We start from the raw sequence: 57487 nt of genomic DNA, 5'->3' as shown, positions 1-57487 counted from the left end.
GTCTACGGCATCGGTCTCGAGCCGGCGTACTGGCTCGGCACCTCGGCGTTCATCTACCTCGTGACCCTCGCGTTCCTCGCCCTGCAGCAGATGTTCATCATCGTGCTCGGCACCGCGGCGGGTCGGGTGGTGAGCCTCGTGCTGCTCATGCTGCAGCTCAGCTCCTCGGGCGGCACCTACCCCGTCGAGACGACGCCCGAGTTCTTCCAGGTGCTGCACCCGTTCATGCCCGCCTCCTACGTGGTGAGCGGCCTGCGCGAGCTCATCACCGGCGGCGTGGACTCTAGACTGTGGCTCTCGGTGCTCGTGATGGCCGGCATCCTCGTCGGCTCGCTCGCGATCAGCGCGTGGAGCGCCGGCAAGCAGCGGATGTGGAGCGTCAGCCGCCTGCACCCCGAGCTCGCGATCTGACCGGAGGAGCGACCATGGCCCGCGCGAACACCACCAAGCGCGCCATCCTCGACGCCGCGCTCGAGCTGGCGGCGACGAAGGGCATCACCGGCACGACCATGGACGAGGTCGCAGAGCTCGCCGGGGTCGCGAAGGGCAGTCTGTACTACAACTTCAGCTCGAAGGACCAGCTGTTCGAGGCCATGCTGCAGGAGGGGGTCGGCGCGCTCGCCGACTCCCTCCGCACGGCCAAGGGCGAGCTGCGCGGCTGGCCGGCGATCGAGGCGCTCGTGCGTCAGCTGCTCGACCGGATCGCCGCGAACGCCCCGCTCGCGAAGCTCATGGCGTCCGAGATCTTCCGCACCGACCGGGCCTGGCAGGAGACGCTGTTCGCGCTGCGTCACGAGGCGCTCGCCGTGTTCGAGGAAGCGATCGACGAGACGGATGTCCCGGCGGGCCGTGCGGGCATCATGGCGTCGAGTGTCTTCGGGGCGGTGCTCCTGGCCGGGCTCGAATGGCTCGTGTTCGAACCCGAGCGTTCGCGCGACGAGGTCGCCGCCGGCATCCTCGCGACGCTGAACACCACGGCGCCCGCGGCGCGCGGCTGAGCCGGCGCCGCGCCGCGTCGTCGCACCGATGGGTCTACGGGACGACTTCGACGACCTTCGGCGTGGAGGTGCTCGTCGCGGTGACGGTCGGGTAGCCCACCAGGCTTCCGGTCACGCGGACCGACAGTTGCTGGCCGAGCTGATCTGCGGTCGGGACGAAGCTCGCGGACGTCGCCCCTGAGATTGCGGTGCCGTCGGCGTACCACTGGTAGGTGAACGTGGTCCCGGTGGTCCAGGTGCCGGGCTTCGCGGTGAGCGTCGCTCCCGTGGCGGCCGCACCCGAGATCGTCGGTGACCCGACGGTCGCGACCTTGAGGGTCGCCGCTGAGGTCCGCGAGGTCGTCGGGTAGGCGGTCAGCGATCCGGTGACGCGCACGGTGACCTGCTTGCCGGCTTGGGCGCTCGTCAGCTTGAACGTCTTCGCCGTGGCGCCGGTGATCGCGGTTCCGGATGCGTACCACTGGTATTTGAGGGTGGTGCCGGTCGTCCAGGTGCCGGGCGCTGCGGTGAGCGTGGCTCCGACCACGGTGGTTCCGGTGATGGTCGGCGTCGGGGCGAGGAACACCTTGCCGGTGGCAGGCGAGGTCTTGGCGATCGTCGCGTAGCCGGCCAGTGACCCGGTGACTCTTACGGTGAGCTGCCTGCCCGCCTGCGCCGATGCGGGTGTGAACGTCGATGCGGTCGCGCCAGAGATCGCGGTGCCGTTGGAGTACCACTGGTAGGTGAACGTCGTTCCGGTGGTCCAGGTGCCGGGCTTCGCGGTGAGCGTCGCCCCTGTCGCGGCCGCACCGGAGATCGTCGGTGACCCGACGGTCGCGACCTTGAGGGTCGCTGCTGAGGTGCGTGAGCTCGTCGGGTAGGCGGTCAGTGATCCGGTGACGCGCACGGTGATCTGCTTGCCGGCTTGGGTGGTCGTCAGCTTGAACGTCTTCGCGGTGGCGCCGGTGATCGCGGTGCCGTTGGCGTACCACTGGTACTTGAGCGTCGATCCGGTCGTCCAGGTTCCCGCGGATGCGGTGAGGGTCGATCCGACGGCGGTGGTTCCGGTGAGGGTCGGCGTCGGTGAGAGGTAGACCTTGCCGGTCGCAGGCGAGAGCTTGGCGATCGTCGCGTAGCCGGCCAGTGATCCGGTGACTCTTACGGTGAGCTGCCTGCCCGCCTGCGCCGGTGCGGGTGTGAACGTCGATGCGGTCGCCCCAGAGATCGCGGTGCCGTCGGCGTACCACTGGTAGGTGAACGTGGTCCCGGTGGTCCAGGTGCCGGGCTTCGCGGTGAGCGTCGCTCCCGTGGCGGCCGCACCCGAGATCGTCGGCGACCCGACGGTCGCGACCTTGAGGGTCGCCGCTGAGGTCCGCGAGGTCATCGGGTAGGCGGTCAGCGATCCGGTGACGCGCACGGTGACCTGCTTGCCGGCTTGGGCGCTCGTCAGCTTGAACGTCTTCGCCGTGGCGCCGGTGATCGCGGTTCCGGATGCGTACCACTGGTACTTGAGGGTGGTGCCGGTCGTCCAGGTGCCGGGCGCTGCGGTGAGCGTGGCTCCGACCACGGTGGTTCCGGTGATGGTCGGCGTCGGGGCGAGGAACACCTTGCCGGTGGCAGGCGAGGTCTTGGCGATCGTCGCGTAGCCGGCCAGTGACCCGGTGACCTGGACGGTGATCTGTTTGCCGGCATGGTCACTCGTGAGCGCGAGCGTCGGCTGCGTCGCATCGCGGATCGCCGATCCGTCGGCGAACCATTGGTGGTCGAACGATGTTCCGGCGCTCCAAGTCCCCGGCGTCACCGTCAGCGTGGAGCCTGTGGCAGCGGTGCCGCTGATGGTGGGCGTCGATGTCGTCAATGTGCCCGGGCCGACCGGTTCCGTCGGCCGCGACGTCTTCGCTGCCGTACCGTATCCGAGCGCGGTCGCCGTGATGCTCACCGAGATGGTCATGCCGAGCAGGTCCGGATCGACGATGAGGGTTTTCTCTGTGGCGCCGGAGATGACTGTTCCGTCTGCGAGCCATTGGTACGACACGACCGCGGTGGCGGGGTCGACTGAAGCAGATGCGGTGAGCGTCGAACCGACCGTTGTCGTGCCGGAAACGCTCGGAAAGCCGAGCTTGACCACTGGCGCGAGTTTCGCGTCGATACCGACGACGGCTTGGTCGGCCGCGAGCGTGATCCGACCGGCGTGCTCGGAATCGGGGCTGTCGTCCCACCACTCGCCGACGAACGCCGCGCCGGCAGGTACGCGGAATTCGATGGCGTACACACCTTCCCGAAGCCCTCGGAGACTGAAGTTGCCGTTCTTGTCCGGATACGCTGTCGCGATTGTCTGCTGTCCGGATTCGTCGTGGACGACGACCGCGGGGACCACCGAGCTGAACGGGATCCCGTCCGACAGGGCGACGTTTCCCGAGATCGATGCTCCGGAGGCGAGTTGCACGTCCATGCCGGTCGAGATCTGACCGGTTGCGATTTCGAATGTCACGGCCGAACTCGCGTCGAGACCGTCTTCCCACCATTCCGTCAGGTGGTCGGGCGCGCTGGTCTTCAGGGTGTAGGTCCCTGCCCGCAACTCGTCGAAGTAGTAGCGCCCGTCGCTCAGGACATACCCACGCGAGACGTATTCGAGGCCACCATCCCGAAGCGCGTACAACCGGATGTCGGCACTCATGCCGACCCCGTCAGCCCCGGTGATCGTTCCCGAGATCGACGACTCCGGAGTCAGCTGTGCGTCCAGGGCCCCGATGTGCCGGCCTGCGGCGATGTCGAGTGTCGTGCGCTCCGCCACGGTCGGCGCATCCACCCACCACTCCATGAAGTGATCCGACGTGTCCCACATGTAACCGGAGCGTCTCGGGGTGAACGACAGCGTGTAGCTGCCGCCGCGCAGTCGCTCGATCCGGTAGTCGCCATTGTCGTCAGTTTTGACGGTTTCGGTCTGTCCTGCACTCCTCAACTCGACCGAGGTTCCCATGAGCGGCTTGTTATCGCGCCCGGTGATCGTGCCCGAGATCGAGCCGCCGACGGCGAGATCGGCGTCCAGGTCCGTGAGAATCGACCCAGGGTCGAGCGAGAATGCTCGGGCCGAAGAATACCCGCTGGAGCCTCCCCACCATTCCGACAGGAAGTTCGTCCCATTCGCAGGAGTGAACTCCACCCGGTACGTGCTCGCCTTGAGGTGATCGAAGACGTACTCGCCATTGGCCTCGGTGCGTGCGTACGCGGTGATTTCCTCATATCGACCATCGCCATCGCCGACGAGGTGAACGCTCACCCCGCCCAAGGGCGCGCCGAGTTCGTCGGTCACGGTGCCGTGGATCTGCCCTCCTTTCGGCAGTTGCGTGTCGACCCCGACGATGACCTCGTCACGGGCGACGTCGAAACGCGTGGCGAAGTACTCGTACGGTGTGTCGTCCCACCACTCTTCGACGAGGTCGGAGTCCGGCGGCGGCAACACGTGTACGGCATAGTTCTGTCCCGGCGCGACTGCAGTGAATCGATACGCACCGTTCTCATCGGTCGAGACCGTCTTCAGTACCATCCAGCCTCCGCCGAACATCCCCATGCCGTAGAGCTGAACGGTCGCGCTCGCGACGGGCACGTCGTCCGGATCGGTCACGATTCCCGAGATCGAAGCGCCGGTGGAGAGGACGGCATCCATTCCGTCGACGCTGGATGCAGCCGCGACCTCGAACGTGTTCGCGGTCGTGCTGTTCACCTGGTCGTTCCACCACTCCCCGACATATCCGGCGGGTGCGACGAACCGGATGGTGTAGATCCCGGGCTCGACCTCCTCGAAGCGGTACTCCCCGCCTGATGTCGTCTGGGTGTCGTAGGTGTACCCGAATGAGCCGCCACCAGAGCTCCTCATCAACCAGACGGTCATTCCGCCGAGCGGCCGCCCGTCGATGCCGCGAACCACGCCAGCAACCGACGACTGCGGCGCGACGGTCGTGGTGAGCGCGGACGCACCAGATGCAGGGTCGGAATCCCCGTTCGCCATCGCGGATGCTTCCACCGACTGAAGCCCGGTGAAACTCAGTACGAGGGCGAGCACTATGCCGATCAGTGCGTTGAACCTGTGCTCATGCGTTGTGGAACGGCGGTCGGGCATCGGTCTCCACGGTCTCGGGGGGTCGAGGTGATCCCGCGGTCGCGGCGTTGCGGCACTGAACGAGGGTGCACTGATTTCACCACATCGATGCGTCGGCAAGGAAGGCTTTTCGTCGCCCGGTGAGCGTAGGGTACGCAGATGGCAGCCGATGTGTTCGATGTCGCGGTGGTGGGCGGCGGTCCGGCCGGATTGAGCGCGGCGCTCTCACTCGCCCGGGCCCGCCGCCGCGTGATCGTGTTCGACGCCGGCGATCCGAGGAACGGGGTCGCGGAGCACATGCACGGGGTGCTCGGCCATGACGGCCTGCCCCCGTCGAGCCTGCTCGAGCGGGGCCGCCGGGAGATCGAGCAGTACGGGGGAGTCGTCGCCGGCGGACGGGTCGAGACGGTTCACGTCGGCTCGGGCGGCATCGAGGTCGATGGCCCGTCCGGCCCCGTGCGAGCACGACGGCTGATCGTGGCCACCGGCCTCCGCGACGGGCTCCCCGAGATCGCCGGCCTGCGTGGGCTGTGGGGTCGCGGCGTCGTCGTGTGCCCCTACTGCGACGGATGGGAGCGCCGCAACGACACGATCGGCGTCATCGCCATGGGACCCCGGGGGATCGACCAGGCGCATCAGCTGCGCCAGTGGTCGGACAGGATCGTCTACTTCCCGAACGACCTCGGAGAGCCCGGATCCGATGAGCTGCGAACGCTCGAGGGACGCGACATCCGGATCGAGCGCGGTCGGGTGCGAGCGATCCGTTCGAGCGAGGGGCGGGTCGAGGCCGTCGAACTGCTCGACCGGTCGGTGGCGGTGGAGACGATCTTCACCGCGACGACGCTGCACCCGAGAGACCAGCTGCTGCGAGACCTCGGCGCGAGAACCCTCGACGACGCGGACGGCTCCTGGGTGGTGGTCGACCCCGATGGCCGCACCAGCGTCGAGCACGTCTGGGCTGTGGGGAACGTGGTCGATCGACGCTCGAACGTCTCCGTGTCGCTCGGGGCGGGGTCGCTCATCGCCGGAGCCGTCAACGCCGATCTCACCGCCGAGGACATCGCCCGGTCGATGCGGGCGCAGTCCGGCGACGAACGCTGAGCCCAGACCCGGACCCGGCCTCAGGCGCTCTCCATGCCCTTCAGCTCGACGCTGATCTGCTCGGCGTCGAGGTCCTCGAGCGCTGCGCTGAGTGCGGCGGCGCTGAACATGCCGTCGTCGCGCGCGTCGAGCAGGGCGTTGCGCTCGGCCTCGATCATGCGGAGCCGCAGCAGGCGCACCTGCTCGGGGTCGATCCGGCGGTCGGATGCCTCGGATGGGGTCACGGTGCCCTTCGTGTCGCCCGAGCCGCCCGAGCCGCCCGAGCCATCCGTGTCCTCCGCGGCATCCGCTGCGCCCTCGCCGTCGCTCGCGCCCTCGGCGTTCGAGAGCTGCCAGGCCGCGCGCATCCGCTCGGCCATCGCGCGCACGGCGGGATCGTCGTCGGCCGCCATCTCGGTCATCGCGGCGGTGCGCAGCATCCGCTCGAGTTCGCGTCGTTCTGCGGCGCTCTCGCCCGGGTCGCGCGCGGGAATGAGCCATCTCACGAGCCACGGCAGGGTGCCGCCCTGCACGAGCAGGGAGCCGACGGCGACGACGAACGCGATCAGGACGAGCAGCGAGCGACTCGGGGTCTCCGACGGCAGCGTCTGCGCGGCGGCGAGCGTCACGACGCCGCGCATACCCGCCCACACGACGATCGTGCCCTCCCGCCAGCCGAGCGGCTGCGCGAGCAGGTAGTCGATGTCGGCGACCCGCCGCCGCCACATCGTGCGGAACCGCTCGACCGTCGCCGGCGAGGGCGGCTGCGAGCCGCGGCGCCCGTCTCCGAGCGAGGCCCGGTGCTCGAGGTGCTGCGTCTCGATGGCGGCGCGCCCGCGTTCACGACCACGACCGGGCCCGCGCTCGAACGTCGCCGTGCCGCCGGCTGCACGGTCGGCGATGACGCCCTTGATGGTCGCGGCGCGACTTGCCCGGCGCGAGAGGGCGGCGAGCAGCGGGGCGACGAAGGCGGCGCGGATCAGCACCGTCGCAGTCAACGCGATCGCCGCGAGTCCGACCGCGAACCAGGCGCCTTCGTGGGCCGCCTCCACATCGGCGACGATCGCGGTGAGCTCGAGCCCCATCACGAGGAACACCGCACCCTCGAGCACGAGCTCGACCGTGCGCCAGTTCTGGGCGTCCGACAGTCGATGCTGCGGGCTGAGGAAGCGCGCCGCCCCGCGTCCGGTCACGAGCCCCGCGACCACGGCGGCGACGAGGCCCGAGGCGCCGAGGTGCTCGGCCGGGATCGCGGCCAGGAACGGCATCGTGAACGAGATCACTGTATTGACCGTCGGGTTGGCGATGCGAGCGCGCACCCGCAGGTTGACCCAGCCCACGGCGACGCCGATGACGGCGGCGATGACGATCGAGTACACGAACGAGCCGGCGACGCCCCAGATCGAGACGGATGCCGCGGCGCCCGCGATCGCCGCCCGCAACAGCACGAGCGCGCTGGCGTCGTTGAGCAGGCTCTCGCCCTCGAGCATCGCCACCACCCGTGGCGAGACCCCGAGGCGCTTCACGATCGAGGTCGCGACCGCGTCGGTCGGGCTGACGATCGCGCCGAGGGCGATGCCCCACGCGATGCCGAGGCCGGGGATCAGCCACGCGAACAGCAGCCCGAGCAGCACTGCGGTGATGACCACGAGCACGATCGAGAGCCCGCTGATAGCCCCGAAGTCTCGGCGGAACTCCATCGCCGGCATCGAGACCGCGGCCGAGTAGAGGAGCGGCGGCAGCACTCCGGCGAGGATCCACTCGGGGTCGATCTCGAACGACGGCACCGCCGGCAGGAGCCCGACGCCGAGGCCGACGAGCACGAGCAGCAACGGCGCGGCCACGCCGAGCTTCGGTGCGACGGCCGTCGCAGCGGCGATGGCGAGCAGTGCGAGCACGCCAGCGAGGAGCAGGTCCATGTGAGCATTCTGCCGCGACAGCGGTCGCCGCCGCTCGGGCGGAACGGAGCGGCGGCGACCCTGAGGCCCGGTGGTGGCCTAGTGCTGCCTGCGCATCTCGCGTACCCCGAGGACCACGAAGACGACGGCGACCACGAGGGCGATGCCGGCGACGCCGAACGGCCCGATCGATCCGAGCAGGGCCGAGAAGCCGGCGCGGCGGCCCGAAGATCCGTCGGCGACCTCATCCCAGAGTGGGGTGAAGCACGCCACGGCGATCGCGAGGGCGATCGCGCCGCCGCCGAACCATCCCCACGGTGTCTCGCGCTCCTCGTCGTGCGCGGTCGACGGATCGGCGGCCGACGCCGCGGGCGGTGTCTGCGGCTCGTTCGGGGTCACGGACGCCACAGCGCACCGCCTTCGTCGAGGTTCGAGGAACCGACGTACACCCCGATGACGCCGTTGTCGCCGTCGGACGAGAGCGGGAAGCATCCGGAGACCGTCTCGCCGGCCGCGAGCGCCTCGACGATCTCGGTGGGGCTTCCGCCCTGCGCCCCGTTGCACTCCTCCATGCCGGTGAAGGTGGCGTCGAGGTAGTCGCCGTTCTCGAGTTCGGAGTAGATGCCCGAGAAGAGGAGGTTGAGGGTAGCGGGGTCGTCGACCGCCTCGCCCGTGTAGCGGAAGTCGATGTCGGCGAACCAGATCTCGTCGCCGTCGGCGTAGGCCGCTGCGACCGTTTCGGGCGCCTGCTCGAGCGAGGTCACCGAGACCTCGACTGGCAGCTGCGCCTCGCCGGCGGTCAGGTCGAAGCTCGCCGACTCGCCGATCTGCTTCGTCTCGGGTCCGGAGCTCGAGCATCCGCTGAGCATCATGGTCACCGCAGCACCGGCTGCCGCGAATGCCATCAGGGTCGGCTTGGTCGCCATTCGTGTCTCTCCTCTGCACACAGCCGCGAACGCGGCGGACCCATCCTGTGGTGCGCGGAGCGTGCGTCGGGAGTTTCCCGAACGAGCCCGAACGGCCGGCGCGACGCGCTCAGCCGACCAGCGCGACGCGTTCGCGGAGTTGCGGGGTGCGCACGTGGCCGATCGATTCGAGGAGATCGAGCGCGCGTCGGGCCGCGACCCCGGCGGCCCCAGGATCGCCGGCCGACTCCAGCACCGCCGAGTGCACTGCGAGCGACCTCGCCAGTTCCAGAGGATCGCCGATGGCCTCGGCGACCGACTGCGCCGCGGTCGCCCGCCTGCCCGCGAGGCCGAACTCGCCGGTGGCGACGGCGATCTCCGCGAGCGTGTTCAGGGCGTCGGCCTCGACGAGCGGCCAGCCGACCTCCCTCGCCTCGCGGAGCGCTCGCGCCCCGGCCGCCGAGGCGTCGCCGAAGCGCCCGCGCGCGAGCTGCACGTGGGCCTCGAGCACGTCGAGCTCCGGTTCGACCTCGATGCCCTCCGAGCCGTCGAGCATCGCGCGGCACTCGGCGATCGTCGCCGCGGCTTCGTCGATGTCGCCGGCCGCGACCAGGATGCCGGTGCGCACGACACGGAGGTACGACGCGGAGAAGCCGGTGGTGCCGTGCCGAATGAGTCCGTCGATGTCGGCGAGGGCCTCTGCGGTGAGCCCGATCGCCCCCCGGAACATCGCCCGATTCGAGCGGATGATCGCGAGGTTGACCTCGTCGCCGGCCGACTCGCTGACCTGCCGAGCGTGCTCGTACCCGGCTGCCGCCTCGGTCGACCTGCCGCGCAACCGCGAGAGATCGGCGAGGTTGCCGATCGCCCGCCCCTCGGTGATGCCGTTGCCCGCTGCAGCGGCACGTTCTCTCGCCGTGCGATATGCCTCCTCGGCGAGGTCGTAGCGGCCGAGCATGCGATGCACGTTGCCGATGATGTTCCAGCGTCGCCCGGGCATCGCCTCGGTGCCGATGCGTTCGGCCCGGTGCAGGGCTGCGAGGGCCGCGTCGACGTCGCCGAGGCGCTCGGACGCCCGGGCGAGCAGCTCGGCGATGTCGCCGCGCTCACCGGGTTCGGCCGAGGCATCCGCTCGCACCAGGAGGTCGTGCGCCTCGGCCCAGTAGCCGGCGTCGCCGAGTTGTTCGGCGAAGCGCTGCGCGAGGCCGACGAGCTCGGAGCGGAGGCCGAGCTCGTCGGCGAGCAGTGCCGCGGCGTGGAGTTGACCCACCCCGACCCGGTCGAGCTGCGAGCGCTCGGCGACGACCCTCACGAAGGTGCGGCCGAACTCGCGGCGAACCGAGAGCGGATCGGTGTCAAGTGCGAGGCGGCGGGCGAAGGCTCGCACGGTGTCGTGCATGCTGATCAGCCCTGATTCGGACTCCACGAGGTGCAGCGAGGTGAGGCGGCCGATGCCCGCGCCGGGTGCGAGGTACCCGATGATGTCGCGGTGGATCGGTGCCGAGAGCAGCCCGAGCGAGCGGAACAGCGCCATCGCGTCGTCGTCGAGGGTGGCCACCGTCGACCGGAGGAACGGGCGCACACGCTCGTCGGCATCGCCGCTCTCGAACCGTTCAGCGACGTCGTCGAGGCTCCACCGCGGATTGTCGCGGACGAAGCGGGCGATGACGGAGAGGTCGAGTCGGATCCCTCCCGAGGCCCGCGCCAGGCGAGTGATCGCGTCGTGCCCTCCGGGGGTGATGCGATCGCCGAGTTCCCGCTCGAGCGAGGCGATCGCCTGCTCGCTCGTGAGCGGCTCGACGACCAGGCGCCGTACCCGAGGCGACGCCGAGCGGTCTGCTGACCCCGCGCGCCCGCGTTCGATCTCGGCCTCGAGGTCGTCGAGCATCGCGCGGGACGTGACGAGGATCTGCGCGCCCGGAGTCCCGATCAGGAGCGGTGCCACAGCTGACGCCGCTGACGCGTCCTCGAAGAGCAGCAGCGTGGGGCGGCGGGCGCACGCCTCGGCGATGCGCCGCCGGAGGATGGCGGCGCCGGCCCGGTGCTCGGTTCGGGCGCCGAGGGTGCGGGCGATGCCGCGGAGCGCCTCTTCGGCAGCGACCGGTGCCTGCACGCTGTCGTAGCCGCGGAGCTCGACCCTCAGGGCGAGGTCGACCCGGCCCGCGGCGCGCTCGCCCTCGGCCAATCGCCGGGCGAGCATGCTCTTGCCCACGCCCGGCAGGCCGGTGATGACGAGCACCGTGCCGGGAGCGACGGCGAGGGTCGACGGTGGAGCGTCCGACGAGGCCGGAGACGCTGCACGGCCGGCGCCCAGCTCGGTCACGACGACGTGATCGCCGAGGGTGGCACCGGCCAAGCGGAGTGCGAGCCGCCGCCAGGCCTCGGCCGGACCGGCGGGCACCCCGAGCGCGAGCACGATGTCGCCGACGAGATCGGCGTCGATCCGTCTCCGGTCGGGTCGGAAGCAGTCGTAGACGGTCACCCGGCCGGGCGCGGCGCCCGACCCTCGTCGCTCGCGCAGCACCGCGACCCGCCTGGTGAGCTCGGCGAAGCTCGGCGCTCCCTGATCGAGGCGGAGCTGCGTGAGCGCGCGCGAGAACGCCGCGAATCCATCGATCCCGGGCGAGGGCATGAACGCGGCGGATGGCGCGGGGCTTCGCGACGGTCCGTTCACAGCCGTTCCTCTGCATCTCGGGAGATCCGGGCACATCGCGAGGTCGCCGCCCGCACGGTCCCACCACCCTATCGAGCGGGTCGTCGCCGACCTGCACTAGTGTCGGATGCCGCCACTCCCGCGACGAGAACGGAATCCACCATGGCCTGGCTGTTCCTCACGCTCGCGATCGTCTTCGAGGTCGCGGCGACGAGCTTCATCGGCAAGACCGAGGGCTTCACGAAGCCGTGGTGGACGGTGGGCGTGCTCGCGGCGTACGGGGTGTCGTTCGCGATGCTCGCGCAGGCGGTGCGCGAGCTCGAGATCGGCATGGTCTATGCGATCTGGTCGGGTGTCGGCACCGCGGCGATCGCGACGATCGGGGTGCTGTTCCTCGGCGAGAGCCTCACGATGCCGAAGCTCTTCGGCATCGGGCTGATCATCGCCGGCGTGATCGTGCTCAACGTCTTCGCCGCGCCGGCCGCGCACGCCTGATCGGGTCGCCCGCCGCGAACCGACATCCACCATGGGATGGATCCACCGTGCGGTGGATCCGCTGTGGCGCGGCATCCGACAGTCTGGACGGATGGATCTGGACCTGCTGAGCGGGGCCGCCCTCACCGGCCCCGCCCTCCTCGGCGCACTCGCGCTGCTGGCGCTCGTCGACTCGACGAGCTTCGGCACCCTGCTCATCCCCACTTGGCTGCTGCTCGCTCCGGGACGCCTGCGTCCCGGCCGCATCCTCATCTACCTCGCGACGGTCGCCGGCTTCTACCTTCTCGTCGGCATCCCGTTGCTGACGGTCGCGGCCACCGCCATGCCCCAGCTCATGACCTTGGCCGCGACCCCGGGGTTCCTCTGGGCGCAGCTCGTCGTCGGTGCGGCCCTGCTCATCGGCTCGTTCTTCATCGGCGGCAAGCGCAAGCGAACCGGCCCGGGCCGGTTCGCGCGCTGGCGCGAGCGCGCCGTCACCGACGTCGCCGACGAGCGCGGCACGCTGCTGCCGCTCATGGGCCTCGCCGTGGCGGCAGCGGCGGTCGAGGTGGCCTCGATGCTGCCCTACCTGGTCGGCATCGGGCTGCTCTCGACGTCGGAGTTCGACGCCGGCACCAGGCTCCTGGTGCTCGCGGGCTACTGCATCGTCATGGTGCTGCCCGCACTCGCGCTGCTCGGTCTCAGGCTCGTCGCCGCGCGGGCGATGGAGCGGCCGCTCGCGCGGCTCGGCGCCTGGATGGAGAAGAACGCCGCCGAGACGACAGGGTGGATCGTCGGCATCATCGGGTTCCTGCTCGCACGGGCGGCGGCGCTCGAACTCGGCCTCTTCGAGGCGATCCTCTAGCACCGGAAACGCGAACGCGCGCACCGACCGACCGGTCGATGCGCGCGTTCGCGTGGTGCGTCAGCCCGTCAGCGGGTCAGTCCCACTCGACGACGGCGCCCTCGATCGCGAGATTCAACGACGGGGTGCCGAACGAGGGTCCGAAGAGCACAGAACACGTGCCGGTGGAGCCGTCCTTCGTGCACTCCGCGGTGACCTCGACCACGCCGAGGTAGCCGCCCGTCACCAAGGTCGGCGCGTCGTAGCTGAGCTCGGGCTCGAACGCGCCGATCTCGGCGCGCGTCTCGGCGGGGAGCGTGCGGGTGATGGTGCCTTCGGTGAGCTCGGTTCCGTCGCTCAGGGTCGCCGGGATCGTGAGTCCGCAACCGGCCTCGAGGGTCTTCGATGCGACGCAGACGTCGATCGAGGCCGAGACGGCCTGCCGGAAGGCCTCCGCGGCCTCGGGCGTGAGCACCGCGTCCATGCCGCTCGTGTCGGGGTACTCGCTGGGCGCGGTCACGACGACCACGTTCTCGCCCTCGAGGGCGAACCCGTCGACGGTCACGCCGTACTCGTACGCGCCCGGGAACGCATCGACGTACTCGCCGCTGACCGGAACCCCGTTGATCGTCGGCTCGAGGCCGTCGAGCTGGTAGACGGCCAGCTGGCCGGTGCCGCCCGGGATCGTCCACCCCTCGGCGTCCTCGGAGACGGAGATCTCAGTGGTCACGGGCGTGTCACCGATCGAGTAGGTGACGGGCACCAGGGCGTAGCCGCCCGTGACGTCGGGCTCGCCGATCACGATGTCGGTGAGGGGCGCGAGCTCCTGCGACGCGGCGAGCACCTCGTCGGTCAGCAGCGGGCTCGACGACTCCGACGCGTAGAGGAACGAGAGCGCGGTCTCGGCATCGCCGTCGGCGATGGCGGTGAGATACCCCTCGACCGTCTCCTCTGCGCTGCCGCCCCCGGCGAAGGGGCTGCCGCCGCCGGCGATGCCGCGCACGGCTCCGATCGCGAACACGATCGCCGCGATCAGGGCGATGAGCACGAAGAGCCCGCCGCCGATGATGCCGAGGATCGCGCCCGTGCCGAGGCCCTTCTTGGGCGGGGGCACCGCACCGTCGGCAGCAGACGGAACGGGTGCCGCGACGACGGGCACGTACGCAGGCGCGGCGGGCTCCGCCGCCGCAGGCGCCGCCTCGGGTGAGGCTTCGGCTGCGGGCCCGGCGACGGGTGCCGCGGTATCGGGGGCCGGTGCCGCGATGGGTGCCTCCGCCTCGGGAATCGGTGCCGGAACGGGTGCCGCCGCCTCCGGAACCTCCGCCGGTGCGGGTGCCGCCCCAGGCGTCTCGGGAATGGTCTGCTGGGGCTCTTCGCCCCGGGAATCGTCAGTCAATGTTCCCCCTTCGGTGGCCAAGCCTAGGGGCGCGGGGAAGGGGGCCCCGGCCACGGCGGGGTGGAGGACTCCCCATTGCGCAGTGCGACGAGTGTCGGCGGGTCGTGGTCGACTCGGCGCATGGGATTCGACGCGCAGTTCCTCGGGGTTCCGGCGGCGATGCCGCGAGTCGGCGAAGCGCATGCGGCGGCGGCGGTCGAGCTCGAGTACCTGCACTTCTCGGTCGTGCTCGACACGGCCAGGCGGCTCGCCAGAGTCACCGGCGTCAACGTCGACGGGCCGTCGCTCATCGACCTGCCGCGCGGCGACGACTGGCGCCTCGACGAGCGCATCCCCGCCGACTGGCAGGCCGGCCCCGAGATCTACGCCCGCAACGACTTCGACCGCGGCCACCTCGTGCGCCGCCGCGACCCCGTGTGGGGCGCACCCGAGATCGCGGCTCGGGCGAACGCCGAGACCTTCCGCTATCCCAATGCCGCACCGCAGGCCGCGGGCTTCAACCAGTCGAAGGAGCTCTGGCTCGGCCTCGAAGACCATGTGCTCGAGCACGCCGAGGCCTACGGGCTGCGGCTCAGCGTGTTCACGGCACCCGTGCTCGCCGCGGGCGACCCACCGTATCGCGGCATCCGGGTGCCCCTCCGCTTCTGGAAGGTCGTCGCCTGGAACGCGGGCGGCCGGCTGTCGACGACGGCTTTCGTCGTCGATCAGGCGCCGCTCGTCGACACCAGCGAGGTCGTTGCGCCGGCTCCGGGCGAGGCGCCGCCGCTCGGCCCGTTCCGCACCTTCCAGGTGCCGGTGTCGGATGTCGCGGGCCTCACCGGTCTCGTCATGCCCGACCTCGTGGCCGCCGATGTGCTGCCGTCGACGGTCGCGGTCACCGGGTGGCGGCCGTTGGCGTCGTTCGAGGGCATCGTGCTCTGATGCTCAGTCCGTGGCGGCCGGGCTCTCGTTCGAGGCACTCGGGTGCGCTCCGGCGCCCGAGTGCCTCGCCTTGCGTGCCGCCTTCGCCTCGGCTTCCGCTTCGGCCATGATCCGCTTCGTCTCGTCGAGATCGCCGAGCATGGGGCGGATCCAGAAGGAGTTCGGATTCGAGTCCACGAGCACCAGGCGCACGAGCAGGGTGAGCGGAATCGCGAGGATCGCGCCGATCGGGCCGATGACGACCGCCCAGAAGAGCACCGAGAAGAACGTGATCGTCTGGCTGAGCGCCACGGCATTGCCGACGACCCGCGGCTGGATGACCGACTGGATCACGGCGTTGACGAGCCCGTAGACGACGATCACGGCGATCACCATCGGCCAGCCGCCGACGAGCGCGCCGAAGACGATCGGCGGGATGATCGCGATGAAGTAGCCGATGTTGGGGATGAAGCTGCAGAGGAATGCCAGCAGACCCCAGATGAATGCCCCGGGCACCCCGATGATCGTGAGCGCGACCCAGTTCACGAGGCCCTGGGCCACGCCGAGCACCGTCGTCACGATCATGTAGCGGCGCACGTTGTGCGCATAGTTCACGAGCGAGACCACGACGAGCGGGCGGTGCGGCTTCAGCTGGCGGAGGAGGGTCGGCAGGTAGCCGGCGTCCATGGCCATGAGCAGCAGCATCGTGAAGAGCACGACGAGGGTCGTGGTCCATCCGGCGAGGCCGCCGACGACGCCGCCGACGAAGCCGATCACGGTGCCCGGGTCGAAGTCGGCGAACAGGGAGGACACCTCGTCGGCGCCGATGCCGATCGAGACGAGCCACTGCGCGACACCGGCGCCCCAGTCCTTGATCTCGTCGGCGTACTCCGTCAGCAGGGTCGCGAACTGACCGAACGCGACCAGCACGGCGTAGCCGAAGGTGACGAGCAGCAGGACGACGGCGGTGATGACCGAGCCCGTGGCGATGCCGCGGGGTACGCCGCGCTCCTCGAGCCACATGCGCAGGGGGTGCGCGCAGATCGTCAGCACGAGCGCGAAGAAGACCGGGGCGAGGATGCCCGCGATGGCGGCGAGACCGAATGCCGCGACGGCCGCGCCGCCGAGCCCCATCAGGATGAAGGCGTTGCGGTGCTCACCGCCCGGCGCCTCGAGCTGCACGGCCGCGTCTTCGGCCTCGTGAGCTCCGGCCGTCGACTCGGATCGCTTCCTGTTCCACCACATGGGGACTCCGCTCAGCGAGCAGCACGCTCGCGCCTGTGCTCACGATAGCGAGCGGCGCACGCCGGGCTGCGGATCCTCTCGGCATGCCGTGCGGGTCCTCGCGAAGTCGTCGGGGCGAAGTCGTCGGCGCGTCGGCGCGTCATCGTCAGGGCGTCGTCGTCCGGCGGCCGCCGACGGTGAGGGTCGGGCTGGCGGGGTCCGAGAGCGTGAGGAGCGCCCGCCCGACCTGTTCGTGCTCCTCCAAGGCGTCTTCGAGACGTCGGAGTTCGGCCGCGACATCCGCTTCGCCCCGATCGCCGGCGAGGTCGACCGCGGCGATCACGAAGACGGTGTCCGGCCCCGTGTACTCGATGTGCAGGAACGTGACCCGATCGACCTCGGGCCGCTCGAGGAGCTCGCCGAGCACGACGTCACGCGACTCCTCGTCGATCGCCTCGCCGAGGAGGAACGCGCGGTTGCGACCGATCAGCACGACGGCGACGACGCCGAGCAGCAGGCCGACGAGGATCGAGCCGAGCGCGTCGTAGACGGGGGAGCCCGTGACCTGGTGCAGCAGCACGCCGAGGAACGCGAGCACGAGGCCGATGAGTGCCGCCGCATCCTCGGCGAAGACGGCGCGCAGGGTCGGGTTCGAGCTCTTCGCGACGTGCTCGATCGTGTGCAGGCTGCGTTGGCGAGCCGCCGCGCGCGCCTGCCGGTACGCCCGCACGAACGAGATCGCCTCGAGCACGAACGAGACGGCGAGCACGACGTAGGCGATGCCGAAGTCACTCGCCGGCTCGGGGTCGATCAGCTCGGTGATGCCGTGCTGGATCGAGACGACCGCGCCTGCGGTGAAGAGCCCGAACGCGGCGAACATCGACCAGATGTAGGCGTCCTTGCCGAAGCCGAGCGGATGCCGCGCATCGGCGGGCTTCCGCGAGCGGCGCTCGGCGATGACGAGCAGGATCTCGTTGCCGGTGTCGGCCCACGAGTGCGCGGCCTCCGCGACCATCGACGCCGAACCCGTGAGCGTCGCCGCCACGGTCTTCGCGATCGCGATGAGGGCGTTCGCGATGAGGGCGATGACGACGGTCAGCAGGCTCTCGGCCGCGGTGCCGTCACCGGCCGGGTCGTCGCCCGCGGTGTCGCTGTCGCCCATGCACGCCTCCCCGGTTCGAGTCTGGCATCCGGGGCGGCCCGGTGCGACAGTTGAGACATGGGGGAGGCCGCCGAGCAGCTCGACACCGACGTGCTCGTCGTCGGGGCGGGTCCGAGCGGGCTCATGGCCGCGGTGTGCCTCGCGAAGCTGGGGGTCGACGCGGTGATCGTCGACGGCAAGCAGGGGCCGACACGCGAGTCGCGCGCCCTCGCCGTGCAGGCGCGCTCGATGGAGCTCTACGACCAGCTCGGACTCGTCGATCGGGTGCTCGCCGAGCGCTCGTCGGCGACGTCCGTCGTGCCGGGTGCCGGGCGCGGGCGACCATTCGGGCGCATCCGGTTGCGCGCACTCGGCACCGGCGTCACGCCGTACCCCGAGATCACGGTGTTCGAGCAGAGCCGCAACGAACAGCTGCTCGTCGACGCGCTCGGCGAGCTCGGGCGCGAGGTGCGTTGGGGGCATCGGCTCGAACGGCTCGAGGTCGAGCCGGGCGCAGCGGATGCCGCGGCATCCGTCACCGCGACGCTGGCCGGTCCCGACGGACCGGTGGCCGTGCGCGCCCGCTACTGCATCGGCGCCGATGGCGCGCACTCGATCGTGCGGGAGACGCTCGGCATCCCGTTCGAGGGCGTCACCAACGAGCACACCTTCTACGTCGCGGACGCCTCGGGCGTCACGGGGCTCGTCGGCGACGCGATCAACGTGCGCGTCACAGCCGAGCACTTCCTGCTCGCCTTCCCGATGGGGCCGGGGCGGGCGCGGCTGCTCGGGGTCGTGCGCGACCGCGACCGCGACGAGCACGGCGAGCTGCCCGAGGCGCTCGTGCGCGGCATGCTCGACCGGGAGTTCGGCGTGGGGTACGCGGCATCCGCCTGGTTCACGACGTATCGGCTGCACCACCGCCTGGCCGCGCGCTTCCGCGACGGGCCCTGCTTCCTCGTCGGGGATGCCGCCCACATCCACTCGCCGGTCGGCGCGCAGGGCATGAACACCGGACTGCAGGAGGCTCACGATCTCGCCTGCGCGCTCGCCGACGTGGTGGTCGGCGGCATGCCCGATGCGCGGCTCGACCGCTACGAGGCGGAGCGGCGACCGGTCGGCAGGATCCTCGTCGCGACGACGGATCGCGCCTTCGCCGCCGTGACCTCCGACTCGGCGACCGCGCGCTTCCTGCGTGGCCGCGTCGTGCCGCTCGTCGGGCCGGTCGCCGTGCGGCTGGCGCCCCTGCTCATCGGCGGCCGCCGGGTGTTCGGCTACCTCTCGCAGACCCGCATCCGCTATCCGGTTCCGGATGCCGCGGGCACCCGCCGCGACGGGGCGGTCGGCGTTCGGCTGCGCTGGACCGGCGGCAACTTCGACGCCCTGCGTTCGCTGCAGTGGCAGGTGCACGGGTACGGCGTGCCCGAGCGCGCGGTGCGGCGCATCGCCGCCGAGCTCGGGGTCGAGGCGCACGTCTTCGCCCGCGACCGGGGACGGCCGCGACGGGCCCGGTTGCGGGCCGACCGGGTCTACCTCGTGCGCCGCGACGGCTTCGTGGTCGCCGAGGTGCTCGCCCCGGGCACGGGCTCCGACCTCGACGCCGCGCGGGCCCGTCTCGCCGGATTCTGAGGCGCGCTCATCGACGCGTATCGTCGTATGGTGACCGACCAGACGACCCCCGCTCCGGCGACCACGCCGGCTCCCACGGATGGTGCGGCGAACCGTCGGAGCCTCGCCGGAGCCGCGGTGCAGCTCGGCACCGAGGTCTCCATCAACTTCGGCTCATCGCTCGCGGGCCTCGTGATCCCGGTCGTCGGCTCGTTCGTCGTCGTCGCCGTGCGTCAGCTCGTGATGGTCGTCGCCGTGCTCCCGTTCTACCGGCCGAAGCGAGCCGAGCTGACGTGGCGCCGGCTCTGGCCGGCCGTCGCGCTGGGCGTCGTGCTCGCCATCATGAACGTGACGTTCTACGAGTCGGTGCACCTGCTCGGCCTCGGCGTCGCCGCGACGATCGAGTTCCTCGGACCGCTCGCCATCGCGCTCGCGAGCTCGCGGCGCCTGCTCGACGTGATCTGCGCGCTCGCCGCCGGTGCCGGCGTCGTGCTGCTGATCGGCCCGGGGGCGTCGGATGCCGCGGGCATCGACCCGTGGGGCGTGGCGTTCGCCCTCACCGCGGCGGCGGCCTGGGCCGGGTACATCCTGCTCACCCGCCGGGTCGCCGTGGGGCTGCCCGGCCTCGAGGGGCTCACCGTCGCGAGCATCGTCAGCCTCGCGCTGCTGGTGCCGTTCGCGGTGGCGACCTTCGACCCCGCGGTCATCGACTGGGCGGTCGTCGGCCTGCTGCTCGGCGTCGGCGTGCTGTCGTCGGCACTGCCGTACAGCCTCGACACCTGGATCCTTCGCCGCATCTCGCCGCGCATCTACGCGATCGTCACGAGCTTCGGACCCGTGATCGCGGCGGTGTTCGGCTGGCTCGTGCTCTCGGAGACCTTCTCGCCCACCGAGGTGATCGCGATCGTCATCGTCTGCGGCGCGGCCGGCACCGCGCTCGCCACGCAGCGGTCGCGGCCGAAGTCGCAGCTCGAGCAGACCGCAGAGGGCATGGCCTGACCGGCACGGCCTGACCTGCATCGCCCGGGACGGGCGCCTCGAACGAGCGTCTCGCGCGCCGATCGATCGTCGCGTCGCCGCGCATTGCCCGCCGGTGGCCCCGAACGTATCGTTGACGCGAGAGCGTGCTTCACGTCGACGACGTCGGGAGGAACCGTGGCCACCATCGCGTGGATCGGTCTGGGACACATGGGCGGACCGATGGCGGGCAACCTCGTCGCCGCCGGACACATCGTGCGGGGCGTCGACCCCGTGCCGGCCGCCCGCACCGCGGCCGCCGAGCGCGGCGTGCGCATCGTCGCCACCGTCGAGGAGGCGGTGCGGGATGCCGACGCCGTGTTCACCTCGCTGCCGCGCAGCGAGCACGTGCGGGAGGTCTACGGCGGCGAAGACGGGGTGTGGGCGGCGGCGCCCGCCTCTGCGCTGCTGCTCGACACCTCGACCGTCGATGTCGCGACGTCGCGGTTCTGCCACGAGGCATCCGTCGAACGGGGGTTCCGCTTCGTCGACTCGCCCGTCTCGGGCGGCATCGCGGGGGCCGAGGCGGCGACCCTCACCTTCATGCTCGGCGGTGACCCCGTGGATGTCGCCGAGGCCACGCACCTCGTCAAGCCGCTCGCCGCGCACGTCTTCGACCTCGGCGGCCCCACGATGGGCATCGCCGCGAAGCTCGCGAACAACCTCATGCTCTTCGTCTCGCTGCTCGGCGTTGCAGAGGGGTCGCAGCTCGCCGCCGAGCTCGGGCTCGACCCGGCGAAGTTCTTCGAAGTGGCATCCGTCTCGTCGGGGGAGTCGTGGCCGCTGCGCACCTGGTACCCGGCGCCCGGCGTCGTGCCGACGAGCCCCGCCAACCGCGGATTCGATGCCACGTTCTCGGCGGTGCTCGCCCAGAAGGACCTCTCCTTCGCGCTCGCCGCTGGCGATGCCGCGGGGCTGCCGATGCCGGCGTCGCGCATCGCGCTCGAGCAGTTCGAGCGGTTGATCGGCGAGGGGTTCGGCGGCAAGGACGCGAGCCTCATCGTGAAGTACGCCTCGGCCGACGGGAGCGTCGCGGGGTTCGACCCCGAGGCGTGAACTGCTCGGTACGTGAACTGTTCGGCGGACGCGTGAGCGGCGGCGTCAGCCGTGCTGCACGGCGGCGATGACCTCGGTGAGGCGGTCGCGGAGACGCCCGAGCTCGTCGAGGCTCATGCCGAGCCGGTCGACGACCTGCGGCGGAATCGAGAGCGCCTGCTCGCGGAGCGCCCGGCCCGCGGGGGTGAGCGCCACGTCGAGGGCCCGCTCGTCGCGGGTGCTGCGCTCGCGGGTGAGGTAGCCCTGCGCCTCGAGTCGCTTGAGCAGCGGTGACAGCGTCGCGGGCTCGAGCTGCAGTGCCTCGCCGAGGTCGCGCACCGTGCGCGGGCTGCGCTGCCAGAGCGCGAGCATGACGAGGTACTGCGGGTGCGTGAGGCCGAGCGGCTCGAGGATCGGGCGGTAGACGCCGATCACGCCGCGCGCGGCGACCGCGAGGGCGAAGCAGACCTGGTTCTCGAGGGCGAGCAGATCGTCGGCGTCGCTGGGGGCGTGGGCTGCCGCGGATGCCGCGGCGACCGCCTCATCGGCGGTGTCGGGGAGTGCGCTGCTGGCGTTCATGGGCTTCCAGTATGACGTGGCGGCAAATCATTAGTACACTAATGATTGTGACACGAAGAAAGCGGGAGACGCCACCCGGAGCCCAACGCGGCTACGCCGGCTTCATCGAGCGACTGAACGCCAAGCTGCTGCCCTACATCGGGCCGCCGCCGCTCGGCCCCTACGACGACGAGCCGGTGCCCGCGAAGCCTCCGGCGTGCCCGCTCTGCGGCGCCGCGATGTCGAGCCACACGATCGACCGCTCGTTCGAGCGCACGCAGCTGCACTGCCCCTGAGCTCGTCGTGTCGGCGCCGCCCGCTACAGTGACGACGTGAGCGACTACGAAGTGCTGGAGATGGGCGGCCTCGACGAGTGGCGGGAGCACTTCGGCGGCTTCCGCCCCGAGAGTTCCCGCGACGGCAGACGGGTCGTCGACCACGACCTCGCGATGCAGTACATCGGCATGACGGCGAATGCGCTCGAGCCGGGTGAAGAGGCCGGGTACTGGCACACGCACTCCCGTGTCGAGGAGCTCTACGTGTTCCTCGGCGGCCGCGGGCAGATGGGCCTCGACGACGAGGTCGTCGACGTCGGCGCCGGCAGCGTCGTGCGCGTGGGCCAGGGCGTCTGGCGCACGTGGCGCTGCGCTCCCGACGGTTCCGAGCAGCTGCGCTGGCTGTGCATCCGCGCCGGTGGCTCCGAGCTGCCGCACCTGCCCGACGACGGGCAGCGCGACAACGACCGCCCGTCGCCCTGGTAGCCGGCGGCAGCGTGACGACCGGGTCGGCCGGCGACGACGTGTCGACCGTCGAAGTGCGCGAGGCCTACACCGAGCGCGCCGAAGAGTACATCTCGCTGCTCGGCTCGGTCGCCGACATGCACGAACTCGATCGTGCACTCATCTCCCGATGGGCCGGGCGCCTCGACGGACCGGTGCTCGACGCCGGGTGCGGGCCGGGCCACTGGGCCGACCACCTCCTGCGGCTCGGCAACGACGTCGAGGGCGTCGATCTCGTTCCCGCGTTCGTGGCTCGAGCGCGAGAGCGATTCCCCGAGGTGCCGTTCAGGGTGGCGACGTTCGACGACCTCGGCGTCGCCGATGCCGAGCTCGGCGGCGTCCTCGCGTGGTACTCGCTGATCCACCTCGAGCCGGCCCGGGTGCCGGCGGCGCTCGAGGAGTTCGCACGGTGCCTCCGCCCTGGCGGGAGCCTGCTGCTCGGGTTCTTCGACGGAGCGAGGCTCGAGCCGTTCCCGCACAAGGTCGTGACCGCCTACTTCTGGCCCCCTGCCGAGATGACCGAGCGCCTCGAGGCCGCCGGCTTCACGGTGGAAGAGGTGCACACCCGCGCCGAAGCGGGCAGTCGACCCCTTGCCGCGATCGTGGCGCGCCGCAACGATGCCGGGCACGAGACACCCACCGCGCGGCGCGGCCCATTGCGACACCGGCGCGCCCGCGAGCGCGCCTAGCTCTGCGCCGCCAACCGCCGGCTCACCCATCGGTCGTACTGCGCCCAGGGGTCGGCGACCCCGAGTCGCAGCTCGGCGATGTGCGCGAGCAACTCGTCGTGCACGCCGAACCACTCGGTGCCGGCGAGACGGTGCGCCGCGAACTGCGCGTGGCGGCGCTGCTCGACGGTGCGGTCGCCGAGTTCGAAGGCGAGCACCTCGTCGTGCGGCAGGCTCGCGAACCGCACGCGCGGGTTGCCCGAGGTGCCGATCTTGATCTGCTCGCGATAGCCGAGGTAGTAGACGACGTCGACCCGGGGGTCGGCCACCGCGCCGTCGGGCACGTCGCCGACGCGCCACTCGCAGATCGCGCAGATGCGGCCGGACGGGTAGATGACCCCGACCCTCGAGCCGCAGACCAGGCAGGGCCTGGGCAGCAGGTCGGTCACCCCGACGTCACCAGCCACCCAGTCGTGGGCCTCGAGCAGGTGCCCGGTGCAGAGGTCGAGGGGTGCGCCCGCCTCGACCGGCGCCGGGCACGGGCCGTCGTCGAGGCGGATGCTGCACGCGCGCCCCGGGGCATCCGCTCGGTTCATATCGGAAGACTAGCTGCGACCACCGACGCGTCAGGGGGCCGCGATAGGCTCGATCTCCGACCGCCGAATGGCGGGCGGACACCGACGTTCGGAGGTCGATCGGCATGCCCCTGTGGCGCAAGCGGGAGCGTCGACGGTTCAAGCCGTTCGACCGCACTGCGCTGCCCGAGGCCCCGGTGCCCACGTTCGACGAGATGCTCGCGGAAGGCGTGCTCGTCGCCGAGTCCGCCGGCCGCATGGCGCTGAAGAACCGCATGATCGTCGAGGCGCTGCGCGGCGAAGAGCCGTTCGCGCCCGAGCGCGCGGCCGCGGCCGCGCGCGAGGTGCTCTACGAGCTCGTGCAGGAGGCCGACGAGGTCGCCGAGATCACCGGCGAGGCCCGCTCGGCCGCCGCGAAACGCGAGGGCCGGTCGTCGCACGAGCACGACTACCGAAGGGCGGATGCCGCGAACCTCCGCCGGCGCGAGCAGGTCTACGCCGCCGTGGCGAAGGAGCTGTGGACGCGCCGCAACGACCCCGAGTACCTCAGGGCCTTCGCCGAGCGCGCGCGTGAAGAGGCCTGGGAGGAGGTCTCGGGTGCGATCGAGACGCGACTCGACCGGGAGTGGGGCGAGTGGCCCGAGATCGAGGTCGACGAAACCTACGAGGCCGAGCGCGACGATCGCATCCACGACCTGCTGGCCGACCTCGACCGCGGCGTCGCTGCCGCCGAGGCCGAGCGGGCGAGACGAGCCGAGGCGAACGACCCGTTCCGCGGGTACGTCGGCTGAGGCTTCGTCGGCCGGGCATCCCGAAGCCCGAAGCGCCCGAAATCCGAGGCCCCCGAAGGCGCCGGAGCGATCTCGGCGATGGGCGCGGCACCGCTCGGCACCGTCTGCGGCACCGACCGAAACCGCTCTTCACGTGATGTTGTAAGTATGTCCGAACTTAGTTACCCTTGACCGCGGAGACGCACTGCAGCGTCCCAACGGTTGAGAGGACTCTCGGTGATCCGAACTGCGAACGCGCCGGTCAGTTATGGCGTCTTCGAGCTTTCCCGCCCCGATGTCGTGCCGCTGCCCGACGGCGAGCAGCTGGCGACCTGGGTGGCCGAGGCCGGCTACGAGGGCATCGACCTCGGGCCGGTCGGCCTGTTCGGTGATCGGCTCGGGCTGCCCCGACTCCTCGAGCGGCACGGTCTCGCGCTCGCCGGCGGCTGGGTCGATCTGCCGTTCGCCGGCACCGACGAGGAGTTCGAGCACGCGTTCGCCGCGCTCGCTCCGACGCTCGAGCTGTTCGCCGCTGCGGCCGCCGTCGCCCCCGATCGTGCTCCGAAGCCGACCCTCGCCGACTCGGGATCGCCCGAGCGCAAGGCCCGTCCCGGCGGGGCCCCCGAACTCGAGCTCGACGACGCGCGCTGGGCGGTCTTCACCGCACGCGTCCAACGTGCGGCCGACCTGACTCGTGCGGCCGGCCTCGAGCCGACCTTCCACCACCACGCGAGCACCTACATCGAGACGCCGCGCGAGATCGACCGATTCCTCGCCGACACCGACGTGGACCTGACGTTCGACACCGGGCACCTGCTCGTGGGCGGCGGCGACCCCGTCACCGACTTCCCGCGCTGGGCCGAGCGCATCAACCACGTGCACCTGAAGGACGCCGACCGCTCGGTGCTCGCAGCAGCGTCCGGCTCGGCCGACCCGATGCGCGACATCTGGGAGCGACGCGTCTTCGTGGCGCTCGGCGACGGCGACCTCGAGGTCGACCGCATCGTCGACACCATCGTCGACTCGGGGTACGACGGCTGGATCGTGGTCGAGCAGGACGTCATCCTGCAGGACGCCGCCGACGTCGAGCGGGCGCGCGCCGACCAAGTCGCGAACCGCGAGCGCCTGCGGCGGTGGTTCGCATGACCGGGTTCGACGAGCAGCCCGTCCCGGGCGACGCTGCACCTCGCGGCGAACGTGTGCGCTTCGCGGTGATCGGCCTCGGCGCGATCAGCCAGAGCGTGCACCTGCCGCTCATCCGGCGCAACGCCGACCTCATCGAGCTCGTCGCGGTCGTCGACCTCTCCGCCTCGCGGGCCGGCGAGATCGCCGAGGCATCCGGCACCGGGGTCGCGGCCTTCGCCTCGATCGAGGCGCTCCTCGACGCCGTCGCAGCAGGCGACCTCCGCGTCGACGGCGCGATCCTCGCGACCTCGGGCTCGCACGCGGCGGATGTCTCGCGGCTCGTGGGCGCCGGAATCCGCGTGCTCGCGGAGAAGCCGCTCGCGTTCTCGCTCGCCGAGGCCGAGGCGCTCCGCGACCTCGCAGACGACCGCGGCATCGACCTGGCCGAGTGGGTGCGGGTCGGCTACATGAAGGAGCACGACCCGGCTTCGGCCGCCGCGAAGGCCCTGCTCGCCGAGGTCGACCTCCGCGCGGTGAGCGTCGAGGTGCTCCATCCCGCAGACGGGGCGCAGCTCGCGTTCGCGAACCTCGCGGCCCCGCCGTCCGACGTGCCCGCCGACACGCTCGCCACGCTCATGGCCGCGACCGACGCGACGGTCGCGACCGCGATCGGCGCTGCCGCCGACCCGCTGCCGAAGCTCTACACGAACGTCGTGCTCGGCTCGATCGTGCACGACATCGGGCTCCTCCGACACCTCGTGGGCGGCATCGGCGAGGTCGACCGCGCCCGGCACACCGGCCCGGCGTTCCCGGGCTCGCTCAGCCTCGGCGGATTCCTCGCCGAGCACACCGACGTGCCGTGGTCGATCGACTGGCACTTCATCCCGCGCTACCCCGAGTACCGCGAGACCGTCACCTTCCACCACGAGACGGGCACGATCGCCCTCACCTTCGCGGTGCCCTACGTGCTCAACGTCCCCACCGTGCTCACCGTCGTCGACAACGCCGAACCCCTCGGGTCGCGGCGCTCCGAGACGCGGTGGATGCAGGAGGAGGCGTTCGAGCATGAGCTCCGATCGTTCGCGGCACTCGCCGCGGGGCATCCGGAGCCCGGCCCTTCCGTCGCAGAGGGGGTCGCCGACATCGTCGTCGGCCAGCGGATGCTCCGCACCCTCGCCGACGCGATCGGCGCACCGCTCGGCGAGTCGTCGGAGGCAGGCGCCGCCGGCGACCGGCGGCACTGAGCACCACCGCATCACCGCAGCACGAGCACCACAGCAGCACCCCGCCGACGCGTGGCTCGGCGGGCGAAACGATGAGAGAGGTCGAAGATGATCCATCACAGCAAGCGCAGGGCTCTGGCGGCATTCGCCGTCGCGACCGCCGGCGCGCTCGTCTTCGCCGGTTGCTCCGGCGAGGCACCCGAGGCGCCGGAGGACGGCCCGGTGACGCTCACCATCACCGCGAACGCCATCACCGGCGGCAAGAACGCCGCCGAGGCCGACTGGATCGCGGACTGGGTCGTCCCCGAGTTCGAGGCCGCGATGAAGGAGGACGGCAAGGACGTCACCGTCGAGTTCGAGCCCCAGGGCGTCGACGACGAGAACTACAAGACCAAGATCGCCCTCGACCTGCAGTCGGGCGAGGGCGCCGACATCATCGGCATGGACGGCATCTGGGTCGGCGAGTTCGCCGAAGCCGGCTACATCAAGCCGCTCGCCGAGGTCGGCGGCGACTCCGTCGACGCATGGGAGGGCTGGGAGCAGATCCCCGAAGCCGTGCAGGGCGCCCTGTCGTTCGACGATGAGCGCTACGGCGTGCCGCAGGGTGCCGACGGCCGAGTGCTCTACTACAACAAGGACCTCTTCGAGCAGGCCGGGCTCCCGGCCGACTGGCAGCCCGAGAGCTGGGACGACGTGCTCGACGCGGCGCGCGACCTGAAGAAGCTCGACGGCGTCACGCCGATCCAGCTCAACGCGGGCACCGCGATGGGCGAGGCCACGACGATGCAGGGCCTGCTGCCGCTGCTCGCCGGCACCGGCGAGCAGGTCTACGAAGACGGCAAGTGGGTCGGCGACACCGACGGGCTGAACGACGTGCTCGACCTCTACAAGACGATCTACGTCGACGAGGGCCTCGGCGACGCCGTGCTCCAGCAGGAGGCGGCAGGCCGGGACACCTCGTTCCAGCTGTTCGCGTCGAACCAGATCGGCATCCTCCTCGAGGGCGACTACTTCTGGCGCAGCGTCATCAACCCCGAAGAGGGCGTCGGCACCGCGCCGATGGCGAACCGCGACGACGTCGTCGGCTACACGAAGATCCCCGCGATGAAGTCGGGCTCCGGCGTCGACGACCAGGACTTCGTGTCGATGTCGGGTGGCACCGGCCGCGTGCTGAACCCGAACAGCGACCACGCCGAACTCGCATGGGAGCTGCTCGCCTTCATGAACTCGGCAGACGCCTACGAGGCCCGCAACGCAGGCACCCTCGCGATCACGCCGCGCACGGACGTCAACGACGAGATGCTCGCCGATGACCCGATGCTCACGTACGTCAGTGAAGAGGTGCTGCCGATCACCGCCTACCGTCCGCCGCTCGCCGCCTACCCGCAGGTGTCGACCGCGCTGCAGCAGGCGACCCTCGACGTGGTCTCGGGCACGAGCGTGGCCGATGCGGCGGGCGCGTACGCCGACGCCGCCAAGGACATCGTCGGAGACGACGCGGTCTCGGGTGGCTAGGCGATGACGACCAGCACCACCACGCCGGCGGGGAGCGCGATCGCTCCCCGCCGGCGGCGGGCCGACGACGTCGCCGGCCTCGGCAAGGTGCGGGCGGGCATCTTCGTCGCACCCGCCCTGATCCTCATCGGCATCTTCCTGCTGTTCCCCGCCGTGTGGACGATCTGGCTCGGCATGACCGACTACCGGCTCACCGGCCTGCAGGCCGCGTCGCCGGAGTTCGTCGGACTCGACAACTACGTCGAGGCGCTCACCGACCCGTCGTTCTGGAACTCGCTCTGGCTGACGCTCGTCTTCGTGCTCTTCTCGGGCATCATCGGCCAGACGCTCATCGGCTTCGGGCTCGCGTGGTCGGTGCGCAACATCCACGGCTGGACCAAGGGGCTCATCGAGGGACTCGTGCTGGCCGCCTGGGTCATCCCGGCATCCGTCGCCTCGTTCCTCTGGCTCGTCCTGCTCGACCGGCGATCGGGCACGATCAACGGGCTGCTCGGCACCGAGGGCGCCGCATGGCTGATCGACCACCCGATGGAGTCGATCATCATCTTCAACATCTGGGTCGGCACCGCCTTCTCGATGCAGCTCTTCTCCTCGGCGCTCAGCGCCGTGCCGCCGTCGCAGATCGAGAGCGCCAAGATGGTCGGCGCCTCGGGGTGGCAGCAGCTCCGCGACGTGATCGTGCCGAACATCAAGGGGCACATCCTCACGAACACGCTGCTCATCACGCTGTGGACGTTCAACACCTTCACGCCGTACCTCGTGACGGCAGGCGGGCCGAACGGCAAGACCGAGATCCTCTCGGTGTACATCTACGAGACGGCGATCCCCGGCGGCCAGCTCGGCCTCGGCGCCGCGATCTCCCTCATCATGCTGCTCATCAACCTCGTCATCGCGCTCGCCTACGTGCGCGTGTCGAAGGGAAGGAACAAGCGATGACCGCCACCCCCGTCCGGAAGGTCGCGGCGAACTCGACCGTGCGGCACTTCCTCTCGCGCGTCGCCTTCGCCGTCATCATGACGATCGTGGGCGTGCTCTTCGCCCTGCCGATGGTCTGGCTCGTGCTCGCACCGTTCGACGCGACCCCGTCGCTGTCGTTGTCGTGGCCCGACTGGACGCTCGACAACTTCGCGCGACTCGCCGAGAACCCGTATGCGCTGCGCTCGATCGGCAACTCGCTGCTGCTCGGCATCGGCACGATGATCATCGTCGTCGTGCTCGGCGCACTCGCCGCCTACGCGATGAGCCGCATCCGCATCCCCGGACGCGACGGCATCCTGTACGCACTGCTGCTGCTCTCCTCGATCGTGACGGGCACGGCGGCGATGGTGCCGACGTTCCAGATCATCACGCAGCTCGGGCTCATCAACTCCTACGTGGGTGTGCTCCTCGTGCTCGCGGGCGGCATCCTGCCGACCGTGATCTTCATCCTGAAGGACTTCATGGACTCGATCCCGAAGTCGTACGAGGAGTCGGCGAGGCTCTACGGCGCCGGCCCGTTCCGGATCCTCCGCGACGTCGTCGCACCGATCGCACGGCCCGGGCTGGCGTTCATCTCGATCTGGACGATCGTGCAGGTCTGGGGCAACTTCCTCGTGCCCTTCATCCTGCTGCGCAGCCCCGACATGCAGCCCGCGGCGGTGCTCATGTACACCTTCTACACCGAGAGCGGGCAGGCCGACCTCCGGCTCATCTCCGCCTTCGCGCTGCTGTTCTCGGCGCCGGTGCTCATCATCTATTTCGTCGTCAACCGTCGCTACGGTTTCCGCTTCCATGGAGGTATCAAGTCCTGATGGCCGGCATCAACGCCACTCAACTCGTCAAGGAGTACCCCGGAGGCGTCCGCGGCGTCGACGAGGTCGACGTGCAGATCCACGACGGCGAGTTCTTCGCCCTGCTCGGCCCCTCGGGCTGCGGCAAGACCACCCTGCTGCGCTCGATCGCGGGCCTCGAGGCGATCACCGCGGGCACGCTCGTCATCGGCGACCGCGACGTCACGAACGCCGAACCCGGCGCCCGCGGGGTCGCGATGGTCTTCCAGGACTACGCGCTCTTCCCGCACATGGACGTGGGCGACAACATCGCCTATCCGCTGCGCATCAAACACGTGGGGCGCGACGAGCGACGGGCCACGGCCGAGCGGGTCGGCGACGGCCTCTCGCTCCAGGGCCTCATCGAGCGCCGCCCGGGCCAGCTCTCGGGCGGGCAGCAGCAGCGCGTGGCGCTCGCCCGCGCCGTCGCGACCCGGCCCGACGTGCTGCTCCTCGACGAGCCGCTGTCGAACCTCGACGCCCGCCTCCGCCTCGAGGCGCGCACCTTCCTGAAGGAGCTGCAGCGCGACCTCGGCGTCACGACGGTGTTCGTCACGCACGACCAGGCCGAGGCACTCGCGCTCGCCGACCGCATCGCGGTCATGAAGGCGGGCAAGCTCCAGCAGATCGGCACGCCCCGCGAGGTGTTCCAGCGACCGAACAACACCTTCGTCGCCGGGTTCATCGGCTCGAACCCGATGAACCTCGTCGAGACGACGATCACGGGCGGCGCGATCGCGATCGGCGAGACGTCGGTGCCGGTGCCGGCGGGCACCGAAGGGCTCGTGCGCGACGGGCAGGCGGTGATCTGGGGCATCCGGCCCGAGTACCTGCGCTGGGTCACGAGCGAGGAGCCCGGTGCGATCCCGGCGGAGGTGAGCGTCGTCGAGAACCTCGGCGCGAGCGTGCTCATCGCCGTGAACGCGAGCGGGCACAAGTTCCAGGTCGTCGTGCCCGAGGACCACGAGCCGGCTCCCGGCGATCGCGGCTGGCTCGTGCCGCAGGGGGCCAAGACCCTGCTCTTCGACGCCGAGTCGACCCAGCGCATCGGGTGACGCGATGACGACGACCCGCCGCATCATTCCCATCACCGTCGACACGCAGAACGAGCACCGCTTCCTCGACGTGCCGTTCGAGGTGCCGCCCGGCACCGATTCGCTCGAGGTCGTGATCCGCTTCGACGGGTCGAACGCGGGCATCGACCTCGGCTGCGAGGGTGCGGGCGGATGGCGCGGCTGGTCGGGCGGCGCCCGCACCGAGTTCCTCATCCACCCGGCCGACGCGACGCCCGGCTACCTGCCGGGTGCGCCCGAGGCGGGGGAGTGGAACGTCGTGCTCGGGCTGCACCGCGTCCCCTCCGAGGGGGTGGAGGTCGAGGTCGAGATCACCATCCCGGCATCGCGCGCGGTGCCGCCGGTTCCGGATGCCGCACCGGTGACGCGTGCCGTGCGCGGCAGCGATCGCGGGCTCCCGGCCGAGCCGGGCCTCACCTGGTTCGCCGGTGACTTCCACGGCCACACCATCCACTCCGACGGGCGCCTGCCGATCGGCGGCCTCGCCGCACTGGGCGTGGCGAGCGGCCTCGACTTCATGGCGGTCACCGACCACAACACGGTGAGCCACCACGCGCACCTGCCCGCCGAGGGCGCGAAGCACGGCATCACCCTGTTGCCCGGTCAGGAGGTGACGACCCACCGCGGTCACGCGAACGCGTTCGGCGACATCGGCTGGATCGACTTCCGCGAGCCCGCGCAGCGCTGGGTCGACGAGGTCGACCGGCGCGGCGGCATCCTGAGCATCAACCACCCGATCTCGGGCGACTGCTCGTGGCTGCACCGACTCGAGCGGCGGCCCGCCGCCGTCGAGCTCTGGCATTCGACCTGGTACCTCGAGCTCATCTCGACCGCGCCCTTCGCGTGGTTCCGCACCTGGCCCGAGGGCGCGACGCTGCTCGGCGGCAGCGACACGCACATGGTCGAGGAACCGCAGCGACCGGGCACCCCGACGACCTGGGTCGCGGCGACGGATGCCTCGGCCGAGGCGATCCTCGACGGCGTCCGCGCCGGGCGCACAGCCATCACGGGCAGCGGCAGCTTCGACGGAACGGTGCTCATGCCCGAGCTCATGCGCGCCCCGGCGCTCGTGCGGCTCGGCGACGAGGTCGTCGCGGTCGACGCCGAGGGGCTCGTGCTCGTCGACGGCTTCGGTCGGCGACGCTCGGTGCGTTCGACCCGTGAGGCGTTCGCGGCCGACCCCGCCGACGGGCCCTTCCACCTCGTGCTCGCCGATCGCCGCATCATGGCGCTCTGCGCGTAGCCGGCACCGAACACCGCACCACTCGAACCACCGCACGACCGAACACCCGCTTGGAGTGACCATGGATGCCCCCGACGAACTCGTGATCGTGCCGCACACGCACTGGGATCGCGAGTGGTACGAGCCGCACGACGTGTTCCGGCTGCGCCTCGTGCACATGGTCGACCGGCTGATCGGCACGCTCGAGCAGAATCCCGGGTACCGGTTCACCCTCGACGGGCAGGCCGCGGCGATCGACGACTACCTCGAGATCCGGCCCGAGCAGCGCGGTCGGGTGGTCGCGGCCATCGAACGCGGGCAGCTCGCGGTCGGGCCGTTCCTCATCCTGCTCGACGAGTTCCTCTGCGACGGCGAGACGATCGTGCGCAACCTCGAGCTCGGCCTGCGGTCGAGTCGGCGGCTCGGACCCGAGATGCGGGTCGGCTACCTCCCCGACATGTTCGGCCACGCTGCGCAGATGCCGCAGCTGCTGCGCGGGTTCGGGCTGCGCGACGCCGCGCTCTGGCGCGGTGTTCCCGGGCGCATCGACCGGCACGCCTTCGCTTGGACCGCGCCCGACGGGTCGACAGTGCGCACCGAGTACCTGCTCGACGGGTACGGCAACGCCCTCGACCTCTTCGCCCTGCCGGGGCAGCTGGGCGCACTCGTGGCCGACTACGGCCGATCGGTCGCGAGCTGGTACGGATCCGACCCGATCCTCGGCATGCTCGGCACCGACCACAGTGCGCCCCCCGCCGACCTCATGCCGCTCGTGGAGGCGGCGAACGCCGCAGACGGCGGCATCGGGCTGACCGTCGACACCATCGAGGGGTACGTGCGAACGGTCGCACCCGAGTGGGCGGCGGGCGACGACGAGGCACTCGCCGACCTGCCCGTCGTCGCCGGCGAACTCCGTTCGCACACGCGCGGCAACCTCCTCCCGGGCGTGTTCTCGATCCGCACGAACCTCAAGCAGGCGATGACCGACGCCGAGCGCCGGCTCTCCACCGCCGAGCGGCTCGACGCCGCGTTCGGCGCCGACGACCACCGGGCGTTCTTCGACACCGCCTGGTACCGGCTCGTCGAGAGCACGGCGCACGACTCGGTCACCGGGTGCGGCGTCGACGCGACCGCCGTCGAGGTCGAGGGGCGTCTGGCGACGGCCGGCCATGTCGCGCGCGGCGTGATCCTGCGCACGATGGAGCGGCTCGCGGCATCCGTCGCCCCCGACCGTCATGTCGTCGCCAACCCGACGGGCTTCGCGCGGCGGGCGCACGTCGAGATCCGCCTGCACGACCCCGAGCGGCTCGAACTCGGCGACGGAGTGCAGCTGCTCGAGGCACTGCCCGAGGTGCTCGGCGACGAGCAGCTCGCCACGGCCGAACTGCCGAAGCTGCTGAACCGCATCCACGGGCGCGAGCTCTTCGGCCAGCTCATCAACGCGTGGCGCTTCACCGACGACGGGCTGCGGTTCGAGGTCGCCGAGGCGCCGGTCGGCGACTTCGACCTGGCCGCGTTCACCGAGGAGCTCGAGCACCGCATCGCCTCGGATGCCTCTGGCGAGCGCCTCTGGCGTGTGGAAATCATCGCCGACCCGCGTCGCACGGCCGTCGTCGGCGTCGATGTCGGCGGCATCGGCGTCGCGAGCCTCGACCCCGCGACGGCACGGGCGACGGATGACCCGGTGACGGTGTCGGCCCGCTCGCTCTCGAACCGCGGGCTGACCGCGACGATCGACGAGCGCGGCGCCGTGCGCATCGAGGCCGCCGACGGAACGGTGCTCGCCGATGCTCTGCGACTCGTCGACGAGGGCGACCGGGGCGACTCCTACAACTACGGGCCGGTCGACCCGGCGACGGCGGTGACCGACCCGACCTCGGTCGAGGTGACCGTGCTCGAGTCCGGCCCGATCCGCGGCCGCATCCTCGTGCGCCGCCGCTACGCCGTGCCGGTCGCACTCGACCCGGTCGATCGCGACCGGCGCGCAGCGGCATCCGTCGACCTCACCGTCGACACCGTGCTGGAGCTGCGTGAGGGCGAACCGATGCTGCGGGTGCGCATGGACTTCGTGAACCCCGCCGCCGACCACCGGCTGCGGGTGCTCGTGCCCACGGGCGTCGGCGCATTGCCGGGCTCGTCGGCCGCCGGCCAGTACGCCGTCACCGAGCGCGGCCGGGTCGGCGAGGGCGGTTCGGTCGGCGAGTTCCCGCTGCCCACCTACCCCGTCGCACGGTTCGTGCACGCCGGGCGGGCGAGCCTCATCGTCACGAAGCACTCCGAGTACGAGATCGTCGACGACCCGCAGTCGGGCGTCGACGCGATCGCGCTCACGCTCGTGCGCGCCGTCGGCATGATGAGCGTCAACGTGCACCCGCTGCGCGACGAACCGGCCGGCGCCGAGTTCGCCGTGCCCGGCGCGCAGTACCTCGGCACCGCGGTCGCGACCGAGTTCGCGATCCTCCCGTCGGCGTCGGGTTGGGCCGAGTCGGGTGCGGCCCGCTGGGCCGAACTCGTGCGGGTCGAGCCCGAGGTGGCGCGCGGCACGCGCGGCGGTCCGGCGGTCGTCGGCGGCGTCGCCGGGGCGGGCGGAGCGGCCGAGGCGGCCGAGCTGCCCACCGCGCCGGTCGTCGAGGTCGCGGGCGACGTCGTGCTCGAGTCGCTGCGCACGACGACGGATGCCGCAGGCCGCGCGGTCGTCGAAGCCCGGTTCGTGAACTACCGGGCCGAGGCGCAGGTGCTTCGTGCCGCGGCATCCGGCCTCTGGGATCGCACCGACCTGGCCGGCGACGTCGTCGAGCGCGACGTCGATCTCGCCACGACCGTCATCGGAGCGAGCCGCATCGAGACCTTCCGGCAGCGCGTCGCCGACACGCCCCCCGATCACGGGTGACGCCGAGGGGCGTTCGACCCTCTACTGTCAGAACAACCGGACAACTGGAGATTCCATGGCGCAGTCGGAGCATCGCCTCCCCGTCGAGCTGTTCCTCGACCTCGATCGATCGGGCCCCGTGCCCCTGTACTACCAGATCGCGAGTCGACTCGAACAGGCGATCCTCGACCAGACGCTGCCCGCCGGCGCGCGCCTCGAGAACGAGGTCGCCCTCGCGGCCCGGCTCGGCCTCTCGCGGCCGACGATCCGACGCGCCATCCAGGACCTCGTCGACAAGGGGCTGCTCGTGCGGCGCCGCGGCATCGGCACGCAGGTCGTGCACGGCAAGGTGACGCGCAACGTCGAGCTCACGAGCCTCTACGAAGACCTCGAGCGATCGGGCCAGAAGCCCGAGACTCAGGTGCTCTCGGTCGAGGTCGTGCCCGCCGACGAAGCGGCGGTCGAGGCGCTCGGGGTCGACCCCGGCAGCCCGGTGCTGCACGTGCAGCGGCTGCGCAGCGCAGACGGCGTGCCGCTCGCCATCCTCGACAACGTGCTGCCCGAGCAGTTCACCGATCTCGACCGCGAAGCACTCGAGAAGCACGGGCTCTACCAACTGCTCCGGGCGCGGGGTGTGACCATGCGGGTCGCGAAGCAGCGCATCGGGGCGCGGGCGGCGACCGCTCGCGAGGCGGAACTGCTCGACCTGTCGCGCGGGGCCCCCGTGCTCACGATGGCGCGCACCGCGTTCGACAACTCGGGGGTGGCCGTCGAGTTCGGGCAGCACTGCTACCGGCCCGACCGCTACTCCTTCGAGGTCACGCTCGTCGATCGCTGAGCCGGGCAGCGGGCCGCCCGGGAGGCGCGCCCGCGCCTCACCCGAGCAGCGGTCGCTGGGCCAGCCGGGCCTCGTCGTACTCCGCACGCGCCTGCTGCACGCTCGGCGTCGCCGAGGTCTCGGCCACGGGCACGTCCCACCATCCGCCGCCGTCGGGGCCGGCCAGCAGCGGGTCGCTCTCGATGTGGATGAGGGTCGAAGTGGGCGACGCCTTCGCGGTCGCCACGGCACGGCCGAGGTCGGCGATGGCGTCTGGCCCCTGGGCGATCTCGATCACGTCGAGCCCGTAGCTGCGCGCGTTGGCGGCGAGGTCGACAGGGAGCGGGTCGGTGCCCTGGAAGTTGCGGTTCGCCGGGTCGTATCGGCGGTACCTCGTGCCGAAGCGCTGACTGCCGACCGACTCGGAGAGGTTGCCGATCGAGGCGTAGCCCTGGTTCTGCACGAGCACGACGATGAGCTTGTGGCCCTCGGCGACCGCGGTCACGAGTTCGGTGTGCAGCATCAGGTAGGAGCCGTCGCCGACCATGACGATGACGTCGCGATCGGGCGCGGCACGGCGCACGCCGAGACCGCCCGCGATCTCGTAGCCCATGCACGAGAACGCGTACTCGACGTGGTAGCCGAGGGGGTCGCGCACCCGCCAGAGCCGGTGCAGGTCGCCCGGCAGCGACCCCGCAGCCTGCACGATGACGTCGCGCGGCTCGCTCGCCGCCTGCACGGCGCCGATGATCTCCGCCTGCGCGGGCCGGTCGCGACCCGACGGCACGAACGACGCGTCGACGACGGCGTTCCACGACTGCTGCTCAGCGGCGATGAGCTCGGACATCGACGCCGGCACCCGGTAGCCCGCGAGCTCGACCTCGAGCGCCTCGAGCGCCGTGCGGGCGTCGGCGATCAGGGGCAGCTGCGTGCCGTGCTTGTAGGCGTCGAACGGCGCGACGTTGAGGTTCACGAACGTGACATCCGGGTGCTGGAAGGCGCTGCGGCTGGCCGTCGTGAAGTCGCTGTACCTGGTGCCGATGCCGATGACGACGTCGGCCTCGGCGGCGAACCGGTTGGCCGCGGTCGTGCCGGTGGCGCCCACGGCGCCGAGCGAGGCGGGATGGTCCCACGTGATGGACCCGCCGCCGGCCTGCGTCGTGCCGACGGGGATGCCGGTCGCCTCGACGAGTCGGCGCAGCACCTCCTCGGCGCCCGAGTAGATCACCCCGCCGCCCGCGACGATCATGGGCGAGCGCGCGCCGCGGATGGCGGCGACTGCTCGGGCGAGCGGGCCGGGCTCGGGCAGCGGTCGCCGCACGTGCCACTCCCGGTCGGCGAGGAAGGAGAGCGGTACGTCGAGCGCCTCGGCCTGCACGTCCTCGGGCAGGGCGATCGTGACCGCGCCCGTCTCGACGGGGTCGGTCAGCACGCGCATGGCGCCGAGGGCGATGGAGAAGAGCTGCTCGGGCCGTTCGACGCGGTCGAAGAAGCGCGACAGCGGGCGGAACGCGTCGGTGACCTGCAGGCTCGGATCATGCGGCAACTCGAGCTGCTGCAGCACGGGGTCGGCGACCCTCGTCGCGAACGTGTCGCTCGGCAGCAGCAGTGCGGGCAGTCGGTTGCTCGTCGCGAGTGCGGCGCCCGTCAGCATGTTCGCAGCGCCGGGGCCGACCGACGCCGTGCTCGCGAAGGTCGCGCGGCGGCGGCGCATGCGGGCGAAGCCCACCGACTGGTGCACCATCGCCTGCTCGTTGCGCGCCTGGTAGTAGGGCATGAGGCCGGGGTCGTCGGCGTTCGACTCCATGAGTGCCTGCCCGAGGCCGGCGACGTTGCCATGGCCGAAGATGCCGAACATGCCGGGAATCGTGCGCTCGCGGACGTCGCCGTCGACGGTCCACTGGTGGGCGAGGAACTCGACCAGCGCCTGTCCGACGGTCATGCGCCTCGTCATCGGGGTGTTCTGGCTCACGGGCGAGCTCCCTTCGTGGTGCGGATGTACGGCAGGCGGTCGTCGGCCGCCTCATGCTGCCAGGACTCGCGCACCCACCGGTGCGCGGGCTCATCGGTGATGCGCCAGACCCGATCGCCGGGCCCCGCCATGACGTTGAGGTAGTAGAGGTCGTGGGTCGGCGGCGCGACTGCCGGACCGTGGAACCCGCCGGGCACGAGGGCGACGTCGCCGTCGCGCACGCGCTCGTCGAGCTCGATCTCGGTCACGGCCGACGACGCGGCGCTGAAGAGGCCGTACGGCGCAGCTGCCTCGCCGGCGGCCTCGGGCGCGCCCGGTGCGGGTGCGAGCTCGAAGTAGTAGATCTCCTCGAGCTGCGACTCGTGGCCGGGCAGTTCCTCGTCGTGCTTGTGCGGCGGGTAGCTCGACCAGTTGCCCGCGGGCGTGACGACCTCGCACACGATGAGTCGCTCGGCGTCGAGCACCGCGGGCGTGCCGAGGTCGTGCACCTGCCGGCTCGCGCGACCGCGGCCGCGGAGTTCGACGGGCACCTCGTCGCGCCCGATGCGCCGAAGCGGATGCCGCGTGGTCGCCGGAGCCTCGGCGACTGCGACCCGGCCCGATCCGGTGCCCGAGCCGGTGCCGGTGAGGGTCGCGCTCGCGCCCACGGGCAGGTAGAGGCAGTCGGTCGGGCCGTCGAACACCGAGACGCGTCCCTCGAGCTCGACCTCGTGCACCGTGCCGTCTTCGGTGAGCGTGCGCACGAGGCATCCGCCCTCGAGGGGAACGACGAGTCGCTCGACCTCACCGGCCGGGAGCTCGAGCCCCGTGCCGTCGACCGCGTCGAGCGCAGCGACCCGGAGCCCGGTGTGCTGCCAGCCGTCGAGGGATGCGTCGACCACGACGTCCCAGCCGTCTCGGGCGAGGCTCGCCCGAGGGTGGAACCACGTCTCGTGCGTGGTCGCCGTCGTCCGCTCCGTCACGGATGCTCCTTCGGTCTCGTCGTTCAGCCCGCGTGCACGAGGGCCGCTGCGGTGTCGACGGCCCGTGCAACGTCGCCGTCGGGAGGATAGACGAGCGTGCGCCCGACCACGAGCCCGCGCACGCCCGGCAGGGCGAGTGCCCGCTGCCAGCTCGCGTAGGTGGCCTCGGGATCGCCGCCGCGCTCGCCGCCGAGGAGGAGCGTCGGCAGGGTCGTCGCCGCCATCACCCGTTCCATCTCGTCGACGACGGGCAGCTTCAGCCACGTGTAGGCCGAGCTCGTGCCGAGCCCCGACGCGATGGCGACCGAGGTGATCACGGCATCGGCGGTGAGGTCGTTGACGACGCCGGCAGGGCCGTGGGTGCTCATGAACGGCTCGAGCATGATCGGCACACCGGCCGCGGCGGCGGCGGTGACCGCAGCGGCGCATGCCTCGATCGTCGCGAGCGACCCGGCATCCTGCAGGTTGATGCGCAGCAGGGCCTTGGCGAAGTCGAGTCGGTCGCGCACGATGCCGTCGATGTCGTAGCCGGTGAACCGGTCGTCCATCTCGAAGCTCGAGCCGCGGAGCCCCCCGCGGTTCATCGAGCCGACCACGACCTTGCCGTCGAGCGCGCCGAGCAGGGCGAGGTCGTCGATGATGTCGGGGGTCGCGAGCACGCCGTCGACGCCGGGGCGGCTGAGCGCGAGGGCGAGGCGGTCGAGCAGCTCGTACCGGTCGGCCATCGCCATCGGCTCGTCGCCGACGCCGAGCGCGCCACGGGCCGGATGGTCGGCGGCGACGATGAAGAGCCGGCCGTTGTCGCCGAGCACGGGGCGGCGCGTTCGCGCGGAGTGCAGTTCGGCGATGGCCGCCGGGTCGACGGCACGTCGGTCGCGAAGCCGTGCGAATCGCTCGTCGTCGAGGAATCGCCGAGTTGCCTCAGGATGCATCGGCGTCTCCTTCATCGTGCGCCGGGCGTGACCCGGAGGATCCTGCAGCGCCGGCGGTCACGGCGTCGAGGTCGGCCGGGTCGATCCCGTCGAACTCGCCGAGACCGCGTTCGCCGGCCAGTCGCGCCACCTCGACGCTCGTCGGCATGGCGGTCGAGCACTCCCGGCGCGTCGCCACGATCGCGCCCGCGACGTTCGCGAAGGCGATGATGCGCTCGAGCGGCCAGCCGGAGAGGAGCCCGTGGCAGAACGCGCCGCCGAACCCGTCGCCCGCGCCGAGTCCGTTGACGACCTGCACGGGCAGGGCGGGCAGCTCGACGGTCTCGTCGCGGGTCTTCGCGAGCACGCCGATCGGGCCGCGCTTGACGACGGCGAGCTCGACGCCGCGGTCGAGCAGGGCGTCGGCGGCACGGTACGGATCGCGTTCGCCGACGGCGACCTCGCACTCCTCGAGGTTGCCGATGGCGACGGCGACCGAGTCGAGGGCGGCGGAGACCTCACGCCGCGCCTCGTCGACGGAGCCCCAGAACATGGGCCGGTAGTCGAGGTCGAGGATCGTGCCGGGGCGGCGGCCGCGCGCTGCCCAGGCGGCGCGGTGCGCACTGCGGCTCGGCTCCTCGCTCAGGCCGGTGGCCGTCGACCAGTAGATCGCGGCGGAGCGGATGTCGTCGAGCGGCAGGCTCTCGGCGGTGATCTCGAGGTCGGGCGCCTTCGGCTTGCGGTAGAACGTGAGCGGGAAGTCGTCGGGCGGGAAGATCTCGCAGAAGGTCAGCGGCGTCAGGAGCGCGGGCTCGGTGCCCACGAACCGCGGATCGACGCCGAATCCGTCGAGCTCCCGCCGGATGTACCGGCCGAAGGCGTCGTCGCCCGTGCGGGTGATGATCGCGCTGCGGCGGCCGTGGCGGGCGGCGGCGATCGCGACGTTGGCGGCGCTGCCACCGACGGACTTGGTGAACGTCTCGACGTCTTCGAGGTGCACGCCGTCGAGCGTCGGGTAGAGGTCGATGCCCACGCGTCCGATGGTGATGACGTCGAATGGCGATGCTGTCGTGATGGTCATACTGCGTCGTACAACTTTCTGCCGGTGCCGCGGGCGATTGCCCTCAGTTTACACAGAATGTCCTGACAAAGTAGTGCCACACGTGAACGAGCGGATGCCGCGTGGCGCGCGCCACGCGGCATCCGCTCGTCTGATCAGGCTCGCCGGTGCTCAGCCCACTGGGGTTCAGCCCACCGGCGCGATGTTGTGGTTGCGGCGGAACACGTTGCCGGGGTCGACCTGCGCCTTGATGCGGCGCAGGCGTTCGAGCGTCGCAGGCGGGTACATCGCGGCCGTGATCTCGTCGCCGTACTCGGCCGAGAAGTTGCCGTAGACCCCGCTCGTGCAGGCCAGGGCCGCGTCGTTGACGGCCTCGACCGACGCGACCAGCTCGGGCGCGGCGTCGGGCGCCACCACGCCGTTGACGATCAGCAGCGCCTCGGCATCACGGAAGGCGATCGCCGTCGCGTCGGGCGCGACGCGCGAGAACGCCCCGCCGAGGGCGCGGAGGAGCACCATCGTCGGCACGTCGCGGTCGTACGCGGCGGCGACGGCATCGAGCGCCGCATCGGAGAGCTCGGGCACGAAGCCGTTGCCGCCGACGAACCGGAACGGGGGCCGCCCGGGCGGCGCGTCTTCGAGCAGCTCGCCGTAGGTGCTCGGCCCGATCTTCGCCTCGGTGACCGACGGCAGCTCGAGCAGCGGCGCGAGCAGCTCGCGGAGCTGCGCCTCGCTGCCCTGCAGGGCGACGCCGAGCTGCGGGCCGCCGGGCATCTCGGGCCCGAACGGCGGCACGAGCATGAGCGACGAGTTCAGCTCGTCGGGGCCGGCGCGCATCACGTCGCGCCAGGCTCGCAGGATGGCCGGCACGTCGGATCGGTCGAAGGTCACGTGCGCGGCGACGAGACCGTCGGCCGGCACCGCCTGGAAGGCGAAGCGGGTGACCACGCCGAAGTTGCCGCCGCCCCCGCGCAGCGCCCAGAAGAGCTCGGGGTGCGACGACTCGTTCACGGTCAGCACCTCGCCCGCCGCGGTCACGAGTTCGACCTCGCGCAGCGCGTCGACGGCGAGGCCCTGCATGCGCACGAGCCAGCCGATGCCGCCGCCGAGGGCGAGGCCGCCCACTCCGACGTCGCGGGTGTCGCCCGAGCTGATGCCCAGGCCGTGGGGAGCCAGTACCGCCGCGACGTCGCCCCAGCGGGCGCCGCCGCCGACGGAGACGAGGCCGTTGGCGTCGACCTCGATCGCGGTGAACTCGGCGAGGTCGACGACGAGCCCGCCCTCGACGGGGAGGAGGCCGTGGCCGCCGCTGCGCACGGCGATCGGCAGGCCCGCCGCCGCGGCGAGGCCGACGGCGGCCGCGACCTCGTCGACAGTGTGCGGTCGCACGACCGCGTCGGGTTCGCCGACGCCGGCGAAGACCGTGCGGCCGGCGTCGTACTCGGATGCGCCGGGACCATGGGCCCGGCCTGGGATTCGCTCACTCAGTTCGGAGAGAAGAGACATTTCTGCAGTCTTGCAGCGGCCTGAGACATCCGGAACGGTGCTCGCTGAGCGCTGAATCGGTGCGTTCGCATGCACCGATGCGGGTGTCGGCAGGGCGGCGTACGGTGTCGCGCATGACGTTCAACGACGGCCTCGTCACGGCCAACCTCTCGATCTCGCTCGACGGCTACGTCGCCGGGCCGAACCAGACGCGCGACGAACCACTCGGCGAGGGCGGTGAAGACCTGCACCGGTGGATGTTCGAGCAGCCCGACGAGAACGCCGGGATCGTCGAGCAGATCCTCGCGCCGGATGCCTACATCATGGGCCGCAACATGTTCGGGCCGATCCGCGGCGAGTGGACCGATGAGGAGTGGAAGGGCTGGTGGGGCGAGAACCCGCCGTACCACGGGCCGGTCTACGTGCTCACGCACCACCCGCACGACCCGATCCCGATGGAGGGCGGCACGACCTTCCACTTCATCACGACGGGCATCGATGACGCCCTCGCGCAGGCGCGGGCCGCCGTCGGCGACGGGCGCATCTCGATCGCGGGCGGCGCGAGCACCGTGCGCCAGTACCTCGCCGCGGGCCTCATCGACCGCATCATCGTCACGATCTCGCCGATGATGCTCGGCGGCGGCGAGCGGCTCTTCGAGGGCATCGACGACCCGGCGCTCACGCCCGTCGAGGTGCTGCACACCCCGCTCGCGACGCACATCACCTACGAGCGGCGCCGCTGACGACGAGCCGCCGCCGACGATCAGGTGAGCGGATGCCGCGGCATCCGCTCACCGCCGGTCACTCGCCGCTCGGGTGCGCCCCGGCCGCGTCGACGACCCACGCGTAGGCGAACGCCCGCTCACGCCATGCCGAGTACCGGCCCGAGACGCCGCCGTGCCCGGCCGCCATCTCGATCTTCAGCAGCGGGTCGGCGCCGACGTCGCGCAGCTTCGCGACCCACTTCGCCGGCTCGACGTAGAGCACGCGGGTGTCGTTCAGCGACGTCACCGCGAGGATCGGCGGGTAGTGGTTGACGTGCACGTTCTCGATCGGGGAGTACGACTTCATGTACGAGTAGACCTCGTCGTCGTCGAGCGGGTTGCCCCACTCGTCCCATTCGATGACCGTGAGCGGCAGCGACGGGTCGAGGATCGAGGTCAGCGGGTCGACGAACGGCACCTCGGCGAGGAAGCCCGAGAAGTACTTCGGTGCGAGGTTCGCGACGGCGCCGATCAGGAGTCCGCCGGCGCTGCCGCCCTGGGCGACGAGCCGGTCGGGGGCCGTGATGTCCTCGTCGATGAGGTGCCTGGCGACCGCCGCGAAGTCGGTGAAGGTGTTGCGCTTCTCGAGCTTCTTGCCGTGCTCGTACCAGAGTCGCCCCATCTCGCCGCCGCCGCGCACGTGCGCCACGGCGAAGATCATGCCGCGGTCGAGCAGCGACAGGCGGGGGATGCCGAAGCCGGGGTCGATCGAGTGCTCGTACGAGCCGTAGCCGTAGAGCAGGGTCGGGGCGGGCGTGCCGAGGTCGACGAGGTCGTGCCGGTAGACGAGCGACACCGGGATGCGCGTGCCGTCGTCGGCCGTCGCCCACTCGCGCCGCTGCGAGTAGCGGGTCGCTTCGTAATCGCCGAGCACGGCCTGACGCTTGCGCAGCCGCCTCTCACCCGTCGCCACGACGACGTCGTACACGGTCGACGGGGTCACGAAGCTCGTGTAGCCGATGCGCAGCGTCGGCTGCGCCCAGTCGGGGTTGCCCGACAGGCCCACCGCGAACAGCGCCTCGTCGAAGGCGAGCTCGTGCAGGGTGTCGTCGGGCGTCGCGTCGGCGGGCAGGCCCGCAGCCGGCACCTTCGCGACGGCGACCCGCGGCAGACCCTCGCGGCGGTACTCGACGGCGACGAAGTCGCGGAACGCGTCGACGCCCTCGAGGCGCACGGCCGGGTCGTGCGGCAGCAGCACGCGACGGTCGCCCTGCGGGTCGGATGCCGCGACGCTCACGAGCTCGAAGTTCAAGGCATCGTCGTTGTGCACGATGAGCAGGCGGTCCTTGCCCCCGGCGACGACGTGCTCGACGTCGTACTCCACGCCGTCCTTGCGGGGCCAGACGACGGAGAACCCGCCGGTCGGCTCGGCGGCATCGAGCAGCCAGGTCTCGCTCGTGACGTTGGAGCCGGCCTCGATCACGAGGAACCTGCGGCTGCGGGTCACGCCGACGCCGAGCCAGAAGCGCTCGTCGGGTTCGGTGAAGACCGAGACGTCGTCGGATGCCGCGGTGCCGATCTCGTGCCGCCAGATGGTGTCGGGTCGCCATGACTCGTCGACCGTCGCGTAGAACACGTAGCGGCCGCTCGGGTCGAAGGTCGCGCCGCTCGAGGTGCCCTCGATGACGTCGTCGTACTCGCGGCCCGAGTCGTCGAGCGAGCGCAGCCGGATCGTGTACCGCTCGTCGCCCTCGAGGTCGATCGCGTACAGCAGGGTCGCGCCGTCGGCGGTGACGTCGAAGCTGCCGAGCGAGTAGAAGTCGTGGCCCGCGGCCTCGACGTTGTCGTCGAGCAGCACCTGCTCGCCGGGCAACGGGGAGCCCGAGTCATCCGTCGCCGGGGGTTCCCAGTCATCGGGGCCGGTGGCCGGCACCCGGCAGTGGATGCCGTACTCGCTGCCCTCGACGGTGCGGGTGTAGTACCACCAGTCGCCCTCGCGGGTGGGCACGCTGAGGTCGGTCTCCTTGGTGCGGGTCGTGATCTCCTCGAAGATCTGCTCCTGCAGGATCGCGAGGTGCTCGGTCCTCGCCTTCGTGTAGGCGTTCTCCTCGTGCAGGTGCGCGAGCACCTCGGGGTCGTCCTTGTCGCGCAGCCACTCGTAGTCGTCGACGACGACGTCGCCGTGGTGCACGCGTTCGATGGGTCGCTTGTCGGTCTTCGGCGGAGTCAGCACGTTCCCACGCTACGCCTCCGCGGCCGGCGGGTGTCGTTCGCCTGCGAAAACCGTGTTCAGCATGGGAATCGGGTGTGACGGTCCGGGTTCGCGAGTCTGCTGAAGTTAGGTTAGCCTTGGCTCAATCCACTCCGTTCTATCCGGGAGACGCGCGTGCTCGCCAACTACCTGATCGGCCTCCGCGAAGGCCTCGAGGCAGGGCTCATCGTCGGCATCCTCGTCGCGTACCTCGGCAAGATCGGCCGCCGCGACCTCTTCGGCCGGCTCTGGTTCGGCATCGGCATCGCGGTCGCGGTGTCGCTCGGCGTCGGTGCGCTGCTCACCTGGGGTCCGTACGCGATGACCTTCCAAGCGCAGGAGGTGCTCGGCGGCGTGCTCTCCCTCGTCGCCGTCGCGCTCGTGACGTGGATGATCTTCTGGATGGGCACGCACGGCGCGGGCCTCTCGAAGGAGCTGCGCGGCCAGGTCGACGCCGCCGTCGACCGGTCGTGGTTCGCCATCGTGCTGCTCGGCGCGCTCGCCGTCGGCCGCGAGGGCATCGAGACGGCCCTCTTCGTCTGGGCCAACGTGTCGGGCGGCAACGACCCGGTGCTCGGCACCGTCGGCGCCCTGCTGGGCATCGTCACCGCGATCGTCATCTCGTGGGGCATCTCGCGCGGGCTCGTGCGCATCAACCTCTCGAAGTTCTTCACCTGGACCGGGCTCTTCCTCATCCTCGTCGCCGCCGGCGTGCTCGTGTACGGCATCGGCGACCTTCAGGAGGCCTCGGTCATCCCGGGCTGGGGCACGCATGCGTTCAGCCTCGTCGAGCTCGTGCCGCCGGGCAGCTGGTACGGCACGCTCCTCGCCGGCATCTTCAACTTCACGCCCGAGCCGACCTGGGCGCAGGTCATCGGGTGGGTCCTCTACGTCGCCGTCACGACGACGCTCTACCTCGGCATGCTGCACCGGCGTCGCCGCCCGGCGCCCGCACCCGCGCCCGCCGCCACCGCTGCACCGACGACCGCGCCCGCCGCGGCGAACTGACCACCGATCACCACGTCTCACCCACACGTCTCACCCCTCACCTCGAATCCAGGAGCATTCATGACCCGACGCGCCCTCGCGGCATCCGCTGCCGTGACCGCACTCGCGCTCGCCCTCACCGGCTGCGTCGCGAAAGCCGACCTCGCCTCGGCGATCGCCGTCGACATCACCGATGACGGATGCTCCGTGGCCGCTGCCACCGCACCCGCCGGCGCCGTGACGTTCGCGCTCGCAAACAACGGCACCGACGTGAACGAGTTCGAGATCCTCGCCGACGACCAGCTGCGCATCGTGGGCGAGAAGGAGAACGTCACCCCAGGGCAGGAGATCGACTTCACCGCGCAGCTCGAGCCGGGCACCTACTACACGGCGTGCAAGTTCCAGCAGGTCGGCGCACCGATCGGCCTCGCCGAGTTCACGGTCACGGGCGAGGCCTCGGCCGTCTCCGCCGACGAGCAGGCGCTCTCCGACCAGGCCGTCACCGAGTACCTCGCATACGTGCGCTCGCAGGCGGCCGAGCTGCTGCCGCTCGTCGAGGCGTTCGCCGCAGCCTACGCGGCCGGCGACGACGAGACCGCCCGCTCGCTCTTCGCCGCGACCCGCGTGCCGTACGAGCGCATCGAGCCCACCGCCGAGGCGTTCGGCGACCTCGACCCGAAGATCGACTTCCGCGAGGTCGACGCCGTCGCCGACGGCCTCGAGTGGACCGGCTTCCACCGCATCGAGAAGGACCTCTGGCCGCCGGCCGCGGGAGACCTCAACTCCGACGGCCAGGACGCACTGAAGGACTGGGCGCCGTCGACCCCCGCCGAGCGCCAGGCCTACGCCGACGGCCTCGTCGCGGATGTCACCGAACTGCACGACCTCGTCACCGCCGACGACTTCACCGTCTCGCTCGACGCCATCTCGAACGGCGCGATCGCGCTGCTCGACGAGGTCGCGGCCGGCAAGATCACGGGTGAAGAGGACTGGTGGTCGGGCACCGACCTCTCGGACTTCGCCGCCAACGTGCAGGGTGCCGGCGTCGCCTTCGGCGCGGTGCGGGCGCTCGCCGAGTCGAAGGGCGACGAGGGCACGGCACTCGCGACCGAGATCGACGAGCAGTTCACCGCCCTCGAGGCGGCGCTCGCCGAGTACGGCTCCCTCGAGTCGGGCTTCGTCGACTACGCGACCCTGACCGACGCCGACAAGAAGGCGCTCAGCGACCAGGTCAACGCCCTCGCAGAGCCGCTCTCGCAGCTGACCGCCACGGTGCTCGGGGTCTGATGAACGTCTCCCGTTCCACGGCCGGTGACGCGCAGGGCGCGGCACCGACCGAGGTGCACCCCGACACCGCGACGCCCGCGGCCGGCGCCGACGCGGCTGCCGCGTCCGCCGTCAGCCGGCGCCAGCTGTTCGGCTTCCTCGGCGCGGGCGCGGCCGGCGCCGTCGTCGGCGCTGCGGCAGGTGCCGGCGTCGCGGTCGCGGCAACCACCGGCGGGGCGGGAGCGGCGAGCCCGGCGGCATCCGTCTACCCGTTCTTCGGCGCGCACCAGGCCGGCATCGTCACCCCCGCGCAGGACCGCCTGCACTTCGCCGCATTCGACGTCGACGACACCCTCGACCGCGACGGGCTGATCGCCCTGCTCACGGAGTGGACGGATGCCGCGGCTCGCCTGAGCCAGGGCCTCGAGGTCGCCGAGGGCGGGGCCGTCGGCGGCTCCGACTACGCGCCGCCGGTCGACACCGGTGAGGCGCTCGGACTGCCCGCGAGCGGCCTCACGATCACCTTCGGGTTCGGCCCGGGGCTCTTCGCCGACGCGTCGGGGGCCGATCGCTTCGGCCTCGCCGCCCGGCGCCCGGCGATGCTCGCGCCGCTCCCGCGCTTCCAGGGCGACGCGCTCGTGCCCGAGATCTCGGGCGGCGACCTCTGCATCCAGGCGTGCGCCGACGATCCGCAGGTCGCCGTGCACGCGATCCGCAACCTCAGCCGCATCGCGTTCGGGCGGGCGAGCCTGCGCTGGTCGCAGCTCGGATTCGGCCGCACCTCGTCGACGTCGACGACCCAGGCGACGCCCCGCAACCTCTTCGGATTCAAGGACGGCACCGCGAACGTCAAGGCCGAGGAGACGGTGACCGTCGACGACCAGGTCTGGGTGCAGGCATCCGACGAACCGGCCTGGCTCGCTGGGGGCTCGTATCTCGTCGCGCGTCGCATCCGCATGATCATCGAGAACTGGGACCGCGTCCAGCTCGGTGAGCAGGAGATGCTCGTCGGGCGATCCAAGGGCGAGGGCGCCCCGCTCTCGGGCGGCACCGAGTTCACCGAACCCGACTTCGAGAAGACCGGCGCGACCGATGCGCCGCTCATCGACACGAACGCGCACGTGCGCCTCGCGCACCCGACGACGAACGGCGGCGCTCGTATGCTCCGCAGGGGATACAACTTCGTCGACGGCAACGACTCGCTCGGCCGGCTCGACGCGGGGCTCTTCTTCCTCTCGTTCCAGCGCTCGCCGCAGCAGTTCATCGACGTGCAGACGAGTCTCGCGAGTGACGGACTGAACGAGTACCTGAAGCACGTGGGGTCGGCGATCTTCGCCGTGCCCGGCGGGGTCGCCGAAGGGGAGTTCGTGGGGCAGGCGCTCTTCGCCTGACGAGCCGGCGTGAGTCGAGCCGGCGCGAGTCACGTCGGCGTCAGTCGCCGACCTTCACGAGCCAGCGCCCGCCGCCCTGGTCGATGAGTCTTCCGCTCACCCGCGTGCCATCATCGCGCTCCGCGGTGAAGTCGATCGGCGGCAGGCCGTGCTCCGAGAGGGCCATCCCGCCGCTGAACGTCGGGGAGATGTAGCCGAGCTCCTCGAGCGCCTGCTCGCGGGCCTGCGTGTCCCAGATGCCCGAGAGCACCCAGGCCATGGCGCCGGCGGTGAGCGCTGAGACGAGGAAGATCACGTACCCGAGCTCGCGCAGCGGCTTCGAGCGGCGCCGGGTGCCGATGAACGAGACCACGACGCCCGCGAGGAGCGCGACGAGCGGGATCGCGACCGGCCAGGGGTTCCACGGGGCGATCGTGATGATGACGTCGGCCTCGGCGGGCAGGATCATCCGGTCTTCGTCCAGTCGAGGTTGATGACGTCGCCGATGTAGACGTTCTCCCCGAAGTCGTGCACCTGCGGGTTCATGCGCAGCAGTTGCTGCTGCGGCAGGTCGAAGCGCTGCGCGATGTCGAAGAAGCTGTCGCCCGAGACCACGACGTAGCTGATCGGCATGCCGGACCCATCGAGCTTCGGGGTGCCGTCGGCGCCGTCGCGCACGCCGAGGTCGACCGCCGGGCCGGGTTCGTAGACCGGCGCGGGCGCGTTCGGCACGGGTTCGGGCGTCGGCGCGGGTTCGACGGGAGCCGGGGTCGGCGTCGGGGTCGGCGTGGGCGTCGGCGTGGGCGTCGCCGTGACGGTCGCGACGATCGTGACGGGCGGCGGGGCCGGGGCCGCGACGCATCCGCTCAGCAGCAGCGCACCCGAGATCGTCAACACTCCCGCGATGCAGTGCGCCGCGCCTCCACCGACTGCTCGCCGCACGGGCCCTCCAACCGTAGGGTGACGCGCCGCCCTCGGCGCGCCGGTCGGTTCACCCTATCCATGCCCTCGCCGTCGGCGGTAGGGAGCGGGGTGCTCAGGGCGCGGGCACGATGGCGTCGAGGATGGCGCCGCGGATGCGCCCGAGTCCCTCGACGAGCCGGGTGTCGCTCGGCGCCGCGTAGCCGAAGACGATGCCCGGCCGGCCCTCGCCCGGCACCGCGGAGTAGTCCGAGAGCGGCGCGACGGCCACGCCCTCGCTCGCGAGCCGGGTCACGAGGGCAGCGGATGCCGCGGCATCCGGCAGCTCGACGACCGCGTGCAGCCCGCCGTCGAGCGCCGAGAGGGTGGCACCGGGAAGCCGGTCGAGCGCGGTGAGCACGAGCCCGCGCCGGTGGGCGTACTCGCGCCGCACGACCGCGATGTGCCGGCGCACGGCGCCGCTCGCGAGCAGCTCGGCGATCGCGTGCTGGGCGACGCCGGGAACGGGGCAGGCCTCGTCGTCGCGGGATGCGGCGATCGCCTCGCGCAGCTCACGATTCGCCGGCGGCAGCACGAGATAGCCGAGCCGGATCCACGGCGTCAGCACCTTCGAGAAGCTGCCGATGAGCACGACTCGGCCGCCGTCGTCGAGCGAGGCGAGCGCCGGCAGCGGCGGCCCGAGGTGGCGGAACTCGCTGTCGTAGTCGTCCTCGATCACGATGCCGCCCGTCGCGCGCGCCCAGCCGATGAGGTCGAGGCGGGTCGAGACGGGCAGGCGTCCGCCGAGCGGGTACTGGTGGCTCGGGGTCACGAGGACGGCGTCGAGCGGGCTCGGCAGGCGCCGCAGGGCGCCGACGTCGAAGCCGTCGCGGTCGAGGGCGACGGGCGCGGTGCGGGCGCCCCGCCGCGCGAACAGGCGGCGCGCCGACGGGTAGCCGGGGTGCTCGATCGCGATCACGGGAGGTCGCCCGGCGAGGTCCGCCAGAACGGATGCCACGAGCCCGAGCGCCTCGCTCGTGCCCGCGGTGACGACGACGTCGTCGGGTGAGCAGGCGAGCCCGCGCGCGTGGCGCAGGTGGTCGGCGATCTCGGCGCGCAGTCGCGGCACGCCGAACGGCGGTGGCGAGTCCGCCGGGATCTCGGCGGCCGCGGCCCGTCGCCAGGCTGCGCGCCAGGCCCGGGTGTCGAGGCGTGAGGTCGAGGGCCGGCCGGGGAGCAGGTTGATGCGGGGTTCCGCAGGAGGCGCGATCGTGGCGTGCGCGTGGAGCGCCGCCGCGGTCGTCGCGGCCGCGGCGGCCGACGTCGACGCTGCCGACGGCGTGGACGCCGCGGCATCCGCGGATCGATCGGGCCGGGGGCCGAGCTCGGCGACGCGGGTCGCAGCTCCCTGCCTCGTCTCCAGGTAGCCCTCGCCGACGAGCTGGTCGTACGCCGCGACGACCACGCTCCGGGAGATGCCGAGCGCGCTCGCGAGCGCCCTGGTCGACGGCACCGGATCGCCCGGGCGGAGGCTGCCGACGAGCACCCCCTGCCGCAGCCTGTCGACGAGCTGCGCGCCGATCGGCGTGGCGGAGCTGCGGTCGATGTCGACGATCGGCCCGTCCACGGCGCTCCCCACTGGACTGGTCTCAATTGCGAGAACTGGACTGCGAACGCGACCAGTGTAGCGCCGACACTCGAAGGGTGACCACGATCGACACCGCATCCCAGACCTCGGCACCTCGCCGCATCCGCCGCATGTCCGAACGCCAGACGACCGACCGCGACGCGCTCTTCGAGCTGCTCGACACCGAGCTGGTCGGCCACCTCGCCGTCGCGGTCGAGGGCATGCCGATCGTCGTGCCGATGGGCTACGCCCGCGACGGCGAGTACGTGTTCGTGCACGGCTCGACCGGCGGCGGATTCGCGTTGCGCGCGGCATCCGAAGGCCAGACCGTCGCGTTCGCGGTGACCGCGCTCGACGGACTCGTCTTCGCCCGCTCCCTCTTCGACAGCTCGATGAACTACCGCAGCGCGGTCGCGTACGGCGTGCTCGAGCCCGTCGAGGGCGAGGCGGCGGATGCTGCGCTCCTCGCGCTCGCGGCGCGGCTCATGCCGGGCCGCGCCGACGAGGTGCGGGCGATGACCCGCAAGGAGATCGCCGCGACCCGGGTGCTGCGACTCCGCCTCGACGACGTCGTCATGAAGACGAGGGCCGCCGGCGCGTCGGAGGCGGTCGACGACGGCGAGGACCACGCCGTCTGGGCGGGCGTCGTGCCGCTCGCCCGTGCCTGGGGCGCGCCGGAGCCCTCGGTGCTGACCCCGGCGGGTACCCCGACACCCGATTCGGTGGTCGCCCTGACGACGGCGGCCGCTCGCCGCGGCAGGCTTCACTGAGGTTTCGTCAGATCCATGGAGATGTGCAGGAGGGAGGTGCGCCATGTTCTCGATACTGTTCCTCGCCGTGCTCGCGATGGTCGCCGTCGTGGCGATCTCCGCCGCACTCGTGCAGTTCGGTCGCGACGGCTACCGCCGCACGCCGACGATCCTCGGCTGAGCGCCGAGAGCGAGCGGCCGGCCGACTGCTCGGCCGACCGTTCGTGCGTGAGCGGCCTCCTCAGGCGGATCTGAGGTGCCGACGCAGGAAATAGGGCGATCGCCCGATGAGCCTCAGGTGCCTCAGAGCGCACGCTGGAGGCATCCGGTCGAACGATCGGAACGACCCAGGAGGGGATCATGCAGTTCTCTGCGGATTTCATGGCACTGCACGCGCACCAGACCGACGTGCACCGCGCCGAGCGCGAGCTCGGAATGCAGCGGGCGGTCGACGAGGCGGGTTCCGGCGACGCGGGGGCGTCGCCGGAACCGGCTCGTCGCCGAGGTCACCTGCACCGCGCGCCGCGCCTCGCCCTGCGGTGATCCCGACGGCGATCGCGCAGGCGACGGCGTCGACGAACGGGCACGCGACCGCATCGGAGATTCCGCCGAGCGCGATCACGGATGCCGCGGCGGCTGCCGCTGTCGGAAGGACGTGGCACGATGAGATCGTGACCACGTCAGCGGCGGCCATGGTCGGCCGTGACGCCGACCTCGCGAGGCTCAACGAGCGCCTCGACGAGGTGCGCGCAGGCGCGCCCTTCACCGTCGTCATCGGCGGCGAAGCGGGCATCGGCAAGACGCGGCTCGTGCGCGAGTTCCAGCTCGGGCTGCCTTCAGACGTGCGCCTCCTGGCAGGCCAGTGCGTCGACCTCGGCAGCGTCGCGGCGCCCTACGCGCCTGTGAAGGCGGCACTGCGCACGCTCATCGCCGACATCGGGCCCGAACGGGTGCTCGAAGCGGCCGGCCCGGGCAGCCCGGCGCTCGCGGCGCTCCTGCCCGAGCTCGTGGCATCCGACCCCGAAGCGGCTGCCGTCGCGGCCCCGGCGGGCGTGGGCGCCGCGACCGGCCAGCTGCACGAGGGCATCGCGGTGCTGCTCGAGACGGTCTCGCGCGAGCGACCGGTGGTGCTCCTCATCGAAGACCTGCACTGGGTCGACACGGCGACGCTCGCGCTGCTGCGGTTCCTCATGCGCGCGCTCGGCTCGAGCCGGGTGCTCACGGTGCTGACCTATCGCAGCGAAGACGTCACGAGGGGCCATCCGCTGCGCGCCTTCCTCTCCGAGGCCGAGCGCGATCGCTGGGTCGAGCGCCGCGACCTCTCTCGGCTCTCCCGGGCCCAGGTGCGCAAGCTCACGAAGTCGCTCGTCGGCGAGCCGCCCACCGACTCGGTCATCGACACCGTCTTCCGGCGCAGCGACGGCGTGCCGTTCTTCGTCGAAGAACTCGTCGGCCTCGACGGCTGCCGAGACGAGGGCGAGTTGCCCGACACGCTGCGCGAGCTGCTACTGGCGCGATACGAGCGGCTCAGCGATCCGGCGCAGGCGCTGCTGCGAGTCATCAGCGTGGGCGGCGTGCGCATCTCGCACACGCTGCTCGAGACGGTCTTCGACGGCACGGCCGACGAACTCGACCTCGCCGCCCGCGAGAGCGTGCTCGCCGGGGTGCTGACCATCGACGGCGACGACTACGCGTTCCGGCACGCCCTCGTGCGCGAGGCGATCCTCGCCGACCTGCTGCCCGGCGAGCGGGCGAGATTCCACTCGCGCTACGCCGAGGCCTACGAGACGGCGGCGGCGGCCGGCACCCGGCGTCTCGCGGCCGAGATCTCGTTCCATTGGCTCGGCGCGCACGATGCCGCGCGGGCCTTCCCCGCCACGATCCATGCGATGCGCGAGGCGCGTGCCGCCGCCGCTTACAGCACCGCCGCGCAGCTCGGCGAACGGGCGATCGGCCTGTGGGACGTGGTGCCGGAGCCCGAGCAGGCATCGGGCATGACGAAGCTCGAGCTGATGGGGCGCACCGCATCGCACCTCCGCAATGCGGGCGAGGGTGAGCGGAGCCTCGCACTCGTGAAGGCCGCGCTCGCCGAGTGCCCGCGCGACGACCCGCAGTACCCCCGATTCCTGCGCGACAAGGCGACAGACCTCGCCAGCGTCGGTCGGCCGGGGTCGATCCCGGTGCTCGAAGAGGCGCTCGAGGTGCTCGGCGAGCGTCCGAGCGAGCTCCGCATGACGGTGCTCATCGTGCTCTCGGGCCGGTTCATGATCGAGGGCCGGCTCGACGAAGCGGTCGATACCGCCGAACGAGCGCTCGAGGTCGCGCTCGAGGTCGAGTCGCCGCGCTACGCCTCGATCGCCGCGAACGTGGCCGCCGTCAGCCGGGCGAGCCGCGGCGAGGTCGAGGCCGGATTCGCCGGGCTCGAACGCGCCCGCGAACTCGCGCACGGCGACGGGGCCGCGACGCTGCGCTACTGGGTCAACGCGTCAGACCTGCACTTCCTCGTCGGCAACTACGCCGAGGCGGTGCGCCTCGCCGAAGAGGGGCTCGAGCAGGCGCGGGCGCAGGGCGTCGAGCGCAGTTCCGGTCTGATCCTGGCCTCCAACGCCGTCGACCCGCTCTTCGCACTCGGCGAATGGGATCGCGCGGCGGCGCTGATCGAACGCGCGCTCGCCCTCGACCCGCCCGGGCCGTTCGGGGTGTACCTGCAGCGGGCGCGCATCTGGTCGATCCTCTGGCTCGGCGAGCCGGTGCGGGCCGCCGAGCAGTTGCGCAGGGTCCGCTCGACGATGACCGAGATCATGGAGGTCGAGGAGCAGACCCGGCTCAGCGTCAGCCGGGTCGCCGCCGAGGTCGCGCTCGCCGCCGGCGATATCGCCGGCGCCTGGCGCGACGCCAAGCGGGTGCTCGATGAGCCCGAGGCGCCGCTGCCCGGCTACGGCCTTCCGCTCGTCTGGGTCGCGGCTCGCGTCGTCGGAGCCGCCCGTGCCGGTGCCGTCGAGCGGGCGGGCGGCATCCCCGATGCCCTCGCCGCCGAGATCGGGGCGGCCGAACCGGCGCTCCGCGAGGTGCTCGCCGGCATGCGCAGCTGGCCCACGCAGCCGCTCTGGGCTGCGTTCTTCGAAGCCGAACTCGCCGAAGCCCCCGAAGGGGCGCCCGGCTCCGACGCTGCGGCCTGGCAGGCCGCCGCGAAGGCTGCGGCCGCCCCCACCGCCCCCGGCTACCTCGCGCCCTACGCCCTCACCCGCCAGGGCGAGGCCGAACTCGCCGGCGGCGACCGCGCTGCGGCGAAGGTCACGCTCCAGAGCGCCTTCGACCTCGCGCTGAGCGGCGGGGTGGGTGCGGTGCGCGACCGCGTCGAACAGGTCGCCGCGGCGGCGGGGCTCGCGCTCGACGGCGGCATGGGGTCGGGCAGGCCCAAGGCAGGTGCCGGCCCGGGCATCGCGGGCCCGGCAGCATCCGATGTCGACGCGATCGCCGAACTCACCGCCCGCGAGCGTCAGGTGCTCGAGCTCATCGCCGAGGGGCTCAGCAACCGCCAGATCGGCGAGCGGCTCTTCATCAGCGGCAAGACCGCGAGCGTGCACGTCTCGGCGATCTTGCGCAAGCTCGGCGCGGCCACCCGCACCGAGGCGGCGTACCGCGCCGGCGTGCTCCGCTGACGCGTCGCCGTAACGGTAGTAGTGCTGCGGCCGACCCGGCGGGCGCTCAGTGTCAGCGCGCCGGCTGGAAGCCCCGCGCCACGTCGATGAGGATGCGCGTGCCGAAGCCGGTCGCGCCCTTCGAGCGCCACGAGTCGTCGGCGTCGGACTGCATCGTGCCCGCGATGTCGAGGTGCGCCCACGGCGTCGTGCCCACGAAGTGGTCGAGGAAGAGCGCCGCCGTCGTCGCGCCGGCGAAGGTGCCGCCGAGGTTCGAGAGGTCTGCGACATCCGAATCGAGCTGCTTGCGATACCGGCGCTCGAGCGGCATCCGCCAGACCTGTTCGTCGGTCGACGCCGAGGCGCGTTCGACCGAGGCCAGCGTCGCTTCGTCGTTGCCGAAGAGCGCGGCGGTCGAGGTGCCGAGCGCCATGAGGGCCGCGCCCGTGAGCGTCGCGATGTCGATGATCGTGTCGACGCCCTCCTCGTTCGCGAGGGCGATGGCGTCCATCATCACGAGCCGCCCCTCGGCGTCGGTGTTCTTCACCTCGACGGTCGTGCCGTTCCGGGCGGTGAGCACGTCGCCGAGCTGGTAGGCCGAGCCCGACGGCATGTTGTCGGTGCACATGAGCCAGCCGGTCACGGTCGCGGTGGCACGCAGCGCCCGCAGCGCCGTGAAGGCGCCGAGCACGGATGCCGCGCCGCCCATGTCCATCTTCATGAGCAGGTGCATCGGGTCGGAGGGCTTCAGGCTGATGCCGCCCGAGTCGTACATGATGCCCTTGCCGACGAGTCCGAGGTGCCCGGTCGGCGTGCCGGCCGGCGTGTAGCGCAGCTTCACCATGCGCGGTTCCTCGGTCGAGCCGCGGTTGACGCCGAGCAGGCCGCCGCAGCCGAGCTCGATGAGCTGCTGCTTGTCGAACACCTCGACCTCGAATCCGAAGCGTGCGCCGAGCGACACGGCGATGTCGGCGAGGTCGGTGGCGGTGAGGTGGCCGGGAGGCGTGTTGGCGAGGTCGCGCGCCACGTTGGCCGCGCGCGCGGTGACGATTCCGGCGGTGATGCCGGCGGCCAGCTCGACGGCGTCGGTCGTCGCCGGAAGCACGTCGCCGATGCGCAGCGCGAGCCGCTCGAGCGCTGCCCCGGGCGGCTTCGTCGAGCGCCCCGTGTAGCGGTAGCGGCCGAGAGCGGCGCCCTCGGCGATGGCCTGGCCCGCCGTTGCCCGCTCCAGCGTGCCGAGCACCGGGATCTCGAATCCGATGCGCGAGAACTTCGCGGCCGCGCGCACGAGGGCCGCGGTCGCGTCGCGCAGCCCGTTGGTGGTGAGTTCGGCCGCCGGCCCGCCGCCG

Annotated in this window: 49 protein-coding genes (2 of these 49 cut by a window edge); 29 read left to right on the top strand and 20 right to left on the bottom strand. The window is 71.6% G+C overall.

Going from position 1 to position 57487, the window contains the following annotated elements:
- Nucleotides 1-411, top strand: partial view of a YhgE/Pip family protein gene (locus JOE59_RS15580; RefSeq protein ID WP_204462018.1) — the 3' end only. It extends 1674 nt beyond the left edge of the window; only the last 411 of its 2085 coding nucleotides appear in the window; its start codon lies beyond the left edge, outside the window; it ends in the stop codon at nucleotides 409-411.
- A gap of 14 nt (nucleotides 412-425) precedes the next feature.
- Nucleotides 426-998 carry a TetR/AcrR family transcriptional regulator gene (locus JOE59_RS15575; protein WP_204462016.1) on the top strand — a complete coding sequence of 191 codons (573 nt, stop codon included), beginning with the start codon at nucleotides 426-428 and terminating at the stop codon, nucleotides 996-998.
- A gap of 34 nt (nucleotides 999-1032) precedes the next feature.
- On the opposite strand, the gene JOE59_RS15570 is transcribed toward JOE59_RS15575, so the two are convergent.
- Entirely contained in the window at nucleotides 1033-4854 is a 3822-nt protein-coding gene (locus JOE59_RS15570; protein WP_374191130.1) for a carboxypeptidase regulatory-like domain-containing protein, read from the bottom strand.
- Nucleotides 4855-5235: 381 nt separating this feature from the next.
- Between JOE59_RS15570 and JOE59_RS15565 the strand changes: the two genes are divergently transcribed.
- Nucleotides 5236-6177 carry an NAD(P)/FAD-dependent oxidoreductase gene (locus JOE59_RS15565; protein ID WP_204462011.1) on the top strand — a complete coding sequence of 314 codons (942 nt, stop codon included), beginning with the start codon at nucleotides 5236-5238 and terminating at the stop codon, nucleotides 6175-6177.
- 20 nt (nucleotides 6178-6197) lie between these two features.
- On the opposite strand, the gene JOE59_RS15560 is transcribed toward JOE59_RS15565, so the two are convergent.
- The 4 genes from JOE59_RS15560 to JOE59_RS15545 form a co-directional block, all read right to left on the bottom strand.
- The gene (locus JOE59_RS15560) at nucleotides 6198-8075 is read right to left on the bottom strand and encodes a cation:proton antiporter (RefSeq protein ID WP_204462009.1); all 1878 of its coding nucleotides are present in this window, start codon (nucleotides 8073-8075) and stop codon (nucleotides 6198-6200) included.
- Between the two features lie 78 nt (nucleotides 8076-8153).
- The gene (locus tag JOE59_RS15555) at nucleotides 8154-8462 is read right to left on the bottom strand and encodes a hypothetical protein (RefSeq protein ID WP_204462006.1); all 309 of its coding nucleotides are present in this window, start codon (nucleotides 8460-8462) and stop codon (nucleotides 8154-8156) included.
- Complete coding sequence (locus JOE59_RS15550) at nucleotides 8450-8980, bottom strand: hypothetical protein (RefSeq protein ID WP_204462004.1); 531 nt, start codon at nucleotides 8978-8980, stop codon at nucleotides 8450-8452. Before JOE59_RS15550 ends, JOE59_RS15555 begins: the two co-directional genes overlap by 13 nt.
- 109 nt (nucleotides 8981-9089) lie before the next feature.
- Nucleotides 9090-11591, bottom strand: a complete 2502-nt coding sequence (locus JOE59_RS15545) for an AAA family ATPase (RefSeq protein ID WP_204462002.1) — start codon at nucleotides 11589-11591, stop codon at nucleotides 9090-9092.
- A 183-nt stretch (nucleotides 11592-11774) separates the two neighbouring features.
- Here JOE59_RS15545 and JOE59_RS15540 point away from each other — a divergent pair, with 183 nt between their 5' ends.
- Nucleotides 11775-12107, top strand: a complete 333-nt coding sequence (locus JOE59_RS15540) for a DMT family transporter (protein ID WP_074260524.1) — start codon at nucleotides 11775-11777, stop codon at nucleotides 12105-12107.
- A 91-nt stretch (nucleotides 12108-12198) separates the two neighbouring features.
- Complete coding sequence (locus tag JOE59_RS15535) at nucleotides 12199-12951, top strand: GAP family protein (RefSeq protein WP_204462000.1); 753 nt, start codon at nucleotides 12199-12201, stop codon at nucleotides 12949-12951.
- A 76-nt stretch (nucleotides 12952-13027) separates the two neighbouring features.
- Here JOE59_RS15535 and JOE59_RS15530 read toward each other — a convergent pair whose 3' ends face one another.
- Nucleotides 13028-14326 (bottom strand): hypothetical protein, encoded by a 1299-nt coding sequence (locus tag JOE59_RS15530; protein ID WP_204461997.1) that lies wholly within the window; start codon nucleotides 14324-14326, stop codon nucleotides 13028-13030.
- A 120-nt stretch (nucleotides 14327-14446) separates the two neighbouring features.
- Here JOE59_RS15530 and JOE59_RS15525 point away from each other — a divergent pair, with 120 nt between their 5' ends.
- Complete coding sequence (locus JOE59_RS15525; protein WP_204461995.1) at nucleotides 14447-15247, top strand: DNA/RNA non-specific endonuclease; 801 nt, start codon at nucleotides 14447-14449, stop codon at nucleotides 15245-15247.
- Nucleotides 15248-15250: 3 nt separating this feature from the next.
- Here the strand turns inward: JOE59_RS15525 and JOE59_RS15520 are convergent, their stop codons facing one another.
- Both JOE59_RS15520 and JOE59_RS15515 read right to left on the bottom strand, forming a co-directional pair.
- Nucleotides 15251-16471 (bottom strand): AI-2E family transporter, encoded by a 1221-nt coding sequence (locus tag JOE59_RS15520; protein ID WP_204461993.1) that lies wholly within the window; start codon nucleotides 16469-16471, stop codon nucleotides 15251-15253.
- Nucleotides 16472-16616: 145 nt separating this feature from the next.
- The gene (locus JOE59_RS15515; RefSeq protein WP_204461991.1) at nucleotides 16617-17612 is read right to left on the bottom strand and encodes a cation diffusion facilitator family transporter; all 996 of its coding nucleotides are present in this window, start codon (nucleotides 17610-17612) and stop codon (nucleotides 16617-16619) included.
- A 57-nt stretch (nucleotides 17613-17669) separates the two neighbouring features.
- Here JOE59_RS15515 and JOE59_RS15510 point away from each other — a divergent pair, with 57 nt between their 5' ends.
- The 3 genes from JOE59_RS15510 (at nucleotide 17670) to JOE59_RS15500 (ending at nucleotide 21272) form a co-directional block, all read left to right on the top strand.
- A complete protein-coding gene (locus JOE59_RS15510; protein WP_204461989.1) occupies nucleotides 17670-19220 on the top strand; it encodes an FAD-dependent monooxygenase in 1551 nt (516 codons plus the stop codon).
- A 30-nt stretch (nucleotides 19221-19250) separates the two neighbouring features.
- On the top strand, nucleotides 19251-20198 hold the full coding sequence (locus JOE59_RS15505; protein WP_307837093.1) for an EamA family transporter: 948 nt from the start codon (nucleotides 19251-19253) through the stop codon (nucleotides 20196-20198).
- Between the two features lie 156 nt (nucleotides 20199-20354).
- Nucleotides 20355-21272 carry an NAD(P)-dependent oxidoreductase gene (locus JOE59_RS15500; RefSeq protein ID WP_204461984.1) on the top strand — a complete coding sequence of 306 codons (918 nt, stop codon included), beginning with the start codon at nucleotides 20355-20357 and terminating at the stop codon, nucleotides 21270-21272.
- A 45-nt stretch (nucleotides 21273-21317) separates the two neighbouring features.
- Here the strand turns inward: JOE59_RS15500 and JOE59_RS15495 are convergent, their stop codons facing one another.
- Nucleotides 21318-21830 (bottom strand): MarR family winged helix-turn-helix transcriptional regulator, encoded by a 513-nt coding sequence (locus JOE59_RS15495; protein ID WP_204461982.1) that lies wholly within the window; start codon nucleotides 21828-21830, stop codon nucleotides 21318-21320.
- Nucleotides 21831-21877: 47 nt separating this feature from the next.
- Here JOE59_RS15495 and JOE59_RS15490 point away from each other — a divergent pair, with 47 nt between their 5' ends.
- From JOE59_RS15490 to JOE59_RS15480, 3 genes are read left to right on the top strand one after another with little or no spacing between them, the layout of a single operon-like run.
- On the top strand, nucleotides 21878-22105 hold the full coding sequence (locus JOE59_RS15490; RefSeq protein WP_374191129.1) for a hypothetical protein: 228 nt from the start codon (nucleotides 21878-21880) through the stop codon (nucleotides 22103-22105).
- A 36-nt stretch (nucleotides 22106-22141) separates the two neighbouring features.
- Complete coding sequence (locus tag JOE59_RS15485) at nucleotides 22142-22570, top strand: cupin domain-containing protein (protein ID WP_204461977.1); 429 nt, start codon at nucleotides 22142-22144, stop codon at nucleotides 22568-22570.
- Nucleotides 22571-22581: 11 nt separating this feature from the next.
- Complete coding sequence (locus tag JOE59_RS15480) at nucleotides 22582-23277, top strand: class I SAM-dependent methyltransferase (RefSeq protein WP_307837092.1); 696 nt, start codon at nucleotides 22582-22584, stop codon at nucleotides 23275-23277.
- Here the strand turns inward: JOE59_RS15480 and JOE59_RS15475 are convergent.
- Nucleotides 23274-23852, bottom strand: coding sequence for a GIY-YIG nuclease family protein (locus tag JOE59_RS15475; protein ID WP_204461975.1), 579 nt, complete (start codon nucleotides 23850-23852; stop codon nucleotides 23274-23276). The genes JOE59_RS15480 and JOE59_RS15475 overlap by 4 nt on opposite strands.
- Before the next feature lie 104 nt (nucleotides 23853-23956).
- Between JOE59_RS15475 and JOE59_RS15470 the strand changes: the two genes are divergently transcribed.
- The 10 genes from JOE59_RS15470 to JOE59_RS15425 all read left to right on the top strand — a co-directional run bounded on the left by JOE59_RS15470 (nucleotide 23957) and on the right by JOE59_RS15425 (nucleotide 36274).
- Nucleotides 23957-24622, top strand: coding sequence for an asparagine synthase (locus tag JOE59_RS15470; RefSeq protein ID WP_204461973.1), 666 nt, complete (start codon nucleotides 23957-23959; stop codon nucleotides 24620-24622).
- A gap of 216 nt (nucleotides 24623-24838) precedes the next feature.
- Nucleotides 24839-25747 (top strand): TIM barrel protein, encoded by a 909-nt coding sequence (locus JOE59_RS15465; protein ID WP_204461970.1) that lies wholly within the window; start codon nucleotides 24839-24841, stop codon nucleotides 25745-25747.
- The gene (locus JOE59_RS15460; protein WP_204461968.1) at nucleotides 25744-26970 is read left to right on the top strand and encodes a Gfo/Idh/MocA family protein; all 1227 of its coding nucleotides are present in this window, start codon (nucleotides 25744-25746) and stop codon (nucleotides 26968-26970) included. Before JOE59_RS15465 ends, JOE59_RS15460 begins: the two co-directional genes overlap by 4 nt.
- A gap of 87 nt (nucleotides 26971-27057) precedes the next feature.
- Entirely contained in the window at nucleotides 27058-28464 is a 1407-nt protein-coding gene (locus tag JOE59_RS15455) for an extracellular solute-binding protein (RefSeq protein WP_239560311.1), read from the top strand.
- A 3-nt stretch (nucleotides 28465-28467) separates the two neighbouring features.
- Nucleotides 28468-29400: a carbohydrate ABC transporter permease gene (locus tag JOE59_RS15450; RefSeq protein ID WP_239560309.1), complete on the top strand. Its 933-nt coding sequence runs from the start codon at nucleotides 28468-28470 to the stop codon at nucleotides 29398-29400.
- Nucleotides 29397-30254 carry a carbohydrate ABC transporter permease gene (locus JOE59_RS15445; protein WP_204461966.1) on the top strand — a complete coding sequence of 286 codons (858 nt, stop codon included), beginning with the start codon at nucleotides 29397-29399 and terminating at the stop codon, nucleotides 30252-30254. Before JOE59_RS15450 ends, JOE59_RS15445 begins: the two co-directional genes overlap by 4 nt.
- Nucleotides 30254-31327 carry an ABC transporter ATP-binding protein gene (locus JOE59_RS15440; RefSeq protein WP_204461963.1) on the top strand — a complete coding sequence of 358 codons (1074 nt, stop codon included), beginning with the start codon at nucleotides 30254-30256 and terminating at the stop codon, nucleotides 31325-31327. Before JOE59_RS15445 ends, JOE59_RS15440 begins: the two co-directional genes overlap by 1 nt.
- A 4-nt stretch (nucleotides 31328-31331) precedes the next feature.
- A complete protein-coding gene (locus tag JOE59_RS15435) occupies nucleotides 31332-32588 on the top strand; it encodes a CehA/McbA family metallohydrolase (protein WP_204461961.1) in 1257 nt (418 codons plus the stop codon).
- A gap of 61 nt (nucleotides 32589-32649) precedes the next feature.
- Nucleotides 32650-35457, top strand: coding sequence for a glycoside hydrolase family 38 N-terminal domain-containing protein (locus tag JOE59_RS15430; protein WP_204461959.1), 2808 nt, complete (start codon nucleotides 32650-32652; stop codon nucleotides 35455-35457).
- A gap of 55 nt (nucleotides 35458-35512) precedes the next feature.
- Nucleotides 35513-36274 carry a GntR family transcriptional regulator gene (locus JOE59_RS15425; protein WP_204461957.1) on the top strand — a complete coding sequence of 254 codons (762 nt, stop codon included), beginning with the start codon at nucleotides 35513-35515 and terminating at the stop codon, nucleotides 36272-36274.
- Nucleotides 36275-36311: 37 nt separating this feature from the next.
- Here JOE59_RS15425 and iolD read toward each other — a convergent pair whose 3' ends face one another.
- The 5 genes from iolD to JOE59_RS15400 all read right to left on the bottom strand — a co-directional run bounded on the left by iolD (nucleotide 36312) and on the right by JOE59_RS15400 (nucleotide 42664).
- A complete protein-coding gene (gene iolD, locus JOE59_RS15420) occupies nucleotides 36312-38195 on the bottom strand; it encodes a 3D-(3,5/4)-trihydroxycyclohexane-1,2-dione acylhydrolase (decyclizing) (protein ID WP_204463435.1) in 1884 nt (627 codons plus the stop codon).
- Between the two features lie 26 nt (nucleotides 38196-38221).
- Complete coding sequence (gene iolB, locus JOE59_RS15415) at nucleotides 38222-39187, bottom strand: 5-deoxy-glucuronate isomerase (RefSeq protein ID WP_204461955.1); 966 nt, start codon at nucleotides 39185-39187, stop codon at nucleotides 38222-38224.
- 23 nt (nucleotides 39188-39210) lie between these two features.
- Nucleotides 39211-40119: a class I fructose-bisphosphate aldolase gene (locus JOE59_RS15410; RefSeq protein WP_204461953.1), complete on the bottom strand. Its 909-nt coding sequence runs from the start codon at nucleotides 40117-40119 to the stop codon at nucleotides 39211-39213.
- Nucleotides 40109-41179 carry a 5-dehydro-2-deoxygluconokinase gene (iolC, locus tag JOE59_RS15405; protein WP_204461950.1) on the bottom strand — a complete coding sequence of 357 codons (1071 nt, stop codon included), beginning with the start codon at nucleotides 41177-41179 and terminating at the stop codon, nucleotides 40109-40111. Before iolC ends, JOE59_RS15410 begins: the two co-directional genes overlap by 11 nt.
- A 165-nt stretch (nucleotides 41180-41344) precedes the next feature.
- Nucleotides 41345-42664 (bottom strand): FAD-binding oxidoreductase, encoded by a 1320-nt coding sequence (locus JOE59_RS15400; protein WP_204463434.1) that lies wholly within the window; start codon nucleotides 42662-42664, stop codon nucleotides 41345-41347.
- 113 nt (nucleotides 42665-42777) lie between these two features.
- Between JOE59_RS15400 and JOE59_RS15395 the strand changes: the two genes are divergently transcribed.
- On the top strand, nucleotides 42778-43386 hold the full coding sequence (locus tag JOE59_RS15395) for a dihydrofolate reductase family protein (RefSeq protein ID WP_204461948.1): 609 nt from the start codon (nucleotides 42778-42780) through the stop codon (nucleotides 43384-43386).
- 58 nt (nucleotides 43387-43444) lie between these two features.
- Here the strand turns inward: JOE59_RS15395 and JOE59_RS15390 are convergent, their stop codons facing one another.
- Nucleotides 43445-45580, bottom strand: coding sequence for a S9 family peptidase (locus JOE59_RS15390; protein ID WP_204461945.1), 2136 nt, complete (start codon nucleotides 45578-45580; stop codon nucleotides 43445-43447).
- A 153-nt stretch (nucleotides 45581-45733) separates the two neighbouring features.
- Here JOE59_RS15390 and efeU point away from each other — a divergent pair, with 153 nt between their 5' ends.
- The 3 genes from efeU to efeB are packed head-to-tail and all read left to right on the top strand — an operon-like array spanning nucleotide 45734 to nucleotide 49242.
- The gene (efeU, locus tag JOE59_RS15385) at nucleotides 45734-46606 is read left to right on the top strand and encodes an iron uptake transporter permease EfeU (protein WP_204461943.1); all 873 of its coding nucleotides are present in this window, start codon (nucleotides 45734-45736) and stop codon (nucleotides 46604-46606) included.
- Nucleotides 46607-46666: 60 nt separating this feature from the next.
- A complete protein-coding gene (gene efeO, locus JOE59_RS15380; RefSeq protein ID WP_204461941.1) occupies nucleotides 46667-47872 on the top strand; it encodes an iron uptake system protein EfeO in 1206 nt (401 codons plus the stop codon).
- On the top strand, nucleotides 47872-49242 hold the full coding sequence (gene efeB, locus JOE59_RS15375) for an iron uptake transporter deferrochelatase/peroxidase subunit (protein WP_204461939.1): 1371 nt from the start codon (nucleotides 47872-47874) through the stop codon (nucleotides 49240-49242). The genes efeO and efeB overlap by 1 nt, the downstream gene beginning before the upstream one ends.
- Before the next feature lie 40 nt (nucleotides 49243-49282).
- Here the strand turns inward: efeB and JOE59_RS15370 are convergent, their stop codons facing one another.
- From JOE59_RS15370 to pdxR, 3 genes are all read right to left on the bottom strand, one after another.
- On the bottom strand, nucleotides 49283-49690 hold the full coding sequence (locus tag JOE59_RS15370; protein ID WP_204461936.1) for a hypothetical protein: 408 nt from the start codon (nucleotides 49688-49690) through the stop codon (nucleotides 49283-49285).
- Nucleotides 49687-50163 carry a LysM peptidoglycan-binding domain-containing protein gene (locus JOE59_RS19155; protein ID WP_204461934.1) on the bottom strand — a complete coding sequence of 159 codons (477 nt, stop codon included), beginning with the start codon at nucleotides 50161-50163 and terminating at the stop codon, nucleotides 49687-49689. The genes JOE59_RS15370 and JOE59_RS19155 overlap by 4 nt, the downstream gene beginning before the upstream one ends.
- 94 nt (nucleotides 50164-50257) lie before the next feature.
- Entirely contained in the window at nucleotides 50258-51748 is a 1491-nt protein-coding gene (pdxR, locus tag JOE59_RS15360) for a MocR-like pyridoxine biosynthesis transcription factor PdxR (protein WP_204461932.1), read from the bottom strand.
- 77 nt (nucleotides 51749-51825) lie between these two features.
- Here pdxR and JOE59_RS15355 point away from each other — a divergent pair, with 77 nt between their 5' ends.
- The 3 genes from JOE59_RS15355 (at nucleotide 51826) to JOE59_RS15345 (ending at nucleotide 56159) form a co-directional block, all read left to right on the top strand.
- A complete protein-coding gene (locus JOE59_RS15355; RefSeq protein WP_204461930.1) occupies nucleotides 51826-52518 on the top strand; it encodes a pyridoxamine 5'-phosphate oxidase family protein in 693 nt (230 codons plus the stop codon).
- A 339-nt stretch (nucleotides 52519-52857) separates the two neighbouring features.
- A complete protein-coding gene (locus tag JOE59_RS15350) occupies nucleotides 52858-53040 on the top strand; it encodes a hypothetical protein (protein ID WP_074260556.1) in 183 nt (60 codons plus the stop codon).
- A 128-nt stretch (nucleotides 53041-53168) separates the two neighbouring features.
- Nucleotides 53169-56159, top strand: a complete 2991-nt coding sequence (locus JOE59_RS15345; RefSeq protein WP_307837091.1) for a helix-turn-helix transcriptional regulator — start codon at nucleotides 53169-53171, stop codon at nucleotides 56157-56159.
- A gap of 52 nt (nucleotides 56160-56211) precedes the next feature.
- Here the strand turns inward: JOE59_RS15345 and JOE59_RS15340 are convergent, their stop codons facing one another.
- A protein-coding gene (locus JOE59_RS15340) for a leucyl aminopeptidase (RefSeq protein ID WP_204461928.1) crosses the window boundary here: on the bottom strand, nucleotides 56212-57487 show its 3' portion. The gene runs 248 nt beyond the window's last position; the window shows 1276 of its 1524 coding nt (coding positions 249-1524); its start codon lies beyond the right edge, outside the window; the stop codon is at nucleotides 56212-56214.

The organism is Agromyces cerinus (assembly GCF_016907835.1).
Classification (GTDB): domain Bacteria; phylum Actinomycetota; class Actinomycetes; order Actinomycetales; family Microbacteriaceae; genus Agromyces; species Agromyces nitratus.
Note: the sequence above shows the minus strand (reverse complement) of the source record. Positions and strands in the feature narration are given on the sequence as shown.

Coding starts and splice junctions, on each gene's coding strand:
- JOE59_RS15455 (WP_239560311.1), top strand. CDS start 27,058: ATGATCCATCACAGCAAGCGCAGGGCTCTGGCGGCATTCGCCGTCGCG.
- JOE59_RS15475 (WP_204461975.1), bottom strand. CDS start 23,852: ATGAACCGAGCGGATGCCCCGGGGCGCGCGTGCAGCATCCGCCTCGAC.
- JOE59_RS15430 (WP_204461959.1), top strand. CDS start 32,650: ATGGATGCCCCCGACGAACTCGTGATCGTGCCGCACACGCACTGGGAT.
- JOE59_RS15370 (WP_204461936.1), bottom strand. CDS start 49,690: ATGATCCTGCCCGCCGAGGCCGACGTCATCATCACGATCGCCCCGTGG.
- JOE59_RS15470 (WP_204461973.1), top strand. CDS start 23,957: ATGCCCCTGTGGCGCAAGCGGGAGCGTCGACGGTTCAAGCCGTTCGAC.
- JOE59_RS15435 (WP_204461961.1), top strand. CDS start 31,332: ATGACGACGACCCGCCGCATCATTCCCATCACCGTCGACACGCAGAAC.
- JOE59_RS15350 (WP_074260556.1), top strand. CDS start 52,858: ATGCAGTTCTCTGCGGATTTCATGGCACTGCACGCGCACCAGACCGAC.
- iolD (WP_204463435.1), bottom strand. CDS start 38,195: ATGACCGTCGGACAGGCGCTGGTCGAGTTCCTCGCCCACCAGTGGACC.
- JOE59_RS15575 (WP_204462016.1), top strand. CDS start 426: ATGGCCCGCGCGAACACCACCAAGCGCGCCATCCTCGACGCCGCGCTC.
- JOE59_RS15540 (WP_074260524.1), top strand. CDS start 11,775: ATGGCCTGGCTGTTCCTCACGCTCGCGATCGTCTTCGAGGTCGCGGCG.
- JOE59_RS15535 (WP_204462000.1), top strand. CDS start 12,199: ATGGATCTGGACCTGCTGAGCGGGGCCGCCCTCACCGGCCCCGCCCTC.
- JOE59_RS15495 (WP_204461982.1), bottom strand. CDS start 21,830: ATGAACGCCAGCAGCGCACTCCCCGACACCGCCGATGAGGCGGTCGCC.
- JOE59_RS15560 (WP_204462009.1), bottom strand. CDS start 8,075: ATGGACCTGCTCCTCGCTGGCGTGCTCGCACTGCTCGCCATCGCCGCT.
- JOE59_RS15545 (WP_204462002.1), bottom strand. CDS start 11,591: ATGCCCTCGCCCGGGATCGATGGATTCGCGGCGTTCTCGCGCGCGCTC.
- JOE59_RS15460 (WP_204461968.1), top strand. CDS start 25,744: ATGACCGGGTTCGACGAGCAGCCCGTCCCGGGCGACGCTGCACCTCGC.
- JOE59_RS15445 (WP_204461966.1), top strand. CDS start 29,397: ATGACCGCCACCCCCGTCCGGAAGGTCGCGGCGAACTCGACCGTGCGG.
- JOE59_RS15410 (WP_204461953.1), bottom strand. CDS start 40,119: ATGCATCCTGAGGCAACTCGGCGATTCCTCGACGACGAGCGATTCGCA.
- JOE59_RS15570 (WP_374191130.1), bottom strand. CDS start 4,854: ATGAGGAGCTCTGGTGGCGGCTCATTCGGGTACACCTACGACACCCAG.
- iolC (WP_204461950.1), bottom strand. CDS start 41,179: ATGACCATCACGACAGCATCGCCATTCGACGTCATCACCATCGGACGC.
- JOE59_RS15520 (WP_204461993.1), bottom strand. CDS start 16,471: ATGTGGTGGAACAGGAAGCGATCCGAGTCGACGGCCGGAGCTCACGAG.
- JOE59_RS15525 (WP_204461995.1), top strand. CDS start 14,447: ATGGGATTCGACGCGCAGTTCCTCGGGGTTCCGGCGGCGATGCCGCGA.
- JOE59_RS15400 (WP_204463434.1), bottom strand. CDS start 42,664: ATGTCTCTTCTCTCCGAACTGAGTGAGCGAATCCCAGGCCGGGCCCAT.
- JOE59_RS15515 (WP_204461991.1), bottom strand. CDS start 17,612: ATGGGCGACAGCGACACCGCGGGCGACGACCCGGCCGGTGACGGCACC.
- JOE59_RS15440 (WP_204461963.1), top strand. CDS start 30,254: ATGGCCGGCATCAACGCCACTCAACTCGTCAAGGAGTACCCCGGAGGC.
- efeO (WP_204461941.1), top strand. CDS start 46,667: ATGACCCGACGCGCCCTCGCGGCATCCGCTGCCGTGACCGCACTCGCG.
- JOE59_RS15550 (WP_204462004.1), bottom strand. CDS start 8,980: ATGGCGACCAAGCCGACCCTGATGGCATTCGCGGCAGCCGGTGCTGCG.
- JOE59_RS15425 (WP_204461957.1), top strand. CDS start 35,513: ATGGCGCAGTCGGAGCATCGCCTCCCCGTCGAGCTGTTCCTCGACCTC.
- JOE59_RS15450 (WP_239560309.1), top strand. CDS start 28,468: ATGACGACCAGCACCACCACGCCGGCGGGGAGCGCGATCGCTCCCCGC.
- efeB (WP_204461939.1), top strand. CDS start 47,872: ATGAACGTCTCCCGTTCCACGGCCGGTGACGCGCAGGGCGCGGCACCG.
- JOE59_RS15395 (WP_204461948.1), top strand. CDS start 42,778: ATGACGTTCAACGACGGCCTCGTCACGGCCAACCTCTCGATCTCGCTC.
- JOE59_RS15565 (WP_204462011.1), top strand. CDS start 5,236: ATGGCAGCCGATGTGTTCGATGTCGCGGTGGTGGGCGGCGGTCCGGCC.
- JOE59_RS15510 (WP_204461989.1), top strand. CDS start 17,670: ATGGGGGAGGCCGCCGAGCAGCTCGACACCGACGTGCTCGTCGTCGGG.